Origin of the sequence: Acaryochloris marina MBIC11017, from assembly GCF_000018105.1 — a bacterium.
Taxonomy (GTDB): Bacteria; Cyanobacteriota; Cyanobacteriia; order Thermosynechococcales; family Thermosynechococcaceae; genus Acaryochloris; species Acaryochloris marina.
Window position 1 is genome coordinate 4,267,267 of sequence record NC_009925.1, and the last position, 57,671, is coordinate 4,324,937.

The window sequence follows — 57,671 nt, forward strand, 5'->3', positions numbered from 1 at the left end:
GAGACTGAGGGTCAGGCTTGCACTCCGACTTAACACTAGGGCAACGATAGCAATACCAGGAAGCATCCCTAAGGTGATTTGATCATGGGTGCGACCGGAGGGCATAAGAGAAAACGGAGCAAAGTTGCATCCATTATGCTGGATTTGTTGGATTTGTGGGTAAACCTGGCAACAGTCTGCTACAATACATTTTCGATTGCTTCAATCGTAAGGGCGATTAGCTCAGTTGGTAGAGCGCTTCGTTTACACCGAAGATGTCGGCGGTTCGAGCCCGTCATCGCCCATTGGCTGTAAAACTATTCTGGTGAGGCTTGAAGGCTTTTATAACTAGCTTTCAGGTTTGTTTTATGTGAATCTCCACATCAAATTCATGTCCGTTAAAGCTGGTTAGTTCCTACAAGTGGCCGGAAGAAGTGGCCGGAAGGATTAGCCCGTGAGAAGAAATAGTAGAGATAAAGTCCAGGTCACCGATGATCGAGGGATGATTAGACTCAGGTGGACACAACCTGGGGGTCAACGTACAAGTCTAAATCTTGGATTGGAACATACTAGAGAGAATATTGTTTATGCCAATGGCATTGCTAGACAGATAGAAGGAGATATGAGATGTGGTCAGTACGATATTTCAAAGAATAAGTATAGACCCAAAACTATTGGTCATTCCGGCCTAAGCTGTTTTGAACTGTTTGAGAAGTTCACCAGGTACAAACACAACGAGGGTTTAATCTCCGCCCGGTCTGTAGAAACACGATATGCTCCAATTGCCACGCTTCTAAAGCAATGGCTGAATAAGCCTGCTCATGATGTTTCGCGAAAAGACACTGAGAACCTTAAAGCTGTAATGCTCGAACGCTGTATTGAGAGGACTGTCAAAGAGCGATTATGGATGATGAAGAGTTGTTGGGAGTGGGCTAAAGAATGCCAACACCTGGTGGGGGATAATCCTTGGATAGGATTAACAGCTTCAATTAAAGTTCAGCCAAGCCAAAGGCAAAAGCCATTCACTACGGTGGAGATAATAGCAATTCTAGAAGCATTTAAGCATCACCGCCATTATTCTCATTACGCTGATTTTGTTTATTTTTTATTTGGGGTAGCTACTCGACCGGGTGAAGCTATTGCATTGCAATGGAATCATTTTGGCTCAGACTTTCAGACGGCTTGGATTGGAGAATCCATGAGCAAAGGACAGCGAAAGAGCACTAAAACCGGGAAAGCAAGGACTATAGTTTTGTCGAGTAGCATCCAGGTTATGCTCCAGCGCAGATGCCAAGAGCTACAGCCTGATAAGTATGATTTAGTTTTTCCCAGTCCGAAGGGGCTACCGATTTGTGAACGCAACTTTCGTGAAAGAGCTTGGAAAACAATTCTTGATCAATGTCACATTGATTATCGAAGGCCATATGTAATGAGACATACAGCTATTTCTCATGCTTTGGCTAATGGCGCTGATCCTGTCAGCGTTGCTGAGCAATCTGGACACAATAAGCGTGTACTTCTGGATACTTACGCTCATGTAATCAAGCCCCAAAGCGTATTTGTGGAGTTTTCAGGCACAATAACCAACCCTCGTGCCTAATACTGGTCGTTCTAACTTAGACGTGGATTAATTGAGTTGACCTCATGGATAGCAATATTACCCAGCAGAAATTTGTACTGAAACTTTTGTATTGGCCTTACAACGGCTTTAATTACCTAGTTCCACATAAATCAGCATTTGATCAGATTGTAAGAATCCTTCCTGATGAAGAGTCGAGGGAAAGTTTTATGGTGATACATAACTTATCTCTTGACGAGTTGGGGGAAGCTCTAAAGAAGCCTCTAGAACGCAAGAAGGCTGATCTTTTTTGCTCACTGGCCAAAATTGTTGAATTCCCTTTTGATGAGTTTTATCTCAGAGAACTTAATCTTCAATATTTTCATTCGGTTATACCGACTCAGCTGAGAACTGAAAAACAAGTCTATGATTCGATCTCTCATTTGGACCTTGAGAAAGTAGGTTTTCCTCCACCCATAGGACCACCACCAAAGGTCTTCATCGATATAGATTTATTCCCCTTATATGGAGAGTGCCTGAGATCTAATTATGCTTGCATGATTAAGGCAAATAAAAAGGCAGAGGCCAATCAAGACGTCAAGAGATTATTCCAAGAAATCTTTGACGTGCAGAAGCGGTTGTCACGCTTATCCAGATCTGAATCTGCCGTTACAGGTGAGTTGTGCCCGAGCATTTGTAAGAATTGTGGGAAATATCAAGTTTTCGAGCGAGGAAAAGGGCGTGGTATACCTGAGTTTTGCGATGAGTGCAAAGATGATTGCTTGAGAGTGAGAAACAATGGGAAGCGCCGGAAATCCAACAATGGTTGGAAAGTGGCTTTTGATGGGAGCCCCAGAACATGTCAATCCTACCGATATCGTGACACTTACTCAGATTCTTGCCAGGGGGCACGGAGACAAGTGAACAAAGATTTTATATGCAAATCCTGCTTCATCGCATACCAAAATCAGTAGACTACGAATTTTGTTATTTCGATTGCAGAAAATCTGCAACCATTTGCTGATGGACTCGCTTAAATAGGATTTATAAGTCCTAAGGTCTCACCAGAGCCAAAAGGATTACGGTCAAAAAAATTGTTATCCGGTAGTGCCAGCTCGCCAAAGTCGCCACTACCGGCATGTCACACAATCCAAATCCATTGGAGGATTTTTCATGTCTAAGAAAAGTGTATACGAATGGCCATCAATAGGTGGTTCAGTCTTAGAAAAACGCCTTGATATTAGAAAGACCCAAAGAGCAGAGCTTCAAAAGATTTTGTCAAGCCCTATCTATTGGTGGCAATTCCCAGGGGGAAGGAAGATTTTCTGGAACTGGAGACTTGTCCAAGATTATCTTATCCACGGTCCCGGACCCAACCACAACAGGCTTGTTGAGCGATACCTCAAGTCGCTAAAAACCCCCTTAAGTAGCCAAGATGCGGCATGAGGGGGCGAGATGAAGAATATTACTAAATTAGATGTTAAACGATTAAGACGAGATTTGCTCAAGATTTTGAGATATGACCCAGATTACTATTTGGCTACCAGGCCTGTAATTGAGCTAATCAATTGTTATGGAGTCCTTAAAAAGTCATCCGAAGCATTTTTTAGATCAAAGCGCCTGAAAGACGAGGTAGCACTATCAAGGTTTGAGCAAAAATTAGGCACTTGTGACCCAAAATTTGTGGGTCATGAACAGCTGATCATACGAGGTGAAAGAGGTAAGAGTTCAGCTCAAATTAGTGGAACATTAGCACCCGCCTTCTTTGATTACTTGCAACGAGGAAATGGCTTGCCTCTCAACCTAACTCTCTTTCACATCAACCACAAAGACCAGCTCAAACCTCTAGTTACCCCTCAGCCACATCCGGTGCTTAGGCAAAGGGTTAAGGAAGAAAGGGAACGAATAAAAGACCACTTCAATAGCTTGCCGATTCAATACCTAACGCAGGGGATGCCGTCTTTTGTGAGGCTCTACCACGCCATCTGTCAGTTGCTTTGGGGTATACCTGGTAGCAGTATCCAGCGGTATTTGGGCATCCAAGAATTTCATTGCCAGGAGAGTTGGTGGATGTTTCTCGACGATGCCAATCTCGAAATTTTTGCTATGGCGTTGGAACAGGTCCCTAGCTGGGTGACAAGCCTTGAAACGGTCGCTTCTGACGTTGAGCTGTCAGGTTCTCGCTGGCTAGCCACTTCAGGAATTGTGGTCTCAGCGCTTAAGCGAGGCAATGTAGTTCAATTCGGCGATCGTGCAGCCTAACCAATCAAAAGCTAGGAGCTTTTGAACAGCCGAGAGGCGAAAGAATCTTTGGCATTATCTACACCTATTTCCCCATGAAAAAACAACTAACGGCAACTATTAACGATAACCAAAAGCTGGCCCTGCAATACCTTGAGGGTCGTGGCATTGACAGTGATTCACAAGCTCGACTAGGAATAAAACACACTACTCGAGAGGAGGGCGTGACACTAGGCTTCTCAAAGGCACACATCCCATCGACAGGCGCGATCTTAGTACCTATTGATGGTACAGGCAAGGCAGGTAAATACATCGCGAAACCCTTATACCCTGACGAATCAGTTCGCAAGCACCATGCTGAAGAACTTAAAAAAATAGAAGTTCTTAGAGCTAAAAAAGAAGGCAGGGAGCCAAGGGAAATAAGGCTATCGAAATATCTTCGCCAGACATCGGAGCATCTAAATAGAATTGGGGCTACCTATCCCATGGTCTATAGCCCTTACCAGGTTCTTAATCCAGACAAACCAAAGCCCAAAAGTATGGCCAAGACTGTGTTAACTGAGGACCTAATTGGCTGCATCAAGCTAGCCATAATGGGTGTCCGATGTGATCACGCCGATGGGGTATGGATCGTAAAAAACGATCAGATTATCGATGTGATCGGAGGTGCCGAGCATACAGCAAGGGATTATGATACCTATTTATGTGACGCTGACTGGGTCACCAATAGCAATGTTGCCAGAGCGACCGTCAGGACTGCGGTCACGCTAGAGATAAAGGTGGGTAGTTTACCTGTTAGCCCTGACACCGCGATCAAGGGCGTTGATGAATGGGCAGATGCTAATCCAAGCGCAGACCAGATTGCATTTGAAATGATGGTATTGAAAAACAGTCAAAGCGCTGCAGACTGGATAAAAACATTACTGGATGTCAAGCTGTTTCTGGTGTCCAAGGGGTTTAGTGATAGCCATTCAACGGTGATAGCTAATCAATGCCGTGACGCAACTTTGTCGGAGTTAGTTAACGCCTTTGGTGCGAATGGGACTTTAACCTTAGCCCCCGTCCTGGCTTTACCAGAAAAGTGCAAGCCCAAGATTACTGAACTAAACAGGTTAGCCAGGGGTATAGACAGTCCGATTCATGGTGCTCAGGATGGTCAAAGCGACAAGAGCGATCGCCTAGATAACTCTGAGGTTACTGATGTTCTAGTTTCGATTGTTAAATCCAGATGTGAGCTTTTTCATGACGCTGAGGAGCAAGTCTATGCGGATGTTGAAGTCAATGGATGTCGGCATACCTACCCTGTAGAGGGGCGAGAATTTTCTAGGTGGCTTACCCATGCTTTATACAAAGAACATGAGCAATCGCCCAGCAGCGAGGTAATGAAGTCCGCCCTCAATACCGTTATTTCTATGGGGGTTTTTGATGGAGTTGAACGCAAGGTCTGGATTAGAACAGCGAAACTTGGCGGCACAATCTATATAGATTTATGCAACGAGAAATGGCAGGCGATAGAGGTCGATTCGCGAGGTTGGCGGATTGTAGATCGGCCCCCAGTAAGGTTCTTGCGTCCCCCCGGCACATTGTCATTGCCTACCCCAGAAGCAGGCGGAGATATCTCAGAGCTTCGAGACTTGATGGGGCTGAGTGGACAGGAAAATGAGCAGGTCTGGCTCTTGTTGCTCTGGTTCACTCTGTTCTGTTATGTACCCGAAAAAACTTACCCAGTGCTGTTCTTGACAGCACCGAGAGGTAGCGCTAAATCGACCAAAGCTGAACAACTTAAGAGCTTCATCGACCCATCCAAAGCCCCATTGATTGGCCTAAAAACCGATCGACAAGCCATGGGGGTGGCGGGCCGCCGCCGTTGGTTCTTGGTCTATGACAACGTCTCCAGCATCAGCCCAAATGCCAGTGACATAATCTGCCAAGTTGCAACGGGGTTCGGTTACTCCACTCGCACTCTGTTTACAACAATGGACGAGACAATTGTCGAATTTACTCGACCACAGGCTATAACAGCGATTGATCATGTTGTAGCTCGAGATGATTTAGCAGACCGAACGCTGGTGGTTCCTCTGCCAAAAATCTCGGATGATCAGCGCAAAACCAAGCAAGAGCTGGACGAATCCCACGCTGAGTCGGCACCCGGAATTTTAGGTGCGTTGATGAGTCTTTTAAGCGGGATAATCGCAAACTTACCCAATGTTCAATCTGAATGGTTACCCAGGATGGCTGATTTTGGGTTGTTCTGCATGGCTTCAGAAAAGCCCCTAAAGCTTACTGATGGGACGTTCGAGCGAGTCTTCAAAGCTAACCGGCAGCAGGCTCAAGAGGCCGTTCTGCATTCTTCGCCATTTGCCGAGCTACTTTTAGATTTTATGGACAAATGGTCTGGTGATCTGTACACTGCGCCCTGGGCAAAATTTTTCTCAGACTTGAAGGCGTTTGCCAGGGATACGGACCAGCCTTGGTCAAAAACTTACCCCCAGACGACTAGAGGGCTATCTAGAGCCATCAACCGATTAGCCCCAGATCTTGGCTCAGCAGGATTAGCCACAGAGGTTTGGCGAACAAAAAAAGCCAAAGGTGTCGAAATCCTCAAGATTGGTGACAACCCACCAAAAACTTCCTCCTCCGATCCCTACGGTCGCGTTGAAATATCGTCATTATCGTCACCAATCGCTGAAGCCCATATATATCAAGAAAATTCGGGTGACCGAAAAGGTGACGATAAATGCCTGAAAGATGACGATAAGACCTATAAGGCTCAAACGCATACTCAACAAGAGCTGCGGGTTACAGGTAACGACAAGGCAGCGATAGGTGACGATACTGCAAAAGAATATAGTCACCCCACTAACCCGAGCACAGCAAGCGTTTTAGCTAAGGGTGACGATAATGACAATAAATTATCGTCACCGTATGGTCTTGGAAAACAAGAAAAAAAGACATCTTCACAAAGAAACCTTGAAGAGCTGCCTTACGAAGTCGGTGATCGGATAGTTTTCGCCAAAGGTCAGAGGGCAGACGGACGAGTCTATGAGATCACCTCAATAAAACCTGCAGGTGTCAAAGTTAAATTGCCTAGCGGGAAAGACGACCTAACCTTATGGCCCTTAGACCACATTAAGGGGGTTCAGGATTCCGCCTAGTAAACGAGAGCTGATCACCCCAAGTGGCCAAGTCAGTGAAGTCCTACCACCAGCATTTTTGATGCCATTGCATACCTTACTGGAATTTGAAGATGGCACAAAGCGATGGGTACTTACTGAGATTCTGAAACCTGCACCAACAGCACTCAAACCAAAATCAACGAGATCTAAACGCAAACGAAATAATAGAAAACACTCGCCAATGAATTCACAACGAAAAAGCACTTTACACCAATCACTGATTGCAATAGACCCTGGCCTAAAAGGTGGGATTGCCTTTCAGAACCACCAAGCAACTATAGCTAAACCCCTACCCACCTCTGGTAAAGATTTAGACCTGGTCACCCTTGCAACCTGGGTTGAAGCTGCACAACCTCAGTTAGCCATCGTTGAGAAAGTGGGCGCAATGCCAAAACAGGGTGTTGCCTCAACATTTAAATTTGGCTCTGGCTATGGTGGTTTGTTGGGTATCTGTGCAGCCCTGCAAATCCCAGTCGAATTGGTAACCCCGCAACGTTGGAAGAGAGTTGTATTAGCTGGGACCACCAAGGATAAGGATGCCGCTATTGCCTACTGCAGACGAGCATTCCCTGATATTGAACTGATACAACCAGGATGCAGGAAGCCTCATGACGGTGTTGCTGATGCCTTGTGCTTGCTTAAGTTTGGCATCAGAGAGTTCCTAGGCATTGAATCACAGGAGAAAGCGGTATGAGAAAGAGATTTACACCGTCTGTTAGACAAGGCAAAATAGCCCGGTTAGAGCGAACACTAGACCGTATCGACAACAGAGAAGCACCAGATTATCCACAAATGGGGTGACGGTTTTCTGCCTCAAAATTGGACTGCTAAGGACACTCAAAAGACTCAAGAACAAGATAATGATGACCAGCCAAGTGTCCGTGCTTTCTTAATGGGACTGATACCAAATCTGACTCATTAAACCCCGAAATGATTATGCTGTCTACTAACGCTTATACAAGTTTTTAGCACTTTAATATATCGGGTGTATATAAATCGGATTTGGTATGATTCATGTCCCACTAACTGCCCCCCATTCTGCCTATGGGCGAATCAATTTGTGATTTTCGCTAGGCTATAAATAATTGTTGGAAAACTCGAAAAATGTCGGATATTGATTGTTTAGAGGGCTTATCAGAGCAACAGAAGATTTTTCTGGGTGCAAGGTTGACTGGATCAACAGTGGGTGAAGCTGCTGAAGTTGCAAAGATCCACAGGTCCACTTATTACGACTGGCTTGCAAACTCTGAGCTGTTCAACAGAGCCCTAGAAACAGCTAAGGCTAGACAGTGGCGAGATTTACTCGATTCATTGGTGATGCAGAATGAGTTAGCAGTCAAAACCATTCGGGACATCACCACGGGTGAACTGAAATCACGAGACACACCCGTTAGACTGAGAGCCGCTGAATGCTTACTCAGTAACGTTTTGAAGTTCTCAAGACAAAGCGAGATCGACCAGCGGTTGAAACAGATTGAAGCAGCCCTTGGACTAGATGATCCAGCAAACGATTTCACTAAACAAGATGGCACAGATGATTAATCACATTGCATCGATCTTTTCAGACCAGAAAGAGAACGCAGGAATTATCTGGAAAACTCAGCCAATCTATTTGCTTAATGGCGAAAGAATAGAACTCAATCCTGATAAACACTGGCCTAGGGGCACCAAGCAGGCTGTTGCCATTGAAGCCTGTAAGGAAATCCAAGAGGCAAACATTGAGACAGCCATTACTGAGTATGACGTCAAAGCAATTATCACAAACAAAATTGGCCAGACTCGATATCAGTTATTTGGTCGCCCAACCTATTACAGAACAACCACCAAAATTGTTGAAGCTCAGTCAGCTTACTCTCGTCTAAAGCAGACCAACTGCATAGAGACTCGGCAAGGGGTTAATAGAGTCATTGAGCGCGTTGAGCAAGGCCAATACGATCATCCCTCAGTAAAAGCCTTCTGCCTGGGGCTGGTTTATGTTCCCAATCTTGCTCTCTCTCTAAAGCCGACCCCCATTTTTTCGAGTATTCCAAAATCTTTTGCCAGGCACAATGGAAGTCGAATACAAGAGCTGATTCGAAGTCTTGACTAAAGGGGACTCTAATGGCGAGACATAGCCTAGAATCCAGGTTAGACAGGATTGAGCGGGTCTTAGCCCAACGTAAAGTAAAACAATCTGTACTCAGAGAAAATGTATTCTTCACTGAGTTTTGTGAGACTCATTGGATAAAGAGCGGAGGTAGTCTCAAGCAATTTATACTCTGGGATTGGCAGAAGGATGTAGTTGATTGGATAGAAGAACCACAATCTTTATCTGATAGCCCTAAACTCTCAGTCATCATCAAAGGTCGGCAGCTTGGTCTAAGCCAATTGTGCTGTAGTTGGTTTCTCTACAAAGCTTGGCAAAATAGCGCCTGGGTGGGAGTCATCATCAGCCGTACCCAGTCAGACTCATCATTGTTAGCCAGCAGAATGCGAGAAATGGCTTCAACTGCTGGACTGGTGGATTTTTCAACCGACTCGTTGTTAAAGCTAGAGATTTCTGGTGGTGGGACTCTGCATTTTAGGAGTGCTGCCGTTGATGCCGTTCGTGGAATTGATTCAGTCTCTGGGATATTGTTTGATGAAGCGGCATTCCAGACAAACCTTAAGCTAAGTTTGTCAGCTGCAACACCTGCTATGAGCCAAGTTGGTAGTGATGCCCGAATAATCTTATGTTCAACACCCAATGGTGCTAGCGGCCATTTCTTCGATACCTTGAACGGCTTTGACAACTGCGTTTCAGACATTGAGAGAATTAGATCAGGTGAATTGCCACCGGTCAACAAATGGCAAAGAGAAGACGGCAATATTGCGATCGCTATTCACTGGAAATCCGTCTATGGAGATAACCCAAGCTATCTTGAAGACCTTGAGAAATCCCTCAGCTTACCCAAAGCTCAGATTGCCCAAGAATATGACTTATCGCTTACTGAATCCTCATCAGTAGTCTTCAGCTTTGCTGTAGTGAGGGCAGCAGCCACAGGTGAATATGAGCCCCAGTTTACTGAAGATGAACTCTACTATGTGGGCGTTGATCCTGCTGGTAGTGGTGCTGATTATTTTTGTTCTGTCTTTCTGAAGAAGACAGGCGAAACCTTTACAGTGTCTAAGCTCTACAGAAAACGCACAGGCACTCTAGAGGTCCACATGGGTCGAATTGATGAGTTTATCAAGGCTTCAAACCCAATCAAGGTCACCGTTGAGACGAATGGACTAGGCCAATTTGTCTATGAGTCTCTTGAATCCCGCTATGGCTCTGTGATAGAACGTTTCAACACCACAGCAAACTCTAAGGGCGCTCTGATCGGACGGTTGCAGCTGGCATTAGAGAGAGGACATATCAGCTATCCTGCTGGTTCACCCCTTGAGCAGGAATTGCTGTCATTCAGAAGGGTTGAGGACAAGCTAGAGGCTGCTGAGGGTTCACATGATGATACGGTGATGGCTTTGGCTCTGGCGCTAAAGGCTGCGAACTATGGGGCGAGACGATAGAGACATCTTTAGCCTTGTGAGGTGTAAACACAGGCTAGGGAATGGGGATTAGTAGTGGGCTCACAGCAAATTAACAGAAAGCTTTATGTAGCCAAGCCTAACGGAGATTGCGTATCATTTATTGATATGCTTGACAACTGTAAAGATGATGCAATTCAAACTTAGAAACCATGAGTTTTGCGATAGCAAAAGGTTGTAGCTTGGGAACAATAACTAGTGGTAGCAGAGGAGATAATGCCGGATTCAACAAAAAAAATAAACATAGACTACATTAAAAGCAACTTTTTCAGAGTCTTTCATGTTGATGGTCTTGGAGTTCAAATCACTCCTAACCTAGATATACAAATTATTTCATGGAGCGAAAGAGCTTCTATACCAAAGAGAGTTGTTTTTGAGATAAACAGAGAAGATGGGGAGTCCTCTTTTGTTAAAGAAGAATTTGAGGATAGAGGCTCTATCGTAAGAGAAGTTGATGCCAGCCTGACAGTTACGCCAGAAATAGCGCACCAGTTCATTGAAAGGCTCCAGGAAGTTCTAGAAGAACTTAAAGCAATCAGCAACAAAAAGGATACAGAGGAAGCTAGTGAAGACACCAAGCCTGAAGACAACTCGTAGTTCGGCACGACAAAGATACGTGCTAAGAATGCTCAGTCTTGGTGGGCATCAACCCTTCTTATATAATCAGCCAAAACTCAAGCAGACTGAAACCGAAAATATTGAGCGCTGGGAAAATCTAAATGAGGCGAAGAAAAGGATACAAGCCTTGAGCGAAGAAGTAACGTTTGTTCAGAGGCAAGACATAAGTCTCTTCCTGCTTGAGAATTCTTCTTTAATCCCTCTAATGGAGGCGGCAAATTCAGAGCTTAGAAAATATTTTACCCAAGAGAACTTTTCTGTAGAGCTAAAGTCTGGGGAAGACTATGCTCCTGCAGGAGAGTTAGTATTAGCAGTTCTATCTCAAGATGAATTATGTAAAAGCTCCAATTTGTTTGATAGTTTCTGTGAAAATTGGTGGTTCAGTAACCTTAAGCTGTCCAATGGCAAGCTTTGCATAGAGATTCAGTTTGTATAATTTATGAAGGTTTTTGACTGGAAAGACTACAACAATTTAGCTGAAAATATATTTGTAGGTTGCAAGAAAGAAGACCCTTTGTATGAAGCTAAGTTGCGTTGTGTTATTAGTCGAGCATACTACGCTGCATTTTGTTCTACCAAGGATTTTCTGGAAGACCGAAACGGACGATCATTGGGAACCAGCCACGTATCAGTTATTAATGAAGCGAGGAAACTTGAATGTCCAGAGGGGCACTTTATAAATTGTTATTTAGACAAGCTAAGAAATATAAGGAGAGCCGTTGATTATGACTTGAATTTTTCCGGTAAAATTGAATCTGAGGCCAGATTCGCCTTGCAGAAGTCGAAAGAAATTATTGGGAAAATCAATAATATTCGATGAACCTTATATGAAGAGGTGCATTTCTAACTACAACGACGACTACATAGCCCCAATCACTGATCGTCTTACCCAAGAACAGAAACTTGAGCTATTAGACTGGCACCCTCTGTTTACTGGCCGATGCCCTAATTGTGAGATGCTGATGAAAGGGACTTAACCACCAAGAGTTCACTGGGATTGTGATGAATGCGGTTGGAAGGATGACACTATATAAATCCATTAGGTGCAAAAGGTAATTCCTATTTGTTGCGGCGCCTTCTTAATCTCTCTTTAGCTTTTTCATAAGCTGGATCATGTTCAGCAAAGCTCAATATCTCGACTCTTTTTGGGGCTGGTTTCTCACAGATTCTATAAACTAAACGATACGCATTGGGATCTCCCTCCCACTCAATTTCTAATGCCCGATAGTTTTGTAACCCACCAGTCAAATTGTGCCAAGGTAGAAAATCACATTTATGAGGATCCTCCTGTAAGACTGGCTTAAAAATCTCTTCAAAATCAGTTTTCAGATCTTCAGGAAGTATGTGAACATCTTCGCTAGTAACCTTAGGATGAACTTTCAGGTGATACCTTGTAGCCACGCGCTTTAATTTTCTCTCTCACTTCCTGCATATCAAAGCTATAATCTGGCTCTATGATCTCCCATTCAATCTCCTCACCAGATTCTATGGATTCAATTCGCTGTAATGCTTTGCCCTCAGCAGATTTGGGGCTAATGTAGAGGATGAGATCATCTGTCCTACAAAGAACCCAATCTTTAAGACCTGCTTGATCCTTAAGGCGGTTAGTAGTATATAAGATCTCTTCTGCAGATTCTTTTATGTCCCTTACATACTTGAGGAGATTTACTTGATCCAACTTTTTTCTCACAGTTGTATTTTTCAATTCCTCGTCTTCAATAGCTGCCCTAGCCAAACCCTCAAAAATTGGTAGCACTTCCAACCCATTGCCTATTTCAACAAGTGGTTGGGAGAACTTAGGAAAGATACTTGAGAACATGACCATTCCATCACGCAAATCCTTTACCTTCCTGACGGGTCTTTTGTTACTTCTAGAGGATTCATAAATCAAGCTCAAACCCAAAAGAGCCTGAGAAAAGACATCTGATTCAGTACTAAGGCTAAATAAGTAGTCCGAAACATCTTTACTAACAAGGGCGACACAATTTTCATAGAGCTGTTTCAACTCCTTAGATGCTTCCTTAAGGTATTTAGACTTTTCTCGAAAAGAGTTTGTCAATACTGAATTTTCAAGTATCTTTCTAATCTTCTCCCACTTAGAAAGATAAATCCTGTTAATATCTCTACCGAAAACTCTGTCAATATCTTTACCGATTTCAGGATCAGAATAAATACTGGAATACCTACTACGGGAGTTTTTAGCTATTCCGTTTGTTGAATTTTGTTGATTTACACTACGCTCCAATAATTGACGTTGTGTATCAGTTGCAGCGTCATCGGTGCTAACAGCTGCTGCCATATACTCTGCAGTTTCTTGTGTGTATGCTACCAGAGAGCTTTTCACTGGAAAAAATCCCTTTACGTACTTCAATTCTCGCACAGATACAAAAAGGGTTAACTAGTAAGTAATTTTGCTCTAATTTCTTAATAAGATATTCAAAATTCGCAAGAGTAAATCATCCAGCTGTGTTTCTCGGTTTTAAGCCGGATTACGCAGTAACCTCAGCTTGTAGCTCAGCTTCCCACTGATCCAGATATCGGAATCCCGATAGCAGACTAACGACAAGAGTAATCCCCTTTGATGACAGTCGGGTTCGGGGCTGAGTCTCCCAAGTCTGTTGACTTGCACATACCAGAGACCGCTGACCAAACACCTAAATGGGGAACTCTCATGAACGAGGTGTACCCATGTACCCGCTCATACTTTGGCTTGGCCCTAAAATAAACAATTAAATCATCGACCTCTGAAGTAATTTCGTAATAGTCCGAATAGGTCCCCCTGGCATCGGGCACGTCAACATTACTCGACATCAGGTTTTCTAAGTCAGCCACCCGTAAGGCCTCGGCGTGAGCCTTCTCTATCTTCTCTAGGCTGGCATCCTCATCTAAGGTCTCCGCTTGAACGACTCGAACCATTCCCACAAGGTGACTCTTGACTGACTTCTCTATACCCTTGCAGCCCTCGTCCTCTATCGTTCGCTCACATAAAGGACCACCAGAACTTAATAAACTCCCACCTATCCAAAACAACACAAGTAAACCCAAAAAACCAAGGCCTGAATATAAATAAAGTTGCTTGTTCTTCTCAAAGCTGGAACGATTGTCTATTGATGCCGGTCTCATTAAAATTTTTCCCTCTTTCTCTCTAGTTTTTATTGATATCAGAGTATATGAATTCGGGCCTAATATCGCTCATGCCTAAGCATATGAAACATTTACGTCTATTTTTTACGGTTTATCCCGAATAAAGCCCTGCCTGTGTAAAGCAACACGACACAAAACAAAGGCCTCACGAGCCACGTCAAGCGGTCTTGTTACTATCACTCCGCTGACAAATAAAAATAACGTTGTAGCGACTGCTATATGTTCCGCTCAAGAAGCCACAACAGGGCGAACTGACTCCCCTAGAGTGAGAGTATAACCGTGCTCTGAGTCAAGAACGAATGGGCATTGAACACATTAATCGCAGCCTGAAGATTTTCAGAATTTTGTCGGAGCGCTATCGCAGCCGTAGTCGTCGCTACGCGCTACGGTGTAACTTGATTGCAGCCATCTATAACTACGAGCTATCTTTGGCTGCTTAAGAGATGGCAAACAGCAATACCACATCGTCAAATGAATATTGCAAGAGGTCTAATGTAGAATGTGGATTCACCAGACACCAGCTCAACTGGCAGAATGATATCCATGCAGTAGTCTACCGCTTCTAGAACATTCTTCACAGTGGCCTAATGCCCTGCTGTATACACCACTTAGCATCTGCAATCTGCTGTTGTGTCCAGCCTTCTTCTTTCCAAAGCTTGTTGTATTATCCCCAAATGCCAAGAATAGGGGCTACAGCGTGATACTCGTCATTCTCGCTTTCCTCGTCGGTTAAGCCTGAAATCTACTCGTCGGTTCTGCTAGTTTTGCTGCTTCAGAATTCCCCATGATCCTTACACTCAGAGGCTTTCACTCCATGTTCACACTGAATTGGCAAGGTGTGACTAGAGGTCGGTTATCACATCCTTAGAAGTGATAACCTCTCACCCTGGGGAGCCATGTACTTTCCGGGGTTCTTAGATAGAGGCGCGTTCCTACCTTTTCAGAAAAGGTTATCCCCCAGTAGTCATTCAACCTGCTACTGGGGGTTTATTTGGCACCACCGAGCCATTGGGATGTCTTAGAACTCGTCTTCGTAATCGTTCTCAGCGCGTACCGTCTGATCAGCCTGCACTGTGTACCAGCAATCCAGAACACCATCAAGACCAAACTCATTGAGAACCCAATTCTCAACCCTTGTCTGTGTTGTGTGCTCTTCAGCAGTAGATTTACGGGTAACGAGGATGATCCAGTACTCATCAAGCTCTAGCTCTTCAGAGAAAGGACCACCACTCTTCAGCCGAATGTAAGCCAAGGTATAAGGCGGGCAAAGTGGCTCTACAGTATGTTGCCAGTCCATCAGCTTCGGATGCAATTAAACGGATGTCTGGCTGTGTGGCCTGGGCGTTAGTGAGCTGAGTATCGTTGCATGAAATTTGAACGATATCGATTTGAGACATAATAGTTTCACCTCTTACGGGGTAGAGAGCGGTTCTTCTTTGCGGGAGTGGCCGCTCTCTTTTGATTTGTCCATGCCTACATTATTCCCAGTCACAGGGGGTCATCAACTCTGCTGATTAATAATTACCCCAGTTACAGGGGTAACCTATAAGCTGCATATATCCCCAGTTACAAGGGATATATGCAACAATGGATTCAATGGATTGGGTGATATCGAGATGTCTAGAGGAACCCCTAAAGAGCTGCTGCCCAAAGAATTTATAGCTCAGCAAATCAAACCTGTAGGGGAGATGCCTGATGAGCCATTAGGTGCGAAACCGCTAGCTGTCCGAGTAGGCAAGAGTGTTTATGATGCCGTGACAGCTTTACCTAGGGCTGAGCGAATCACTTGGTTACGAAAAACGATTGCCGATGCGGCTCAGCGTGAGTTGATGGGAGGTGAGAAATAAGAACGAACTTCCGTTGTTTCAGATACCTTTGGCCGGATAGATTGGCCGGAAAGGTTTTTCAAAAAGCTTACAAGACCTATCAAATATAGATTTCAGCCATAGGTGAATCTTCGTTTACACCGAAGATGTCGGCGGTTCGAGCCCGTCATCGCCCATTTAATGTAAGGCTTAAACCTTCTAAGAGTTCTATTTAGTTTCTAGCGGGGCTGTTGAGCATAAATCTCATTGAAGTTGTCTTCGCTGGGGATTAAACAATGTTGTGGCTAGCGTACCAGTGACCCCCAAGAGCTAGAAATAGCACCTCAGGTTGTCTGAAATATCAATGTTGGTGATTGTTTGTGTGCAGACAAAGCATACATATTAGGGAAAATGCCAACAAAATTGCCCTGATGTTTGTGGTTCCTCTTGGTTCAGAACAAGCACTGAACTCAAATATCCTAGAGACGATAGTTTTTCTGCATTTTAAGTAAAAAACCTCATAAATCAACATCATCAAAATTCAGAGAGTTTGATCGAACAGAAAAATTCAAACCTGTGAGCAATATTTTAACGACCTAACTTGGTGTTGCAGGCGTTAACTATCATGATTGGAATTTTGAAATATTGAGGGATGTAAATTTTCGATGCTTAGAATAAAAATTTGATATATCGGATCTTATTTAAGTTGGCTGATATAAAAGATGTAATTAAACTTTTAGACTTCATATTTATATTTTGTTGCCTAGCGCTTAATTCTGAATAGATGGAAATATCTCTAAAGAAATAATTGGGGATAAAAGGAACTGTAAAACAAATGCTTTTATTATGGAATAATTTATGCCATGAAGTTATACAAAAAAAGCTATAAGTTATACCAATCAGTGTTGTTCTTGAACATTATCTCAGACAGGGTGTTGCCATACTGATTCACAGAAGAAAGTTTAGCTACTTTTGATTGTGAGATTGGTGGCTGAAAGCTATATGCTCTAAAGTCATCAGCATATATGACCATGGATTGATTAAGCTATATAAGAAAAGAGGTCTAGATGTGTTTGTAGGTAATTGATTTCTAAAGAAATAATTAATTGTCTCGAATCTCTCCTTTACAATTAATTCCATGCGGATAGAATTAATTGTAAAGGTCTTTACCTAAGCTATTAGTTTATGATTCCATCCGCTTTTACTTTGAGTTTATAAATGAGCAGATCTGCTAGAAATTTTTCTTTCTTTTTCTGAGGAATATCTATAGAATCATAAGTAATAAGGTACTATATGGCTGGCAATTATCATTCAACTCTTCAAAGCAATAATCGTTTCCAAAAATGTTCACGAAGTAACAGTAATCTAAATGTGATTAGGTGCTCAGGCATAGAGATAGTCTTCATCCAACAGTCTATGTCAGCGCTTCAATCTCAATCTTTGATGCCTAGCCTTCCTGGGCGGTACTCAGCCTATACATAGATATTACGCCAAGAGCTAACCGTGCCGAGGGGCTTAGATATTGAACATAGTGCCTGCGGCTATCACCTAGTTGAGTACAAAGCTTCAATGCTCCTGTTAGATCAAAGACTGCATTTTTAAGCGGCTCATATTGCCATCAAGATAGTTGGGGCTGCCCTCAACATGGGTTGGAGCAATGTAAGTCCAACTCTTAAATGCCCAGATCTCTGATCAAAGGTGACATCACTATTCCTTGTAATGATGCAAGTTTTCAGCTGTCGGTTGCTTGCACAATCTTTCTGAAATTTCTTTGGTGTTAGTAGACTTCCTTTGACACTTCAAGTTCTTAGATTTAGCATCAGCAATCTTATTCTCCATTGATGTAAAAACTATTTCAGCAGTGGTTAATGAAATGAAGAATAGAAAGATGCATATAGACAATATCCTAGCTAGAGCTATATGGAGTGCCAAAAGAATAATATTCTCAAGAAAAATATTTTGTGATTAGGGAATTTAAATGTCAACTCAAAATCTATTGATCTAGTCAGTAGATGCAAATAGATAATCTTCCTCGCTATATCAGTATCCTGAATTACTTCACAGGTGTATCAACTATATGATAAAACCTCTAAGGATATACGGATTTAAAGGGGGAGCTTATGTCTCTAAAACTTGTAAGTTACTGATCCTTAGGAGGATATATGCGTCAATCATTTCAGCTTAATTTTGAGCATGAGTTGGAATCTCCAATTGAAAGCTTGAATGACCTGAAAGTTGGTTCAACCTCACAAGCATCTGTCGATATCAAAAGTGACAATATTGATATTGCCCCGCAGCAAATCCTAGAACTTTCTGAGTTAGGTACTAAAGTCAATCTTCCTGATATTCAGACTTTTATCTCGATACCACTTTTTTCGTCTGAGCCATCTACACAAGACACTACATTAGAAGAAAATGTGGGAACTCAAGCCCCAAAGACGCTAGAAAGTGGTTATTGCTGTTTATGTACTGCTTGCGGAACTGCACATAGCCATGGTGCAAGGTTTCAGACAGGTGGATCGTTCGCTCAATTTAATGACAGTGGCGGACGATTCAAATGGAACCAGCCTGGAGGAAGCGGGAACGCAGTCAATATTACATACAGCTTTGCACCTAGTTTTCAATTAAATGGGTTATCGAATAACGAAGCAAGATCGCTCTTCCGCGAGGCTCTGGGCGTTTGGGCAAAGTATGCTCCATTAAATTTTCAAGAAGTTCAAGATCCTGGCAATGGAAGCGACGTTGATATCCGGGTCGGAGCTGAGTTTATTGATGGTCGTAGTGGTACCTTGGCCTTCGCATTTTTCCCGCGAGGCGGTGATCAAACCTACGATACTGGCGAAACTTGGAATGCTGGCTTATTTCTAGAAACCGCTGTTCATGAAACGGGCCATAGTCTTGGTCTTGGGCATGAATCGGGAGTGGATGCGATTATGAATCCCTCAATTCAGCGGCGGTTTAGTGGGGCGGGCACTGCGTTCTTGCTACAGGATGATATCAATGGTGTTCACAGCCTCTATGGCAGTGGTACAGGATCTGTTAGTCCCCTATCACCTTCTCCGACTCCAGTCCCGGCTCCGGCCCCAGCTCCAGCTCCAGCTCCAGCTCCGGCTCCAGCCCCAGCCCCAGTGCCAACACCCACCCCGACTCCGACTCCAACACCAACACCGACTCCAACACCGACTCCATCACCAAGCCCAACACCAACTCCATCACCGAGTCCTACGCCTGGTGACAACCGGATTGATGGCACCAATCGGAATGATGTCTTACGGGGTGGCTCCCGTAATGATGTGATTCGGGGATTTGGTGGTAATGATTTGATCAGTGGTCGAAGGGGAAATGATCGCCTCTTTGGGGGAAGTGGCAACGATCGTATGTTTGGTGGCTCAGGTAACGATGTGATGTCTGGCGATGGTGGTAGCGATCGTATGAGTGGTGGCTCGGGTAATGACCGTATGTTTGGCGGCTCAGGCAATGACCGTATCGACGGCAACTCGGGCAACGATGTATTGAATGGTGGCTCAGGCAATGACTCTCTGTTTGGGGGAAATGGTCGCGATCGATTAATTGGTGTCAATATCAGTGATGCTAAACCCGGTGTCGGAGAGATTGATTTCCTGCGAGGGGGAAGAGATGCAGATGTCTTTGTCTTGGGAGATAGCCAAAAGGTTTATTATGCTGACGGTCCAGCAACCAGTAATTATGCTGTGGTGCAGGACTTCACACCCAATCAGGGAGATGTATTGCAACTGAATGGCTCAGCCAGCGATTACTCATTAGGGGTTTCACAGCCCAGTGGAACCGCCCTGATTTATGAAGGGGGGAGTTCTCGTGAAGTCATCGCGATTATCCAAGGTGCGACTAACTTCAGTCTGAACAGTAGTGCGGTCCGGTACGTGTAGGTAATCGCCGATAGGGGCCATCGGGTCTCGATTCAGTAAGACTGGCTGGAGTAACGAATCTTATACATTGGTTTGCTACTCCAGCAATATGGATAGTTTGTGGAAATGTTTAACCCCTGTGAAAGACGGGCTCTGATAGAGTCGAGAGGGTCTTTATAAGATTTTCTTATAAGCTTTGGTCTTGACCTTCAAGGTAACTTTAACGATTAACTTGTGTATACGTTCTGTTCAAGAACTGATGGGTTCCCCGACTGAGATAGCACCTTGTCATGAAAAAACCGATAGTTCACCCCCATGCTTCTGTCAAAAATCCTCTATGGTCTGATTTAGATCGATACTGTGCATCATTGAGTATGGCTAGTGCTCTTGTTGTGATCATTTTGGCTCCTGTAACCTGTGATGCTTGGCAGCGTGGCCATACAGACACGCTTGTGTATTCTGGCGAGACGACGAGTCTTCCAATCAGAAGCCATACAATATGAGTCTTTGCAGTATCCCCAGCTTATTAGGAATGGGCTGAGGATTTAGAAGATGACGCCTCCTCATCCCCACTACTTAGCAAGGGTGAATACATCATGAGTGCGTGGTTCTCAGTAATAAATTCATCTGGGAAAACCTCATCGGTCAATACATGACGTTTTTTCCGAAAAATCTGGTTGTGGCGCATATATCGACCAGCAACAGGACCCGTAATTTGGTGATTGCGCTCCAAGACGTCGTAATGATAGGGACATTTTGTATCCGATCGCAGCTCGCCACATAGGTCTGTGTCCGTTAACCAGAGACATAGTTGAAAGGGTTGGTGAGTGTTGTTTTCTAGCTGTAAATCAATATAGTTATAGGCGACCGTTGCCCCACTGCCAAAGGGAAGGGAACGATTGAGATCGGGAAAGACATCATAGCTGTGTCGCCAGCGTTCTTTAATGGTTAGGGGAGAATGTAGAGCCATCCAATATATCAGATTGGCTAACTGGCACAGTCCACCTCCATACCCTGATTTCACTTGGCCATTGTTCAAGGTCATACCCAGTTTGAAGCCGCGTCGTTTGGTGGGATTGCCGACTAAATACCAAAAGGAGAAAACCTCTCCGGGATAAATGATGACTGGGTTGATGCAGTTAATGGCTAGCTGTAAATTAGTGACTTTGTTGTGCTGTAGCCACATGTCTACATCTTTAAGTTGACGTAGTAAAAAAGACTGATGGGAAAATACTGTGATCGGTAAGCGATTGGCCCCTTTGGGGACTGCAAACTTTGTCCCTGAAAACTGCCATTCCCACTTTCGTTTTTGAATGTAATATTGTCGACCTAGCAATAATCTCAGGCGAGTGCGTTGCTGAGGCTGGGGCTGTTGAAGGTAGTTCACAGGCAAGTTTCGCGATTGAAATCTTGTCTTAGTGATAGCAAGGCTAGGGTGGGTTAGCTGTGATCTTTAACAGCAAGATATAGATCAGCACTTTTTTGACAATGGCTGCTCCTATCGTCTGACGTTACTGTCCTAGATAGGCTTCTAGCACTTCTTTGTTGGATTGGATCTCTGCGGGGGTGCCTTCGGCTAGATTTTGTCCCTCGGCCAATACCCAGACGCGATCGCACAGGGACATAATCACATCCATATTGTGCTCGATGATCAGGAAAGTAATGCCGTTGTCATTCCATCGATTGATATGGCCACAGATTTGCTGAATCAAAGTAGGGTTCACTCCCGCAGCGGGCTCATCCAGCAGCATCAGCTTGGGGTCTGCCATTAGACCGCGAGCCATTTCCAACAGCTTGCGCTGACCGCCGGAGAGGGCACCCGCATAGTCATTCACCTTGGCGGCTAAGCCCACGGATTCCAGAATGATATGGGCTTTTTCCTTTAGCTCTTTTTCTTGCCGACGGATGATATGGGCTTGGAAAAAGGTATTTTGCAGTTTTTCCCCGGTTTGGTGGGGGGCGGCCAGCAGCATATTCTCTAAAACCGAGAGCCGAGACAGAACGCGGGCCACTTGAAAGGTACGAATCATGCCCTGGAGGGCAATTTTATGGGGCTGCAGACGCTCGATGGGCCGACCGTTGAAAATAATCCGACCTTGGTCTGAGGGAATGAAGTTGCAGAGCAAATTAAATAGAGTGGTTTTCCCGGCACCGTTAGGACCGATTAACCCGATAATCTTGCCTTCGGGGACATGGAGTTCAGCATTATTCACAGCTTGGATACCGCCAAAGGCTTTGGAGAGTCCCTGGGCGGTCAACAGCATTTTTTCTGGTTGGACTGGAGGGGCGGGCTGGCGCTTATCTTCCAAGGGTGAGTTCCTCCTTTTTACCCAGCAGACCTTGGGGTCGCCACATCATCAAAACAATTAACATTAGGCCAATCACCATGACCCGAAAAGCCCCCAATCGCGCATCATCTAGGGGCAGGATATTGGGCAAGATAAACCGAGTCACCTCATTGTAGGCCCAGAAAATTCCAGCTCCCAGCAGGGTGCCCACGTTATTGCCTGCGCCTCCAGCCACAATAATAATCCAGGCTTGGAAGGTGAGGAGGGGAATAAAACCATCGGGGTTAATAAAGGTGAGCTGCCAGGCATAAAACGATCCAGCAATACCTGCGATCGCACCGCCTAACATAAAGGACTGCAGCTTGTAGCGAAAGACATTTTTACCCAGGGCTTTGGCGACTTCCTCATCTTCTCGGATCGAGGTTAATACTCGACCCCACGGTGAATTGACCCAGCGCTCCAACTGCCAAAAGACCAGGGCAATGGTCAAAATCAGCAGCCATAGCAGTCCTGCTTTGTAGGTGTAGTCGATAATGCCCATGATGTGAACCCCAAAAAACATCACCACTAATCCCATTCCCATGGAAACGGCGAGTAGGCTGAGGTGGGTCCCCATGGACTGGGTGCGGAGTTGCTGCAAGGGTTGCCGACAGGACGCATAGACCAGAATAACCCCCACAATTCCTAGGGGCGCGACCATGGCGAACCGCATCATCAGCAAGACGATTTCCTGTAACGCTGACGGCAGCTCAATGGTGAGGCTGAGGGAAAAGGAAAACCACCAGCAGGCGGCAACGCCAACTAAGCAGAGGACATAGCCGACAAATAGCGGGGGAGACAAGGGGGGACGACCATCCCGTTGAGGCTGCTGTAGAAGCCATTGCCATAGTCGCCACAGGGCCAGCCCCAAGACCAAGACTAAGGAGGCAATCATCCCTCCTTGAATCACCAGATTAGGCTCTAGTTTCTCTAAGGGTAGGGGATAGTTAAAGACGCCTCGCGGTCCTCGGGTCAGCCATTCTTCATTGACGGCCACCAAGCGAACAACCTCCGAGACGCCAATGGTGACAATGGACAGGTAATCTTCCCGGAGTCGTAGCGTACTGGTGCCGATGGCTAATCCCAGTAGTGCCGCTAACAAAGCCCCGGTCAGCACGGCAATCACTAAAGGAACCTGTTCCGGCAGGACATCCCCTAGAAAGTTCAACATAGAGGCCAGCCCCTCTTGGTTGGCAATCGCTGGATATTGCTCCATCAGCCGCTGGGGCATTTCTTTGATGAAGTTGGGTAGGGTCAAGGCAATGGTGGTGTAGGCTCCAATCGCCATAAAGGCAATATGACCAAAGTTAATGAGCCCGGTATAACCCCACTGTAAATTCAGTCCTAGACTGAATAGAGCATAAATGGTGGTGAACAGCGCCAGAGAAACAAAATAGCCAACTTCCATAGGCTTGGGAGGGGGTAAAAGCGCGGGTGCGCCGCCTAAATCAACGTCTTCAGGATTTTATCAGGCTAGGGGATATTTCCTCTGCTCAGAAATGCTAAAGCCCATCCGAATATTTGGTCACCTTTTCAGGCCACACGCTATGGTTTAATCATCAACAAATCATTGCACTCAGGAACGATATATGGATGCAGCCGCCCTTTGGCAACGCTATCAAGACTGGCTTTATTACCACGAGCAGCTGGGTATCTATGTAGACATCAGCCGCATGAGTTTTGATGATGCATTCGTGGAACGCTTGGAGCCTAAGTTTGTAAAGGCGTTCAAAGAAATGGATGCCCTGGAAGCGGGTGCGATCGCAAATCCTGACGAAAATCGCATGGTGGGCCATTATTGGCTCCGAGACTCCAATCTCGCCCCCACTCCTGAATTAAAAAAAGAAATTATTACCACCTTAGAAAAAATAGAAGCCTTTGCGGCAGATGTTCATGCCGGACGGATCAAGCCCGCCACCGCCCCTCGCTTTACCGACGTGATTTCCATTGGCATTGGTGGGTCTTCTTTGGGACCTCAGTTTGTGTCTCAGGCCTTGGCCGTGCTCCATCCTGCTTTAGAGCTGCATTTTATCGATAATACCGATCCAGCGGGCATCGATTATATTTTGGACCGGGTCCAAGATCGCCTAGATACTACCCTCGTAGTTACCATTTCTAAGTCTGGCGGTACACCTGAAACGCGCAATGGCATGTTAGAAGCGAAAAACCGCTTCAAAAATTTGGGATTAGATTTTCCCAAACATGCTGTTGCCGTTACCGGGTATGGCAGTAAACTGGCCCAAATTGCTGAAGAGGAGGGCTGGTTAGCCATGCTCCCCATGCATGACTGGGTTGGCGGACGAACCTCTGAACTGTCTGCGGTGGGCTTGGTGCCCGCTTCCTTGCAGGGCATTGCTATTCGGGAGATGCTGGCCGGGGCCAAAGCCATGGATGAAGCCACCCGCGTGCATGATCTCAAAACCAATCCTGCTGCCTTGTTAGCCTTGTCTTGGTATTTTGCCGGGGAAGGGGCAGGCAAAAAAGATATGGTGATTTTGCCCTATAAGGACAGCTTGATGCTGTTTAGCCGCTATCTCCAGCAGCTGGTGATGGAGTCCTTAGGTAAAGAAAAAGATCTGGACGACAAAATTGTGCACCAAGGCATTGCCGTTTATGGCAACAAAGGTTCAACGGATCAACATGCCTATGTCCAAGAACTGCGGGAAGGTATTCCTAACTTCTTCCTGACCTTTATCGAAGTTTTAAAAGATCGCGATGGCACTCGCTTTGAAGTGGAACCCGGTGTGACCTCTGGGGATTACCTATCAGGGTTTCTCTTAGGGACTCGGGAAGCGCTGTATGAAAAACGGCGTGATTCCATTACCGTGACTTTGCCAGAAGTGACCTCCAAACAGGTGGGGGCTTTGATTGCTCTATATGAGCGGGCAGTGGGTCTCTATGCGTCCTTAATTAATGTCAACGCCTATCACCAACCTGGTGTAGAGGCAGGTAAGAAAGCCGCAACGGATACCATTGCGTTGCAAAATAAAATTGTGCAAATCCTCAGAAATACCCTAACACCTTTACCTATCACCAGTTTGGCTGATAAAGCCGAAGCCCCGGACAAAATAGAGACGGTCTATAAAATTGTCCGGCATCTCGCCGCCAATAAACGGGGGGTTGAGCTATACGGTAATCCAGCTGAGCCAGGAAGCCTCCAGGTCACGCTCAAGGGCTAGTCAGTCTAACCTTAAATAACCGCATCAACGGGCCTCTGCATACAGAGACCCGTTTTTATTTTGGTTGCGGTATGGCAAAAATCATCCGGAATCTTTCTCTGAAATGTTCATTAACTGGATGGGAATTCCCATACTAAATCTATGGCCCTTATGCCCTTGCATTTAAATCCCAACCATGACGTCTTCCCCTGCGCCCCAATTGATTATTACTGGCGAGATTCCACAACAACTTGATCTCACCAGCCAAAAAACTTGGACCCTAGGACGAAGTTCGATTAATTCGATTGTGTTGGCGGAAGGGGCCGTGTCTCGGCATCATGCCAAGTTAGAGGTTGTGGATAATCGGCATTGCTACTTTGTGGATCTCAATAGCAGCAATGGTTCCCAACTGAATCAGAAGCGGGTCACAGAGCCGTTGCTGCTCAAACATGGCGATGTGATTACCATTGGATCCACTGATATCCGATTTCATTTTCCCTATGTCACCCATTCTGGATCTACGATTCCGTTTCGCCCTAAGCAGGTGTTAATGATGCAGGAGTCGGCCACTCAAGGCATCATTTGGCAGGAGATTCTCTGTTCTCAGGGATTTGACGTCCATTGGTTGCCCCCTTCTGCCAACATCCAACAGCGTATGAACTTGGATGCGGCTGCTAATGTTTTGCCTGATTTACTGTTGGTGGATATCGAAGCGTATAAAGGGGATGCCTTGGCATTGTGTGCTTGGTGTCGGGATACTTACCCCCAACTGCCCTTATTTTTAACCCTCAGTACGGTCGCTTCCGCTTCCATTGTGGAGACGAATGCAACTCTACCCACGGGAACGGGGAAAATATTGCCTGCTTTTCCTTGCGATCAGCTATCCCTGAAAATTGGTACCTTTGTGCAATCCCTAGAATCCGTCCTAGAAGGCATGGGAGGCTGCAGCTTGAATCAGCAGGATCTAATGGTGGCCCTTGCCAACTTAGATCAGATTCTCAGTCGTTCTAGCATTCCCATTGGAGCTTCTCCGACCGTTGAGGATGATCTAGATGAATTTACGATTCTAAATAATAAGAAAAATCCCCAGGCCAGTTAAGGCTGACTCAGCAATCTCTGCCCCTTAAGGACCGATCGATGGGATCAGCCCCAACAGTATGGGTAAGGTGACTAGGCTGAGTAAGGTGGAGCCAATAATGGAGCGGGCAACCCGGGCGGGCTCTCCCCCAAACTCATTAACCCAAATCAGGGTGTTGACGGCAGTGGGCATGGCGCTTTGAAGCACGAGCACCTGTAAATCTAAAGGAGCGAGTCGTAGACTGGTGCCGATGCCTAGGGCGATCAGGGGCGCGAGGAGCAGCCGCAGGCTGGCAGCCATCAGTTCATACTGGCCAATTTGTAATGGGTTTTGGGCTAGCTGCATGCCTAGGGTGACGAGGGCAATGGGGATGGCTGCATTCCCCAACATGGCGATTCCCTCATCGAGACGGAAGGGTAGCTGAAGCCCAGAGACCTGGAGCAGTAACCCAGCCAGCATGGCCCAAAATAGCGGTAGCTTGAGAGTTAACGCGAGACCAGCGCGAAGCCCTGATGTATTCAGTAACGCCGGTCCTACTCCTGCCATCAAAATGGCGGCGGAAATGAGATAAATAATGGCCCGCTCCAATCCGGCTGCCCCTAAGGTAAAGGAGACCATCGGTAAACCCAGGTTACCGACATTGCCAAAGAGGGTGGTGGCTAGCAAACTCATTTTGACCGGGGGGGAAAGTTTTAACCCTCGGCTGATAAGCAGAACGATCACCGCTAGGGTCAGGGTGGTGAGCAGGTATCCGGCGATCAACCCTGCCGCGCTCTGGAGTGACAGGGTATTGCGATAGAGGCTACTGGCAATCAGGGCTGGGACCAGGATATAGATGGCCAGATGGGATAAGGTTTGGTAGTCCAGCTTTAGGGTTTTGCCTGCTAGATAACCAATGCAGATAATAAGGCTGACTGGCAGGATGGCAGGGAGTAAGGCAGTCATCGCAGCCCTCAATCAATGGGTAAGGTCATCCTAGGTTGGATTTATGCGAGCGTCACTCGGATTGCTGATTGTCATGTCTAAGTTACCAGCCCCACCGTATCGTCCCTATCGTCAGGCATTGGCTGTCTGCATGGCGGTGATCGTGCCCTTGGGATTGGCCCTTAAGTTTTACCAGGGACCAGGGCAGTCATGGCTCAATGATACGTTCGGTGGGGTTCCCTATGAGATTTTCTTTGTTTTGCTGGCGGCCTATATTTGGCCTGCGGTCTCTCCTGGAAGAATTGCGATCGCAGTCTGTCTGGCCACCTGTGGAGTGGAATTTTTACAGCTGTGGCAACCGGCTTGGCTACAGGCCATTCGAGCCACGTTGCCAGGACGCCTGGTTTTAGGCACTACCTTTAGCTGGGCGGACTTTCCCTACTATTTTGTCGGCAGTGGGTTGGGATGGTTAGGGTTGCGAGGGCTCCAGCGAAAAATATATCGCACCTATTAATTCGCCTCATTTATTTTAGGTATAAAACATCCGATGCTGATCCGCCTCATAAATCTGCCGTGGTAAATTGTCAGATGCGCGTGTAGCACCAGCCCCGATGCCAGCAGGAGTAGAGCCATGTTAATGATCATCTCCCCCTCTAAAACGCAAAACTTTGATCCGCGACCTGGGATTGACTATACGGTGCCTGCTCAAGCTGCGCGAACTCAAAGGTTGGTCAAGCAACTGCGACAATATAGCCCGGAAGACCTGGGCAAGTTGATGAAAATCAGTCCAAAACTGTCTGATCTCAACTGGCAACGCTACCAGGACTTTCAGGACTCATTTACCCAAAACAATGCCAAACAAGCTCTTTTAGCGTTTAAAGGAGATGTCTATAACGGGATTGAGGTCGATACTTACACGCCAGAGGATTTTACCTTTGCCCAGAATCATCTCCGTATTCTGTCGGGGTTATATGGTCTCCTCAAGCCCCTGGATTTGATCCAGCCCTATCGGTTGGAGATGGGGACAAAGCTCCAGACGGACAAAGGCAAAACCCTTTATGACTTTTGGGGGGCTCAAATTACCGACGCACTGAATGCTGATTTAGCCTCAGATACCACTCTGGTAAACCTAGCGTCTGGGGAATATTTCAAGGCCGTTCAACCTCAACAGCTCAACGGCAAGGTGCTCAATATCGCCTTTAAGGAAAATAAAAATGGCACCTATAAAGTGATTGGCATTCACGCTAAACGGGCGCGAGGATTAATGGTGAACTATGCCATCCAAAACCGTATAACTGCCCCCAAAGCTTTACAAGCGTTTGATGAAGAGGGCTATGGGTTCGAACCTAGTCTGTCGACCGAAACAGAGTGGGTTTTTTGTCGAAACTGACCAGGCCGTATGAATAACGCCCCACTTCATATTTTCTCATCGCTACAATAATACTCACAATTTTTGAGAGTTCTGGGAACTATGTAAGTGACGAGAGTTCTACGAATGAGGAGAGAATGGGGGTATTAAGACTATATCTAGCAATCTGTGTGGTAGCTGCTCATTCTGAGCCTATTTTCCCATGGAAAGTTCATGATGGTAGAGAGGCTGTACAGATATTTTTTATGATTTCAGGGTTTTATATGGCTTTGATATCTAATAAATATACGCATAAGCTTGAATTTTACTGTAGTCGCCTTTTGAGAATATTTATTCCATATTTTGTTGTTATAACATTTATTTTATTGTCAAGTATATTGACTGGTATTTTTTTTGATAAATGGGGAGAGCTACAACCCTATATAGAGTATTCATCTAATAAAAATGGGGTTTTGGGAGTTTTATTTGTCACTCTATCTAATATGATAGTGGCTTTCCAAGATATGGTTTTATTCCTCACTCATGATGCAGGCCAATCTTTTCAATTTACAACCAATTTTACTGATAGTCAGCAGCCTTTATACAAGTACCTCATTATCCCTCAAGGTTGGTCTATTAGCTTGGAGCTAATCTTTTATTTACTAGCACCATTTTTGGTAAAAATGCGTACTATGCGATTGGCTGTTATACTCTAGGCGGCTAAGATATTAACTTTCTTAAAAGACTGAAACTTGAGTGATAGTAAGGTGGTGAGTTTCGCCTTATGCTCTCCATTACACTGGTCGATGCACTGTTGAATGGCCCCTTTGAAGGCGGGAAAATCAGCATAATACTTTGAATAGAGACATTCCTTGCGTACAAAACGCCAGAGTCGCTCAATCAAATTCAAATGGGGTGAATAGGAGGGCAGATAGACCAGCTCAATATCGACGATCTCGGCAAAGTCCGTTACAAGCTGACATTTCTGGTATCGCGCATTGTCTAAAATCACGCTGATGGGTATGACTGGGTCAAGTAGCGCCAGCTTGGCCAGTAACAGGCACATACTGTGAGAATTGATATAGGTGTGGTTGGTAACGCTGACTAGGTCTTTGGTGATAGCGTCGAGCGCGCCCAGGACATTGAAACGTTGGCGACCAGAAGGAGAAGGGATGAAGATCCGAGTGATGCACCAGACAAACCCTAGATAAGCACGGTGAACAAAGTGAGCAGCATCCACAAAAAAGACAAGACGCTCTTGGCGTTGAGCTTCCTCTAATAAGGGTTCAAGGCGAGTGTGTCGAAACTGCTCTTGCTCCTCAATTTTCTCGGGCAGACTCGACTTTCCCGGCACATACCCCACTTTTCGATAACGACAACCGATGCGTTTGAGGAAGGCTTTGATTTGGGTGGGACTGCGTTTGATGCCTGTTAATTGCTCAATGACCGCTTGAGCTTCTGCACTGGTGCGGGGAGGATGTTGCTCAAAGTAAGCTCTCACACTATCGCTATGAGCGTTGAGTAGACTCGGTTGACCTTTATATTCAAGGGTCTTCAGCCCTTCAATCCCTCCTTGTTGATACTGACGAAGAGTTTTGGCTAAAGTGGGGCGACTAATCTGACAAAGCTGGCAGATCTGGGTATGGGAAAGACCTTGACTCTTCAAGTAGAGCACTTCCATCCGTCGCTGCACCCGTGGGTGAGGGTGATGATAGCGTTCGTAATTGAGTTGTTGGATTTCCTCTGCGGTGAAATCAATTTTAATCATGGGAGTGGAGGATAGGTGCGGGGATACTCCCAGTGTGCCAAATCTCTCTACCACAATGTTAAGTCACAAGTCGTCCGCAGTATATAGCTGCCATCTCTACAGTGATGCGAATTATGACTTATGAAATACTTCGATTGAGTAACGATCCTTGGACATATCGATTTTTCCCATTTGAGATATCGCTTTTTATATTAGGTATTCTAAGCTATAGGCTCTATTGTAGATACAAAAAAATTATTGATAATTACCTTGCTAATTATTCGATAGAATCTACCAAAAAATATTTAACATTCGTTGTTTTATCGATATCATTCTTTTTCGAAACAAATGCTACAGAACATACTCTGTCAAAACTGATTGGGACTAACTATTCAGTACTTATTGCTTACTATGGCTGGATTGTTGCTATCCCAATTCTGTTCTCAATTTGCAAGAATCATAAAACTGATCGGCTGATTGGTGAACTCTCTTATTCTGTTTACTTAGTCCATGTTTTTGTCATCTTTTTGGTGACTGAATTAATACAGTTTTCAAGGATTATATCAGTTGGCTGGCGTGGTGAAATTTCTGCAATGATCTCAATCGCTTTAGCGATTGCTTTGATCAGATTTGTGATAACGCCCTTGGAGAAGAAACGTTATCAATATTCAAAAGCACTTGTGAAACACTGGGTTCAACACAGAGCACTTCGGTGAATCATGTGATGAGAGAACCACAAATGGTATCCAAATTACACGCTTTTTTGGCACAGCAGCTCGGACATCCCTCTGGTATATGGGGGCGACTCCTACTGCGATTACTCAATCGAGAAAATGCCGGGATGAATCGGTTGGCCTTTGAGCAACTGGCGATACGTCAGGGCGATCGCATCCTAGAAATTGGATTTGGTGGGGGCAGTTTGCTGGCTCGTATCTTAGCAACAGGTCTACCCAAAACAGTGGTTGGACTGGACTATGCGGAAGATGCTCTGACTGTCACCCAGCGAAAATTATGGCGATATGTTCATTCAGGCCAACTGACGCTACAGCAAGGCAATGCCAGCCATCTTCCGTTCCCGGACCAGCAGTTTGATCATATTTGTACGGTCAATACTCTCTACTTTTGGCCGGATGCTCAAACTGTGTTTCAAGAATGCTATCGCGTGTTAACACCGTCAGGAACAGTGGTCGTTTGTTACAACACCAAAGACTTTCTGGAACAACAAGGGTTAACTCAGCAAGGATTTAAGGGATATGAGGTGAAAACGGTGGAAAAGTTTTTGGATGAAATTGGATTTCAGTCAATAGAAACCTTCTCTAGACAGGATTCCAGTAATGGCCAATATCATTGCACCTGTGGAAAACGGTGACATTGAACCTAAGTCCAGACTGTAAATACATAAACAAAATAAGCCCCATATAAAGCCCCCATGATTCCCAGGGCAATGCGACCTTTTAGGGATCGATAGTGGCGAAACAGCACTACACAGCTAATCAAAACAGCCAAGATTTCAAGACGGGTAACCACGCCTCCATAATGGTCAGGATCCCAATAAGAAACTGGACTTTCAAACCGCCAGTTGGAGAACGGAAAAAAGTGACGATGACCATCATCATGATGGAGGGGTAAATCTCCCAATGCGTGTAAGGCCATGCTGGCAAAGAGTAACATGCCAACTTGAGAGCTGGCCCAGAAGGCGAACAAACAACCGAACGCCATGATGGGTAAGGAATTGAAAATATCAATAAAGTTTTGCCAATGGATCTGGTAGTAGGCTTGTCCCCAAATATAGGGTTCAGAACTCCCCCGAATGACCTTTTCCACAAAATAGAAAACGAACATGGGGGCATCTGGTAACACACCACCCACAATAATTGAGGTGACTAAGTTGGTGGATCGATGGCGGCCCAAGCACAGCAGATTGAACACAATATGGGCAGGAGTATTCATTGGCAAAGATTAGCAAGTCTTAAAAGGCTTCAATATGCTGTAAAAAATGCTGAGTGATATCATAACCTACCTTTTTAGCGGGAATCCTAAGTAAAGTGGGAGCTCAGCAGAAATAACGATGAACGGTGTACCGTTCGCCTAGTCATAAATTGTCACCCATACTTCCCCTCCCCAATTGTCTGTTCCCTCTCTTCCTTCTCTGAATAAGTCTCCCCAGAACAAGCGGCGTTTAAGGGGTCGCTTTCTCATTGGCGGAATTACCCTCGTGGTTGGCGTCGCAGCCTACTATAGCTATCGGATTGTTCGAGAATTATTGTTAGATAACCTCAAAAATAATGCCCTGCTCCAAGTCCAGCAGGGGAACCAGGAGTTGAATCAATGGTTAGTGGCGCGTAAAACCGAAGCCGCCACCCTCGCCAATACCCCTAGCCTGCGGACGATGGATTGGGGAACGGTGGGACCTTTTCTCAAACCAGAGAAACAGCGCCTCGAGCATTTTTACTATTTATCGATGATCTCTCCTGATGGGTCTTACTACAGCACCAAAGGAGGAAAAGCTATAGGGAAAAATCTTAAGGACCGTAAGCATGTCCAACTTTCTTTGAAAGGGCAAACCTATGTGTCCGATCCGGTCATTTCTCGGACGGCTGAGGGAACGATTGTGGCAGTGACGACGCCCATTCGACAAACGCCCCAATCCGAGAGTCCTGTTATTGGTGTTTTGGCAGGACTAATTGATATCCACTGCTTGGAGAAGGTGGTTCAAGGATTGGAGTACGGGTCAGGTAGTTATGCGTTTGCTCTGAACTCGGAAGGCATGCCCATTGTCCATCCTGATCAGTCATTGATGAGTACGATTAATGATCAAAACCCCACTAGTTTATTGGAGGCCAAGGATCAAAACTTAGCTGCGATCTCACAGCGGATGGTGGCTCGTTCCCAAGGGATTGAACTCACTCGGATTAATAATCAGGCTGTATATGTCGCCTACTTGCCCTTAGCGGAGGCAGACTGGTCGATTGCCTTAGTGATTCCCCAAGGCAATATCGAGTCTCAGCTACAGCTCCTAGATCTGATTGCGATGGTGTTGGTCGGCTTAATCGTGGCCATGCTGATCTTGTTATGGCGGGTACAGACCTTTGAACGTATTCAACTCCAACGCACGGCTGATTTAGCTGCAGCTGCCAATCAGGCTAAAAGCGAGTTTCTCTCCAATATGAGCCACGAGTTAAGAACGCCCCTCAATGCCATTCTGGGATTTAGCCAGCTTTTGCAGCAAGACCCTCAAATCCCTCCACACCAGCAAAAACAGCTCGACATCATTAACCAAAGTGGCACTCACCTACTGGCGCTGATTAACGACATTTTGGAGATGTCGAAAATTGAGGCGGGATTTAGCACCTTAAAACAGAGTCCGATTGAGTTGCAGGAGTTGCTGGACAGTGTAAAGGCGATGATGGAGCTCAAAGCAACCGCTAAGCAGCTCGGGTTCGAGTTTGTCTATAGCCCTGCCCTGCCTCAATTTATTGAGGTCGATGCTGGGAAGGTGCGCCAAATTCTGATGAATCTCCTCAGTAATGCCATTAAGTTTACGCAAAAGGGCTATGTCTCCTTAACGGTGGATGCGATTTATCCCGCTTCAGACTCATCTGGCCTGATGCAATTGCGTTTTGCTGTTAAAGACACGGGATTAGGGATTGCCCCCGAGGAAATTGAACAGCTCTTTACCCCCTTTGTGCAGACTGCTTCAGGACGAATAACACAAATGGGAACGGGTTTAGGCTTGGCTCTGAGTCGCAAGTTTGCTCAGCTGATGAAGGGCGATATTACCGTGGACAGTGTTGTTGACCAAGGCAGTACGTTTACTTGTTGGATTGAAGTCCAACAAATTGGCAGTGCGGTCCCCTCCCAGGTTTTTCCACAGATCAAAGGGTTAGCCCCAGGTCAAGCTCCTGTACGCATGTTGGTGGCAGAAGATCAGTGGGACAGTCGTGCCGTGCTAGCCCAACTGCTGCAATCTGTCGGCTTTGAAGTGGCTGAAGCTGCCAATGGCGAAGAAGCGGTGCGACTGGTTCAGTCTTGGCACCCCCATCTTGTGTGGATGGATATGAGAATGCCAGTTCTGGATGGCTTGGCTGCAACGCAACAGATTAAAGCCCGATCTCAGCCTCCGATTATTATTGCGCTGACCGCGAATGCGTTTGTTGAAGATCGGCAAGAGGCATTAAGGGTGGGCTGTGACGATTTTGTCGCTAAACCCTACCAAATTGAACAAATTTACGCCAAAATCGCAGAGCATTTAGGAGTCCAATACGAGGTTGTGACGCCTGATCAGCCCAGCCATAGCGAAACTACCTCTCAAGAGATCAGCTTGCACTGTATGCCCGCGACGTGGCGATCGCAATTGCAGGAGACGGCTCAATGTTTAGATCAACTGGGTGTTCATCAACTGTTGGAAGAGATCCCCGAGCAACATCAAGCCCTAAAAGTAAGGCTAGAACAGTTAGTTCAAGACTTTCGTTTCGATCTGATTTGTCAGCTGGTTTAAAGGATTATTGGGGCTTCCATTCGTGGAGATTGCGCTTGAGAAATACGCTAAAAATAGCGCTATTTGTAAGTCGGAAAAACGACGTAAATCTTGCGATTACTGCAATGTCTGATTCTGCGATACAGTTGTCGGGATTATTAACTCAAGAGAGGTGTCACTCCCGTTGGTAATAACTTTTGAATAGAAATTTATCTCTAGGTTGCCAAGCATATTGATCTGTAAAAACGAGGTGGTCGGCCTGCCAAGTTGAGAAATCTTATCATGTTCCTCACCCCCTCGATTTAGGGGGCATAGATTTTACTATAAGCCTTTCTATCGAATGACTTCGACGGCTTGGACTCGTGGAAATAACATTGTAATGTTGAGTCCTCTGGCTGCCCTAACGATTTCAACCCGTCTCGTTTAGATCTACAATGCCTGAAGCCCTATAAGACCGGAACCTTAAATAGTTTTCGGTTAGGGATTAGTGACTATGACAATTCAGATTTAATTACCGATTTCTCAAATCCAATCGATGATAAGAGAACAATTCTCTTGCATTGAATGGAACGCCCCAGTTTATCTGAGGCAGGTTTTTTGTGTCTATATTAATTTCATTTTTCTCAATAAGACAAGGAGAGTTTTATGCCTGTTTCAAAAGATGGAGTATTGGTGCTGGGTGCTGTAGTAGGGGCCGCTTCTCTGATTGCCTATGTGGTATACAGCGTCATGGCGGCACAAGCCAGCTTTTAACCGATTTAAGCGTTATGACTCCCTTCAAGCCAGATCTTGAAGGGAGTTTTTTCTGCCCGCCTTGCAGGGTGAGCACAAAATTCGAATTCAGATTGAAGGGGGGTTATGCAAGTCTGACGGTTAATCAGTGCCGCCCCACGTCCATCGGGGGTTGCCTTGACGGAGACCACTCTTGATAATTTGGGTGGTAAAGCCATTGACGTCTCGCATCCCCGTCATATCTAAGATGACTGTGGCTTTGCCTTTGAACAGCTGTAACCGAATAAATGAAAGGCCGGTATGCTCTTTCCCATCGATTTTGAACATGCCAGCAGTGCCTTCGCAGTTTTGATATTGGGGCTTGAGAGTGCCTATCCAGGTTGCGCTAAAGGGCTGTTTGGGGGCCAGGGTGATTTGGGTTGCGATCACACTCAAACTCACCATGCCATCCGTTGCATACCCTCCCTCTTGGTAGGGTTGCCTCGTTTGGTAGGCAATGACTGACTTCGGACAGCCCTGCTCTGGGCCATTGACGGGATAGACTTTCAGCTCAATGGTTTCCGCTTTGGCATTAGATACTGCCAGGCCAATTGGAAGTGCCAAAAGTAAGGATAAACATCGTTTCATCTTTAAACCTCAGATTTTGTATGCCATAAGGGGCATCTATTCCCATGCTGGTGGGGCCAACAGTAAACGACAAGGGTTTGCCATAGAACTTGACCCTTAACAGAGGACTTTGAAACTCTCTGAATATGGCAGCCTGGGCACAAAATGCTGATGGAAGTTGAGCCTATATTTGTAATGGAACGGGTTTTACCACAGGACTTACCAGTGAATGCCCGTTAATCTATCTAGGCAGATGAGAAAGAGTCTGGCATTAGGAATCGCAGCATAGCCAAAGGAGTACTTCCCTTTCCCAGACCACCAGCTGGCATCTTTATGCTTGAACTGGAAGATGCCACCCCCGAGGCGAATATCTTTCATATCAGCGACTTCGACTCTGTGGGGACCGTCTTTTTCGACAAACTCCATAAAACCAGGCCCAATTCGAACCATGCGTAAGGTCTTGCCGATGGGAAACTCGATATACCCTAGTTGGTTGAGCTGCTCATTGATGACAGGCAAGAGATAGGTGCTCCATCGCCCTTCTGCCGCCTGGGCAAAGTGGTACAAATTATCTGCGGGTGGGGTTCCCTTTTGACTCCGGTAAGCGCCTTTTATCCTAAACTCTGGCCCCGAAAGTCGGGACCACCAATAGTTGAAGGTTGTGCCGGTATAGACGCCGTTGTAGTAATTCCGGGTTTGTTGAGTAAAGAGATTCTGACCCTCCTTAAACAGAAAAATTTGGGTTTTGGGTGGGGCAGAACGATTCCCTTTGAGACTGTAAAGGGCAATTCCATGCTCGCCTACATAAGAACATTGGTAGAAATATTGGGTAACTAAGAAACCTGTGATCGCAGCGATGACTGTACAGATCAGCGCACAAATCAAGACGGGAATCTCTGCCAAAAATGCAATAAAGCAGCCCCCCACTGCTCCTCCAGCAGCCCAAAGCATACAGTTTTTGATGCGCTCTTGCGCTTGGGTGGCCTGTTTCGAACGAGATAAGGAGCTATCTGCAGAAATAATCTCACCTATTTCGGGTGGGGGTGGCGCGAAAAACTCCATATCTGGAATAATTGGACTTCCGACATGGCGAACGACATTTTCAGATGGCGTCCAGCTCGCTTCACCATTCATACCCTTAATACCTCTGAATCACTACTGTCCCCCATAAAATTGCTACTGCAAGAGATGTGTCTGCCTAAACAACAGCATCTTTCAGCTAGGAGCATCAGGCTCAATAATATACTTTCTGTCTGACCGTTGTGCAGCTGAACGTTTAGCGATAAAGGGATTTACCCAGCCTTCTGTCATGGTTTGATTGAATTGATATGTTCCGTTGCTCCTCCCTTCACTCCGAGAAACCTAGAATGACTCGCCCCTAGGAGAGCGGCAAAGCAGTACGCTGAAAAGGCATCTCAGCAATGATTGCTGTTTCCCAATTGACCTATGACAAGACATTCTTCTGGCTCCAAGGCCCTGCATCCCCTGACTCGGCTGCTCAAGTATGGGCGGATGTATCGCTCCCAAATTTGGTCTGCAGCAGCCTGTTCTATCCTCAACAAAATTTTTGATCTGGCTCCACCGGTGTTGATCGGGGCCGCCGTGGATATTGTGGTCAAGCGTCAGGACTCTCTGATCGCGGCGCTAGGAATTACCGATGTCTTTCAGCAATTGGTGGCCTTGTCGGTGATTTCCGCCATTATTTGGGGACTCGAGTCTGTCTTTGAATATGCCTATGCGCGGCTGTGGCGCAATTTAGCGCAGACCATGCAGCATGACCTGCGCTTAGATGCTTATCAGCATTTGCAGAATCTGGAGCTGGCCTATTTCGAAGACCGTAGCACGGGAGAATTGATGTCCATCCTCAACGATGATATTAACCAGCTAGAGCGGTTTCTGGATGGTGGGGCCAACGATATTCTCCAGGTGATCACCACGGTTGTGATTATTAGTAGCGCCTTTTTTATCCTGGCTCCCACGGTGGGGTGGATGGCGATGCTGCCAATCCCCTTCATTATTTGGGGTGCCGTAGCATTTCAAAAAAAGCTGGCTCCCTTCTATTCCACCGTGCGAGAAAAGGTGAGCTTTCTCAATGGTCGCCTGGCCAATAACCTCAGCGGTATGGTGACGATCAAGAGTTTTACAGCAGAAGAATTTGAAGCCCAACAGGTGCGAACCGATAGCGACGCCTATCGCCAGAGTAACCGTCGGGCCATTGCCTTGAGTGCGGCGTTTATTCCGCTGATTCGGATTTTGATTTTGCTGGCGTTTATGGCAATTATGCTGTTTGGCGGCATGGAGGTGATGGCCAATCGCCTTGAAGTGGGAACCTACAGCGTCTTAGTTTTTCTTACCCAGCGTCTGCTTTGGCCCCTGACTCGGTTGGGAGAAACCCTCGATCAATACCAGCGAGCCATGGCTTCCATTCAACGGGTGATGGCGTTACTGGATACACCGATCCAAATCCATCCGGGGCATTTGAATTTACCCGTTCACCAGGTTAAAGGAGAGGTGCAGTTTAAGGATGTGTCCTTTGAGTACTATCCAGGTTTACCCATTATCCATAATGTTTCCCTAACGATTCCGGCTGGTGAAACCATCGCGATTGTTGGGTCTACTGGATCGGGGAAAAGCACTCTGGTGAAGCTGCTGCTGCGCTTTTATGAAGCCCATACGGGGGATATCACCCTAGACGGTGTGGGTATTGAGACCTTACAGCTTAAAGACTTGCGCCAAGCCATTGGTCTGGTGAGCCAGGATGTATTTCTATTCCACGGCACGGTTTATGAAAATATTGCCTACGGTCAACCCCAGATCGATCAGGCCCAGGTGGAAAAAGCAGCTAAGAATGCAGAAGCCCATGAATTTATTTCCCAATTGCCCCAGGGCTATCACACGATTGTGGGGGAACGGGGTCAGAAACTGTCTGGGGGGCAACGGCAACGACTGGCTATTGCCCGCACCCTCCTCAAAGATCCACCGATTTTGATTCTGGATGAAGCCACCTCGGCGGTAGATAACGAAACGGAAGCAGCAATTCAGCGCTCTTTAGATCGCATTACGGTGGATCGAACGACGATAGCCATTGCCCATCGCTTATCCACCATCCGTCATGCCGACCGCATCTATGTTATGGAGCAAGGTCGGATTGTCGAGCAGGGTAGACATGAAGAGCTGCTGGTTCACAACGGCGTCTATGCCCAGCTCTGGCGTGTGCAAACTGGACAGCGGGTGGAAGTGTAATTTAATGGCTTGGGGGCTTGGGCTGCCATTGCCAGTAACAACGCTGCCCTTCTTGTTGAATGATGCCTGCGCCTAATCGGTGATAAAACTGGAGACCTCGCTGATTACGAGCATCTGCAGTCCAGGCAATATGGGTGCAATTTTGACTCGAAGCAATGTTTGCTAACTGTTGCATAAGGGCGGCACCTGCCCCCTGGCTGCGATAGTTGGCATCAATGTACAAGTCATCCAGCCAAATGCTGGGTTGACCCGCAAAGGATGAATACCGAAATCCGTATAGGGCAAAGCCAATCGACTGGTTTTGCTGTTCTGCGAACAGTACATGGGCGAAAGGATGAGGACCAAAAAGAGTGGCTTGAATTTTGGCTTCTGATGTTTGTGGGGTGCCTTGGTACGCTCCAACACTGCGATCGAACTCGGCTTTGTGCTGAATGAACTGATAAATCAGGCTAATGTCTGCTGGTGTTGCAGGGCGAATGTGCATTTCGAAGGGTAGAGAAGACTACTTCAATTGTAGTCATGGCAATACCTGTGCTGAGGTAGCCGTAATTTGAAAATTACAGTGTGATTCTCAGCATATTTATGCCTAATTTTAGGCTAATGAAATGAATTTTTCTGGGCTGATCGATGCATCTTTTCTCTGATGTATTTTTTGGTTTAAATCATGGGGTAAATGGACAAGATAGTAGCTATAACTCCATCTATGTTGAGTCTATTAAATCTCGATAAAAATCCCTCGCTACTGTCGAATCAATCTAAGTTTTATGCTTTAAATTAATATGCTGTGGCCATAAAAAGACTGCAATCGTTGTGTGTATCTACATTGTTAAATTATAAGTGTCTCTCAGAATATTTTAAAAAGATATCTTAGTATTCAAGAGGCGTAAATAAAGTTCCTACTATGGCAGAGTGATATTTATGTCTCTTGGACTAGAATCAGTATTTTTCTTTGTCAATCTATAACGTTAAAGCATTAGGGGGAGAGATAGATGGACTTTAAAGTAGTACCATATTCGGCGATAGCTCCAACTTGTGGATTGCTTCTGGGCACTGGCATTATCGGAATTCAACCTGTCGCTATTGCACAACCTGTTTCTGATGCTGCGTCATACCAATTCACTTATTGAGTGACCTTTATAGTCAAAGCATCCAAGATATAAGAATATCCCGTTAGAGAAGCCACCACCTTCTGGGAGAGGGTATTGATATGCTCAAATAAAGCGGTCTCCAGTGCCCCAATAGAATCAAAGTTTTTGCCTTTGAAAGGCTTTCTTAGGTCCTGCCATAATCGCTCTGCCGGATTGAGTTCTGGACTATGAGACGGCTGTACAATCGGCAACACATTCTCAGGCCATCGAACCCAAGTCGCCATATGGGCTGCGGCTTGATCTATTTGCATCAGATTGAGACTCTGGGGAAACGCCAAGCTGAATTGCTCCAGGAAGCGCTCAAAACAAACACTATCGAGATGAGAAAACCGATAGAAGAAACTGTCTCCTGTGAGAGGTTCGACAGCGCCATAGAGCCAGAAAGCCTCTCGGGGCCACTGTACCGTCACCACAGGTTTGACACCCCGCAACGTTAGAACCCGACCCGTGAGTGTCTTGAGTCCCCAGCGGCTTTCATCCATGCACCAGTAGCGCACTGGGTGTCCTTGGGCAAAATAGCGGGTCATTACCTCAATCACACGAGGAAGTTTTTTAATAGGCTTGTTGTTGAGCTTCCTCTGTCTTGCGTGAGCGAGGTCGAGGAACTTTGAGCTTGGCTTTGAGCCGATAATGCACGGTTTGATGAACCGTTTTGTAGGGTACGTCTAATCCACACTCATCTAAAAGCCATTGTTGAATCGCCCCGTAGCTCTCAAAGCCCCTGGGGTCAGCTAGACGAGCTTTCAGCTTTTCGAGGACCTCTCCACCAATCATGGGGGGCTTCCCAGGAGAGGTAGGAATCTCCAGCATTGCCTGTAATCCCCCTGATTTATAGAGTTTGATCCAGCGATACACCGTGGATTCCCCTCGTCCGGTCAGGGTTGCCAACTCCATGCGAGTGGTGACTTGACCACTTTTGAGCCAGTAGAGGGCTTGCAAGCGTTCTTTGCGACGACCGGAGGATTGTTGACGTAATAAACGTTTGAGTGTGTCTTCACTTTCACAGATATCAATTCGTAAGGGTCTGGGCATGAGGGATAAGTATCAGCAACGCGCTACTCCCATAATACAAGTCACACATATATGGAATTGGTATTAGAAAATTTCTTGGGTCAACCCTCTGGCACGATCGATGGTCTTGGGAATGGTAATGCGACTCAAGGTTCAGCAATTAAGCAAACTTTTTCGGCATCAGCAGGGCAAACCGTCACCTTAGATTGGAATTTTTTAACCAATGAGGCCACGCCCAATACGCCATTTAATGACTTTGCTTTTGTCTCCGTATTGCCCCTGGGAGGGACATCAACTTTAGCCGATACGAACTTGCGCTTTCCACTCCTTGGAAATAATGCTCGTTTTAATGGTGAGACGGGGTACAACACGTTCTCTTATGAAATTCCCACCACTGGAACTTATACATTAGGGTTGGGAGTGGTTGATGTGGGAGACAGAATTGTCAGTTCCGGTTTGTTGGTAGACAACGTCAATGTGGGGACAAATGGTAGTTTCGAAACGGGTGATTTCTTGGGGTGGGAAACTATTGGCAATACGAGTGTAGCTGATTCCACTTTTGGTATTGAACCCACGGATGGGAATTCGCAAGCTTATCTGGAATCCGTGCCTGAACCTTCGACGATTTTGGGCTCGATGATGGTGCTGGGAGTGGGAACTCTACTAAAACGCACTGCTAAACGTCAGTCTGGAAGTGTAAAAGAACGGATTGGATGATAGGGGTGTTTGCGTACTATGTCCGTCGTTTATGTGTCTTGCATGAAAAACAGCGCAAAAAAAGGGTAGACCCGACTCGATCTACCCCTTGCTCCTACTCAGTGAGAAACTTATTTGTTAGCGGCTTAGTTGGTGATAAAAGCTGCACCGTTGGGACCGCGGGTGATGATATTTCCTGTGGGGGTGGCGGCGCTACGGGCGGTGGAATCGGTTTTGGTAATATGGGGCGCACCGTTGGGGCCTCGGTTGACGACGGAGAGGGCGTCATGGGGCTCAGTTGTAGGCTGTTGTTGAGCATCCACGGGGACTTTCTTGACGATAGAGGCTGCGCCATTGGGGCCTCGGGTCACGGTTTGGGTTTCTGCAACAGCGTTTGTGCTAAGGCCGAGGGTGATGAGGGCTGCGGCGGCGATGGTGTTGCGGGCGATTTGAGTAATGTTCATAATGTCTTGCTCCAACTTCAATGTCTTTAATGTACGAGGGCTAACTGAGGCCCAAGTTAGGGAAATCTGTGCAAAATCATCCACTTTGCTGAAACGTTCAGAAGAGTTCCCTGAGAAAACTGAGAGGATTTTTGGAGGTAGCCGGGAGGTGTTTCTAAATCCTTTATCGGAGTAAGCTACGGATACAGAAGTCCATCGATGTCATCACATGCTTTGGGAACAACTAACGGCTAATCCTCTGATTCAGGATAGTGTCGTGATGGTGATCACCTTGATGCTCGCCCTGAGCTGGTTGCGGATCATGGATGCTCTAGCAGCTAATGGGATATTGGAGCAAAAACTGAGCCGCAAGATCATTCATATGGGAACAGGTCCCCTATTTGTATTGTGCTGGCCCTTTTTCAGTCCCCAGCCCACCGCTTGCTACTTTGCCGCCTTGGTTCCCTTGGCGATTACCCTTCAATTTATTGGGATTGGCGTGGGCTGGATTCAAGACCCCGATGCCGTCCAAGCTATGACTCGAACCGGTAACCCTAAAGAGATTCTCAAAGGGCCACTGTTTTATGGTCTGGTATTTGTCGTTTGCACCATTGGATTTTGGCGCACCTCGCCCGTGGGGATGTTGGCTTTAATGATGATGTGTGGGGGAGATGGCTTGGCGGATATTGTGGGCCGACGGTTGGGGGTTCACAAACTGCCCTTTAGCCCTGAGAAAAGCTGGGCCGGTTCTGCCGCCATGTTTGCAGGCAGCTTTTTGTTTGCCTTTAGTTTTTTGAGTTTGTTTAATCGCTTGAATTATTTTCAACCCCCGTTGGTTGGTACGGTCGGCATTGTGGCAGCGATCGCACTGATTGCGACCCTCGTTGAATCATTACCCTTTCGAGATATTGATAATCTCACTTTGACAGGGGTGGCCGTAGTTTTAGGTCTTTGGTGGTTTTAATGGGTTAAGGCCAGACGCTCTGTTGAGGAAGCAGAAGGGGCAAACCGCTGCCAACTAAAGTGGGTCAGACACGGATCGACCTGTCCCGTCATAATCAGGTCTGTAATCAGACGGGCCGTGATAGGTGTTAGCAGAATGCCATTCCGGTAATGTCCCGTTGCCAAAATTAGATTGTCATAAGGACTAGGCCCCAAAATGGGCAATTCATCAGGGGTTGCGGGTCGAAATCCCCACCAACAGACTTCTAGGGGGTAGTCGGCTAAGGGGGGATAGAGGCGAATCGCCTTCGCGAGTAGGGATTGGATGCCGCCTGGCGTATTGTAAGCAGCAAACCCCACATCTTCACTTGTGGCACCGACAACGATGCGCCCCTTTTGGCGAGGGACAATATAGGTGCCTGGCCCAAACAAAACTTTGTTTAAGAGTTGTCTGGGAGGCTGTACCGCAAATAACTGACCCTTGCGAGGGGTGACGGGGATGGGCAGTAGTTCCTGGGACCAAGATCCCGTTGCCAAAAGATAGGTTGGAGCTTGCCGAGTTCCTAGGGTGGTGTGCACCTGTTGGACTTGGTGGTCTTTCGTCTCAAACCCCGTGACATTTACCCCTTCTTCTAGGGTGACCCCGAGCTGGCGAGCGGCTTGTAGTAATACTTGGGCCAATTGCTGGTTATTGACCTGGGCATCTTGGGGAAACCACCAGCCACCGACTATCTCTGGACTCAAGTCGGGTTGATATTGGCGTATCGTGGTGCGATCGCACCATTCTGCATCTCCTGTAAATCGAGGCGGCGAATCTGCAAAGGTTGGGGCCAAAATTCCACAGGGCCAATATCCCGTTTCTAACCCGGTCAGTTCCGTCAGTTGGCTCGTCCAGTCTGGATATAGGTCTCGACTCCGCAGACAAAGATCTAGCATAGGACCGGGTTCTAATCCCTCAGCTTGGGGAGCTAGCATGCCTGCCGCTGCATGGAGAGCCGCTTCTTGGAAATTGCGGCTGAGGACCGTGACTTTAGCCCCTTGGCGCGTTAGTTCGATGGCAGTGGCTAAGCCCATCGCGCCACCGCCAATCACTAAGACATCAGAACTGGAATTCATTTATTGCTGAGGTGGGGGGTGAGAAGATATTCTAGCGGTCTAACTGTGCAGAAACAGACGACTAAACTTCCCCCAAATCCCATTCTAATCTGCGTTTGGCATGACTCAACTTCCAATTGCTGCCTTTATTGCTGCGGCCCGTTCCGGTCGGCTGGTGAGCTTCCCCACGGATACGGTTCCGGCTTTAGCAGCTCGTCCCGACCAAGCTTCGCAAATCTTTGCAGCTAAGCAACGACAGCCGGATAAGCCGCTGATTTTGATGGGGGCTTCTCCAGAGATGCTTTGGCCTTATGTACGTAAGGATGGGAAGGAGCTGAACCAGTGGCAACAGATGGCGGCTGACTATTGGCCGGGGGCGTTGACCTTGGTGTTACCGGCTTGCGATCGCGTTCCTCCAGCCATGAATCCCCTCACGCCCGACAGTATTGGCATTCGGGTGCCCAATTCCCAGGTGGCGCAAATGATTTTGCAGCAAACCGGACCCTTGGCCACCACCAGTATCAATCGCTCTGGGCAACCCGCTTTAACCACTGTTGAAGCCATCAATCAACACTTCCCCGATGTGTTTACTCCTCTAGCTAGCCTGTGGCCCGAACCTCAATCGACAGAACCTCTGCCTTCGACAGTTATCAAATGGGATGGGCAGGGTTGGGAAGTTTTGCGTCAGGGGGTAATCCAGATTTAGGGCAAATGTATTTTGACTGGTTCAGGTCTCATTTGTAACACCCACATACAGCTTCCCCATCTATATACTTGGCCTTGTTGAATTATCGTTAGCTGAATCATGCAAGAGATCTAATAAGAATAGTTGCAGAATAAAATTTAATGATTAACACTAAAAATTAAGTTAAGTAAATTAAGAAATATAGATGTAAAATAACTATTTTTATTCAAAAATCTTTATATTTTCTTCGATTGTTTTGATTATATCTTCATCGAACTCCTTATTTTTATTTAAAATTACTTTATTGTCTGTATTTCGCTTTTGGGTTTTCTTGATATTATCTATTTCTTTTATGATTATCTGCATTAAATATTGATTGTCATCTATATTCTGGTGAGTAATTGTTGTATCAGACAAAAGTGTTTCAACATTAATATTTCTGGAGCCACTCATTTCCCTGACACCTTGAGGCTCCAAGAAATCCGTTGACTCTTGATAGTAATTAATTCCTGAAGTTACATTTGTAGGTAAAGTATTATTATTTGCTTTTACTGAGTCGATCTGAATCAATAAATCGATAATTTGATCCTCAGGTAACAATAACTCTTTCGATAATTTAATTGCCGAACGACCACCAAGACTATATCCAATTATTACTAACTTTCCTATATCACTAAATGACTTTATATACCTATAAGCTTCTTCATTTTCATGATGTTGGAATACTTTACTAGAAATAGATATTTTTAATCCACTATTGAAATTATTTCGTAAGGCTATATTTAGCTTTTCGATACCATTGGAGTTGGATGAGCTACTGCGTAATTCAGCAAATAAACCATCAAATAATACGACTACTGTTCGTTTGCCTATAGAGTTTTCAGAAGACAAGCAGGATTTAATAGGAAATAGAACTATGAAGGATGCAAAAATTATAGAAATTATTTTTTTCATTGTTCATTAGTTTTATAGTTTCTCTGATACATTTTTTGGTATTTGAAGCTTTTAGCTATAGATGAAGTTAGCTATAAATTTAGCTTAATAATATACATTTTAACTTTCTTTTTGTTTTGCTCTAAATTAACCCTCTTATCCCCTTTATAAAGCCTAGTTTCACTCCTTTTCTCTTTTGAATAACAAAAGTGATAAGGCATTTAATTCGGTTCAATCTACTTATGATCATCTCTTTATATTTGATGACAGTAACTTTATGATTTGGACTCTTAAACTAGAATCTATAAAGTATTTTCTAAATATAATGATCACAGGCTTGCATAGCTTCTATGACAATATCCTCACCTTTGGTTGGCTGCTTGAATATGGAATGATAGTACAGTTGATGGCAAGCAGTTGACAGTAAAGATTTCAAATCAGAAATATTCCAGATACGGACGCTTTTGTCATCACTACTGCTGATGATGCGCTGGCCATCAAGACTAAAAGCTACTGACATAACTGAAGACTCATGTCCTTTCAGTGGTTTGCCGATAAGGTCACCAGTTTTGGCATCCCAAAGTCGAATAGTTTTGTCCCAACTGCCGCTGACAATGCGTTGACTGTCAGGACTAAATGCCACTGACATGATAGATAACTCATGTCCTCTTAACGGCTTGCCTATAGGGTCACCGGTTTTAGCATCCCAAAATCGTATGGTTCTATCTCCACTACTGCTGACAATGCGTTGACTGTCAGGACTAAATGCCACTGACATGACAGGCAACTTATGCCCTCTTAATGGCTTGCCTACAGGGTCACCGGTTTTAGCATCCCAAAGTCGTAAGGTTTTGTCACCACTGCCGCTAACGATGTGTTGGCCATCAGGACTAAATGTCACTGTTCTGACCAAAGACTTATGGCCTTTTAACGGCTTGCCTACAGGGTCACCGGTTTTGGCATTCCAAAGTCGGACGGTGTTGTCATTACTGCCGCTAGCGATGTGTTGGCCATCAGGACTAAATGCTACTGACATGACAGCTGATTCATGTCCTTTCAACGGCTTGCCAATGATTTCACCGGTTTTAGCATCCCAGACTCGTATGGTTTTGTCCCAACTGCCACTAGCGATGTGTTGGCCATCAGGACTAAATGCTACTGACCTGACAAAATCTTCATGTCCTTTCAACGGCTTGCCAATGATTTCACCGGTTTTGGCATCCCAGACTCGTATGGTTTTATCCCTACTGCCGCTAGCGATGTGTTGGCCATCAGGACTAAATGCTACTGACCTGACAAAATCTTCATGTCCTTTCAACGGTTTACTGATAGAGCTACCAGTCTCTGTGTCCCAGAGTCGCACGGTTTTGTCATAACTGCCACTGACGATGTGCTGGCCATCAGGACTAAATGCTACTGACATAACAGTATCTTCATGTCCTTTAAATGGTTTGCCGATCGGGTCACCGGTTTTAGCATCCCAAAGTCGCATGGTTTTGTCACTACTGTTGCTGGCGATGAGCTGGCCATCAGGACTAAATGCCACTGATTCGACCACAGACTTGTGTCCTTTCAATGGTTTACCGATTGGGGCACCGGTTTTAGCATCCCAAAGTCGCACGGTTTTGTCATAACTGCCACTGACAATGTGCTGACCATCAGGACTAAATGCTACTGACATGACATAGGACTTATGTCCTTTCAATGGTTTGCCGATCAGGTCACCAGTCTTAGCATTCCAAATTTGTACAGTATTGTCACCACTGCCACTGACAATGTGCTGACCATCAGGACTAAATGCTACTGACATGACAGAAGATTTATGGATAAACTGATTGCGCTCCCTGTTAGCAAGAACCGCAGTCAGTAAGCTATCGTCTACAAAATCGAACTGTGGACGGTCGGGAAATTGAACAAACGCTGACTGGCTTAATCTCTTTGCAGCAATGGCATTAATTATTGCTTGCACAGGTTGGCTCTCAGCTAAAGCTTTAGAGTTTGTCGCCAATTGCTTTACTCGTTGCCGCTGGGCGCTTTGCGTCTGAAACAACGCAAAAATGGCAGTACCTGCCATCAATACCGAACCAATAGATGCACCAATAGCGATACTTCTGGCTCGCTTTAATTCTCGCTTTTGAAAGCGGAGACTAGCATTTATATATTTGTTCTCATCTGCGCTGAGGGTAAGAGATTGTAATTCAAAACGATTGGAACTACGGAGCTCAATGACCTTCTCTAGGAAAGAACCCTTTAGTAATTCTTCATTCGATTGACATGTTTCATTCCAACGCCCTAAATCCTCAACTAAACGAGATTTTATCAACAGAGTTTCCTTAGTTTCATCAATCCAACCTTCCAGCATTTTCCACGAACTCAACAGAATCTCATGGGCAATCTCAATTGTTGCTTGTTGTGCAGAAGAGTTTTTGGTCTCTTGCTTTGGTAAGCCTGATAGGTTCAAGCACTCGCTATTGCTGACCAACAAATTCTCATTGATGAGCCGATCAATCGTTGCTTGTACAGTAGCTCCATAGAATTTGGATCTAGCCATACTTTGGCTAACAGGCTTGCTTACACCATCTGTTTCAATAAGTTTAACTAGACTTAAGAAAATCTGCTTAACTGCTTGTTGTCCATCCGTACCAAGTTCTTCATAGATCTTGTTGACATGTTTTTCCAAGGTACCTCTCACCTTGCCAAGAGCTCGGTAATTCTGAGTATTTAGAATTCGATCATTCAGTTCATCATGTTCGAATTCGTACTTCCACAGTTGATCCAAGGTATATTGCATCAAAGGCAAAGCTCCCGCTTGTCCTTGAACATCGTGAATGATTTCTCTAACCAGCTTCGGTTCAAATCGCACTCCATGCTTCGCGGCTGGACCCTTAATTGCCAGCTCTAGTTCATCTTCTGGCATATCAGTGACGAGGTAAATTTCCTGTTGCACAGCCTTGCCAAATTGAGCATATGGGCTGAACTGTTCTAGAAAATCAGCCCGCATTGCCAACATAATCTTGAGCGAGCAATCCTTAGAGTCAGCAATTTTAGTAATACTATTTATAAAATTCTTTCGCTGTTGCAAGTTTGTACAACGAGTAAATAGTTCCTCAAATTGATCAATGAAGACTAACCACTCAGTATTTTGTTCTTTAAGGCGGTAGGCTATTTGTGAGAAAACATTGGATTTTTCCTTTAAAATAAATTCAGTTTGTGACTCATCGAAGCGATAATCTTTATCCAATCCAGTCTTATCTCTACCAATTAAACTTGTATAAAGTGACTGAAAAGGATTCTTCCCAGGTGTCAGAACAAAACCATGATGATTGGAACTAGTACTTAAGAACTCAGGAATAATCTTTGCTCGTACTACCGATGATTTACCACTACCAGAAGCTCCAAGAACCAAAACCAAATTCTTGGTCTTAAGTGCTACTTGCAATGCCTGTGCAAGCTGATAGCGACCAAAAAAGTACTCAACATCGTCAACATCAAAACGTTTTAGCGCTTTATAGGGTGACCTTGCTTGGAATGAATTTAGTTTAATCGTCTCCGGTGTAATTAAGAGCTGTTGCTCAATATAGGTAGACCCAATAACATTTTGGCCAATATTTCCCTTAGCACCCTGGCCAATATCAATCTTTCTAGGAGAGCTGTCATTAACCATGTTTACCTCTCGAACATTCCTGAAGAGGAGTGACTCCAAATTATTCTCAATTAATTATCTGTAGAATGAACAAAAAATATGCAAAGAAATTCATTCCTTCGAATAAAGAACAGAATAGTGGAGTAATCTTATAAATATTTCTGTAAAAGTGCTTCCCCTCTTGACTATTCACTAACTCAATCTATTAGGAGTTTAAAATTATGGATCCTATGATGCTTATTTTGACAGCTCTGGTTACTGGGGCTGCTAAAGTCGCAGGTGATGCTGCACCTGATGCTTACAAGGGATTAAAAGCACTTATTCAAAAGAAGGTTGTGGGGAAACCAGAAGCAGAAATGGCATTAGCGAAATATGAAGAAAAACCGGATGTCTGGGAAGAACCTCTAAAGGATGCACTAGCTGAGTCGGGTATTGATAAAGACGAAGAAATTCTCAAGGCTGCACAGGAGTTGTTAGAACAGCTGCAGCCTGGAAAAACAGTGTCTGGGACTATCAATATTGGCCAGGGTGCTAAGGGAAATATTGGCCAAAACGTCATAGGATCAAAGATTGGAATAATCAAGTAGTGTCATAACTTATTGCGAGATGTCGGAAGTTTGGGGGAAACTCGACATAATTTACACCACTGAATATGAATCCACAGATCTAGGGCTATTTCCAGTTCACCAGAGGTAACTCAAAAACATTAGCAATTCATGAGATAGCAATCATGTTATGGAAAGTCTGGGTACACAAGAATCTTGGTTTCAGATTTTCTTGCAAAAACTTGAAATAGCCTTGCCCACGAAACACTGCATTAGATTGAGCAGGTAAAGATTGACCTTATAAATTTCCCACTCATCCCCCTCTGCATCGGTGACCCAGGCTTTGTCTTACAGGGCATAGTAGCAAGTAGTTTGATTGTCTGAACAGACTGGTAGGCTTAGCTTTGCTAAGCCTACCTCTTTCTTTTGCAACCTGCTCCTATGACTCCACTTCAATGCCCACGTGGTTTAACTTGCTGGTGGCTGTGGAGTTTTCGAATAACACCAGTTTGAGTGGCGGGTTTGCGATCGCAAAGTTGGTATACCCAGGTCGACGCTTGGCCGGTTCAGTGGCAAATAGTTTGCTGTAAAAACGAGTAGCCGCTTCCAGGTCTTTGACATTAAGGGCGAGTTGGATGCGAGACATTGTTTGATCTCCAGCGCTAACTTTTTGATGGCTTCACTCCTATAGACGAGACCCTTCCGTCAAAGACGCATCCGTTCCCTGGATAGACCGCTTCATCACTTTTTCTTGCGTTTTTTGTTCTTGGGTTTCACAGCCCCAAACCCCGTCGTTTTCTTTCCTGACTTTTTCCGGTTCTGGGATAAAGCACCTTTGCTAAAGTCGGGTAATTTGCTCTGTTCCCGTGCCAACTCAGTGGTCATATTTGCCAATCGACGGATTTGCTCCATCCACTCTGGTTCCTGATGCTGAAGTTCTTCTGGAGAAAAGTCTGCTTCTGTTGCCAGTCCTAGCGCAATCTGCACTCTTGCCCAGCTGCCACAGAACATTTCGTCCATTGGGCCTTCCTTGTAAGCCCGTTCAATTACACTGACGGCTCCAGTCGCTTTTAAGTTGATTAACTCGACAACTAAACTTGCATTCGTCTCCGCTGCTTGTTCCTTATGACGAGCTAGCGCTGTCGTTAATTCATCAATGCATTCTTGGCGATAATCAGGGTTTAGTTGAGCAATTTTGGTGAGTCCTGAAGCGGCCGTAGAGATCCCTAGCCAAGGACGTTCCCCCTCAGCTAGATAACCCGAGAGTATGGGAATACAGGTTGGGCCTATTTTTCCCAAGATCGTGGGCAACTCTTCTCTTAAAAAGTCATACTCACTATCAAAGAAAGCCAACAGTGCTTGAATCGCTTTCTCTGTTTTGAGTTGACCTAATGCACGACAAGCATGCATGGGGGAATAGCCCTCTCCCTCATCATCCCAGTTCAAGTCTTCTTCAGCAGCGAGCCGGCTGAGTTCAGGGATATGAGCTTCTGTAAATCCAAAGTTTTGGAGATAATCAATAGCCTCGGGGCTATTTAAATCTTCTGGATATCCTAGAGTGAGGAGTTGGGCTACAGGATCTTGGTACGCAGGGATAGGCATAGCTTCAATGACAGAAATCGCGTCAATAGTAGCGTAGACTCAGTCGGCTTTGAATGCCAGTGCGGATTGTGCATCAACAAAGTGTGGGATAGGAAGCTAAGTCTTGCCATCTCCAAGGACGCTCCGTCAATCCAGCTCGTTGGGCAGCCGTGTTCTTGAATCGAGAGTGGCACCAAATCCAGTTGAAATAGCTCAGCACCAATCTTAAAGTCATCGCACTCTGTTGCCAGACTTTGCCAAACTTATTCTGTCGTCGATGCCAACGCCCGGTCTGCTGACGCACGATGCCATTGGTCCGCTCTAAGCGTTGGGTCAGGGCTTTACTCACTTCATGGACGACCTCATCGGGTAATTGTCGTGCGTACCCTTCCCAACCATCCGTTTGCCAATGATGACAGGCGGTTTTGCCCTCAGTATTTTCAATCAATTCTTGAGCTAGCTCGTCGGTATGTTTGCCAATACGGCCACTGAGCACGAGACCACTCTCTTTCGCAAGACTCAATGCTATCCAGCAGTCGCCTACCCTCAACTCCTTCGGCTCACAGTGCTTTTGCTTTTTTTGACAAAGGACCACAACTCATCTGCATTAATGACGTCGGTCGCAACGGCCTGAACTTCCCCATTGTGAATCATTTGGGATTTATGACTCGCTGAACGAACCACACTCACACAAGTGTTATACGCTACACCCGTGATGCGAGAGAGTCCTCGTAGACTACTCCCTTCAACATGAGCTTGAAGGATGGTCTGGATCGTTTCAGGAGAGATCTGACGGCGATAACACAGGGTGTCAAAGGTCTCACTAAAGGTCTGTTGACAGTGGGGGCAACGGTAACGTTGACTGCCTTTGCTGGTCTTGCCATGTTTGTGGGTTTTAGGATGACCACATAGAGGACATTGCATGAGGAAATAAAACAACTCGACTCCCTATCGGTTTAACAAACCCACACTTCTTTGATGCACGACCCCAGTGCGACCTCATAAACATACCCTGATCTAGCCACGATCAAGGGGTGTTCCCCTGACACTGCTCGTTCCGAAAATTGTTATCCACTGTGTCATGCTTTTCCTTTTCTAAGCTGCTTTGGTTGCCACAATAAATGCGACCTTTCCCGAGCCCAGCTGCCAGGTGAACTCACTGGGTTGCCAGGGTTGCTCAACCTCAAAGCCTGCATCCGTCAAACTTTGCTCCAACTCTTGTACCGAAAAGACCCTGACCAGTGGAAATAGCCGCAGAAATTTGCCAATGGGGGCAACCACCTTTAGCCAATCCATCGTTCCTCCCAGGCACACCGTACTCGTAATAAACCGTCCACCCGGTTTGAGTATGTTGTAGACCTTGGCAATTTCGGTTTCCTTGTCTTTCAGTAAATGCAAAACGTTTAGACCCAGCACCACATCAATGCTTTGATTAGGGAGGCTCAACTCGTCAATGCTGGCTTGCTCAAAGGTGACGTTTTGGATGTTCTGGGCCTCGGCTTTGGACCGGGCGATTTTTATCATGTTGGCTGAAAAATCAATCGCCCGAATATGCTTCACATGGGGCGCATGAATCAAAGCAGTAGAGCCGGTGCCACAGCCAAATTCCAGGACCTCCATATCTGGCTGTAGGTACTTTTGCGTCACTTCTAGCTTTTTTTCGTAAGTGGCCTGATCGGCAATGGGCTGCTTGGCATAGCTATCAGCAACTTTGTCCCAAAACTGCATCGACTGAGTCATAAGCATCTCCTTGGTCATGCGATGAGAACGCGATTCGGTGGCTACGAGTCGTCATGGGGAACGATGGGATATCTGGCTGAGTTAAGCAACTTGTGGAATCGGAGGGTGTTCGGTATAAACCGATGGGATATCCCAGGCTTCCGCAATACAGCCATTGACCATTCGCCACACTACAACAGCATCCAGCTCGATGGGTTGCCCGTTCAACATCATCCGATCTTTGACATGGGTGACGATCAGCTCATCGCCCACTGCCGTAACGGAGATGGGTTCAACCTGAAAGGTTCCTGCTGTCAGCGTTTCCAATACCTCAAAGAAGGCTTGCAGGCCCGCTAACCCCACATAGTCCCCCTCAATATCGGGGAGGTGGGGATTGAAAAAATGCCAAACAAAACCAGGGGCAAACAGCGTTGGGTCTGCAGCCAGGTTACTCGGATCTAGTCGTCTAAATATAGAGATATTGGGGTGCTCCCGCCTCATATTCCATCTCCCAGCTGAATTTTGATCAAGGATTGAACGCTGATGTTGCAGCACTTCAGAAATGATGGTGCAACATGCAACGCACTCTAAGATCCTAGTATTTCTAACTCGGCTTTATCAAGCTGGCAATACTATTAGAAATAGTCCCTGTAAAAACTAATAGCTTTTCTATTTTTATCTGCCATCCCCCATAAATTAATTTGATCTATGGCCTAAGGATATCAATAGGTTAACGCAACAGAATATGGCTAGATAGGATGGCTGATTTTTCCCTAAAGTATTTCTGTGTAAGGGTTTTAGTGAAGATTTGGCTTTGGGGCATAAGTTTGGATTATCTAGCTAAAGTCCTCTTTAAATATAGAGTTACGAGAGCTGATCTGACCTCATAAACTGTAGAAGAACTATCGAAGTATATTAGTTAAAAATTCTGCGGAATTTTTTAAAACTTAACTGAACTTTGTTCGTTTTTTGAGGTCATTCTTAATTGAAATCGCACCGTCAACATTCACAAGATATCTGCTCTCTATTCCGCTCTCATTGGCATCACTGATCTGCCCTGAACATAGAAACGATACCAATGGTGCCAGATGTGACTCTTACTGTCGATACCCTTGATAAACACATGCCTAACCGTATCCCTTGGCTGGCCGTTAAAGCCAGTATTCATTTATCGCTGATTTTGTTCTTTTTGTACTTGCTGAGTTTGAGCATGATGCGCAGGCGACTCAAGCCTGCTGTAGAGAGACCGTCTATTCAACCGGTGACTGAGACAGTCTCAAAGTGTGGCCAGGATAAAAGACGTATTATCGCCTTTTGACGTTCTCTAAATCTCATGCCCCTGGAGGGACATCAAATTATAGAGAGCCTGTAGCCGGGTTTTCGCGTTCAGTTTAACGAGGATATTGTTGATATGAAATTTAACCGTACTATCGCTGATAAAGAGCTGCTCAGCGATATCGCGATCACGAAAGCCCTGGACTAATAACGCCAGAACGTCTCTTTCACGGGCAGAAAGCTGCTGTTCGTCTTGATCTAGTCCCCAGGTTTCCCCTTGCATGACAGATACCACCGCTTCCCCTAATTGCTCAGCAGTGATGGAAAGCTGGAGGTTTGCCTTGGCGCTTTTGGGTGTTATGGCTGAGCTATGGCTGACCCAAAGCGCATAGTGACTGGTTTCGAGCAGGTCCACTTGATCCGTTAGAAGCGGGATTTTTGGATCGCTGCTGACGCAAACCTGTAATCCAGCTCCAGAGGCCAGGTGCATCAGTCCCGTTTGCACTAAGGGAGACGCACACTGGATGCGCACACGAGTCTCTTGAACGGCTACAGGAAAGGTTAAGGCCACTTGAATGGCCTTGATATTAGGTTCTGAACTGATTTTGAAGATGCCATTAAAACATGACGCCATCAAAGATAAACGACCAAAGGTGGTTCGCTCCCAGGCGCTCCGTTCGGGGGAGACGGGGGCGGCAGCAATGGCTTCTAAGGTTACTGCATCTTCGCCGTAGGTCAGGCGGCAGTAGCTGCAATCGAGATCCTTAAGGGTTTCAGCAGTCCGCAAAAAGAGATGGGTTTTGGACACGTCTAGACATCGTTCTGTCCCCAACACCAATACGGTTGCTTGCCCTAAGATATGGGCCATCGCATCCGATAAAGACAGATTGGCCAAGATCCGTTGGGTGTCCATGCCTGGGGGCACCTGCCGTTCTGACTGGTGCAGAGACGCCATTTCTAAAGCTACGGTCAGGGTGGTACAGAGACTGGATAAAATCTTCAGAAACTCTGGACGGATAGCGTCATGACTAAATACCGCCAAGACACCAATCACCTTATCTCCATGGGCTAAGGGGTACCCTGCAAAGCCGTTGATATTGTTGGCGATGGCCCAATCTGGATTCCTTACCCAGGATTCCTTGGCCAAATTATTGCTCAGGAGAGAAACCCGATTTTGAGCAATTTTGCCAATCTTAAATTCCCCCATGGGAATGCGGCTGAATGTGCCGTCAGTGCGGGTATAGAGTCCAGAAGAAGCCACTAGTTTCAGCATCGTCTGATCCGGCTCCACCAGCCAGATGCGGGCAAAGGCACAGTTAAACTGTTCCACGAAGCCATCTGTGGCGAGACGGGCAATGGTCTCAGGGTCCAATGAGGTGGAAAATCCTAGCGCAACCTTATTGGCTTGCTCTAGGTCCCAGACCAATGTTGCATTTTCAAGCATTTAGAAAAATGTCTAATCCAAATTGTGTGAGTACAGGAAGCAACAGATATCAATTCGGGGGGAACGGTTGGTTCAATCATGGGGAAAGTCGGGGAACAGGGCGTCTATGTCCTATGCCAGAACTGCAGGTGATGAGGGGATAGAAGGAAAAGGAGGACGCCTCTAAACCGGCCTATTTCAATGGAGACCGCTTCCCGATGATTTCTCTGATCAGGCTGTAGAATCCTTATCAACCCTGCATCAGCAAGAAACCGTTGCATTTTTCCGATCTTCTGAATCAATGGTGTGACCAGTTGATTCAGCCTCCTCTATACCCGGACCAGAACATGAACTTGGGGCAACCGTAACGGTTTGAAGCCGTTTGCACAATACCTTTTCGATCTTAGAACATCTGTCCTTGAATATCTATCGCATCCGTATTGGAGCGTGCGATCGCAACCCATAGACCACATTCAATCAGATCCGAACTAACCTATTGTGGAGTACACCCTATGCAACCCTTACCGCGCACCGTTAGCCTAATGTTTATGGCTAGCTTGATGGGGCTGACCCCCATCTCTGCCAGCCTCGCAGCGGAAAGCCCCAGCCCTCAAACCAGCCTGCCCCCACTGATCGACCGCGAGCTGTTTTTCTCCGATCCAGAGATTTCCGGTGCCCAACTGTCCCCGGATGGTCAATTTCTGGCCTTCCAAAAACCTCTAAAGGGGGTGATTAATGTCTGGGTTAAAGGCATTAATGAACCGATGTCCGCTGCTCGTCCCGTCACGGCCGACGCTACAAGCCCGATTATGATCTATTTCTGGAGTGCGGACGGTCGCTATATTCTCTACGGTCAGGATAAAGGGGGCAATGAAAATTTCCGGCTCTATGCCGTTGACCCCAAAACCGTCGGTGGCCAGACTCAAGCTCGTGACCTT

At 45.9% G+C, this 57,671-nt stretch carries 52 protein-coding genes, 1 tRNA gene and 1 pseudogene (2 of these 54 only partly in view); 29 read left to right on the forward strand and 25 right to left on the reverse strand.

The genetic code is table 11. The features are described from left to right. Nucleotides 1-105: the beginning of a metal-binding protein gene (locus tag AM1_RS19200; RefSeq protein WP_012164559.1), read on the reverse strand. 411 nt of this gene lie to the left of the window's left edge; only the first 105 of its 516 coding nucleotides appear in the window; it begins with the start codon at nucleotides 103-105; the stop codon falls past the left edge of the window. 106 nt (nucleotides 106-211) lie between these two features. Here AM1_RS19200 and AM1_RS19205 point away from each other — a divergent pair. The 12 genes from AM1_RS19205 to AM1_RS19265 all read left to right on the forward strand — a co-directional run bounded on the left by AM1_RS19205 (nucleotide 212) and on the right by AM1_RS19265 (nucleotide 11,941). Continuing rightward, nucleotides 212-284 (forward strand) — tRNA-Val (locus AM1_RS19205). A 254-nt stretch (nucleotides 285-538) separates the two neighbouring features. Beyond that, nucleotides 539-1,579, forward strand: coding sequence for a tyrosine-type recombinase/integrase (locus AM1_RS19210; protein WP_238549015.1), 1,041 nt, complete (start codon nucleotides 539-541; stop codon nucleotides 1,577-1,579). Nucleotides 1,580-1,623: 44 nt separating this feature from the next. Further along, entirely contained in the window at nucleotides 1,624-2,511 is an 888-nt protein-coding gene (locus AM1_RS19215) for a hypothetical protein (RefSeq protein WP_012164561.1), read from the forward strand. Nucleotides 2,512-3,220: 709 nt separating this feature from the next. Further along, nucleotides 3,221-3,799: a hypothetical protein gene (locus AM1_RS19225; RefSeq protein WP_148215774.1), complete on the forward strand. Its 579-nt coding sequence runs from the start codon at nucleotides 3,221-3,223 to the stop codon at nucleotides 3,797-3,799. 74 nt (nucleotides 3,800-3,873) lie between these two features. Next, complete coding sequence (locus tag AM1_RS19230; protein WP_012164564.1) at nucleotides 3,874-6,933, forward strand: hypothetical protein; 3,060 nt, start codon at nucleotides 3,874-3,876, stop codon at nucleotides 6,931-6,933. 202 nt (nucleotides 6,934-7,135) lie between these two features. Further along, nucleotides 7,136-7,648 carry a RuvC family protein gene (locus AM1_RS19235; RefSeq protein ID WP_012164565.1) on the forward strand — a complete coding sequence of 171 codons (513 nt, stop codon included), beginning with the start codon at nucleotides 7,136-7,138 and terminating at the stop codon, nucleotides 7,646-7,648. A gap of 410 nt (nucleotides 7,649-8,058) precedes the next feature. Beyond that, complete coding sequence (locus AM1_RS19240) at nucleotides 8,059-8,496, forward strand: hypothetical protein (RefSeq protein ID WP_012164566.1); 438 nt, start codon at nucleotides 8,059-8,061, stop codon at nucleotides 8,494-8,496. Next, nucleotides 8,489-9,043: a hypothetical protein gene (locus AM1_RS19245; RefSeq protein ID WP_148215775.1), complete on the forward strand. Its 555-nt coding sequence runs from the start codon at nucleotides 8,489-8,491 to the stop codon at nucleotides 9,041-9,043. The genes AM1_RS19240 and AM1_RS19245 overlap by 8 nt, the downstream gene beginning before the upstream one ends. An 11-nt stretch (nucleotides 9,044-9,054) precedes the next feature. Further along, a complete protein-coding gene (locus tag AM1_RS19250) occupies nucleotides 9,055-10,485 on the forward strand; it encodes a phage terminase large subunit family protein (protein WP_012164568.1) in 1,431 nt (476 codons plus the stop codon). 234 nt (nucleotides 10,486-10,719) lie between these two features. Beyond that, nucleotides 10,720-11,100, forward strand: coding sequence for a hypothetical protein (locus tag AM1_RS19255; RefSeq protein WP_148215776.1), 381 nt, complete (start codon nucleotides 10,720-10,722; stop codon nucleotides 11,098-11,100). 28 nt (nucleotides 11,101-11,128) lie between these two features. Next, complete coding sequence (locus AM1_RS19260) at nucleotides 11,129-11,557, forward strand: hypothetical protein (protein WP_012164570.1); 429 nt, start codon at nucleotides 11,129-11,131, stop codon at nucleotides 11,555-11,557. A 3-nt stretch (nucleotides 11,558-11,560) separates the two neighbouring features. Further along, nucleotides 11,561-11,941 carry a hypothetical protein gene (locus AM1_RS19265; RefSeq protein ID WP_041660016.1) on the forward strand — a complete coding sequence of 127 codons (381 nt, stop codon included), beginning with the start codon at nucleotides 11,561-11,563 and terminating at the stop codon, nucleotides 11,939-11,941. A 239-nt stretch (nucleotides 11,942-12,180) separates the two neighbouring features. On the opposite strand, the gene AM1_RS19270 is transcribed toward AM1_RS19265, so the two are convergent. From AM1_RS19270 to AM1_RS41105, 3 genes are all read right to left on the reverse strand, one after another. Next, entirely contained in the window at nucleotides 12,181-12,522 is a 342-nt protein-coding gene (locus tag AM1_RS19270; protein ID WP_012164571.1) for a hypothetical protein, read from the reverse strand. Then, nucleotides 12,488-13,420 (reverse strand): hypothetical protein, encoded by a 933-nt coding sequence (locus tag AM1_RS19275; RefSeq protein ID WP_012164572.1) that lies wholly within the window; start codon nucleotides 13,418-13,420, stop codon nucleotides 12,488-12,490. The genes AM1_RS19270 and AM1_RS19275 overlap by 35 nt, the downstream gene beginning before the upstream one ends. Nucleotides 13,421-13,677: 257 nt before the next feature. Next, nucleotides 13,678-14,037 (reverse strand): hypothetical protein, encoded by a 360-nt coding sequence (locus AM1_RS41105; RefSeq protein ID WP_148215778.1) that lies wholly within the window; start codon nucleotides 14,035-14,037, stop codon nucleotides 13,678-13,680. Between the two features lie 446 nt (nucleotides 14,038-14,483). Here AM1_RS41105 and AM1_RS43260 point away from each other — a divergent pair. Continuing rightward, a pseudogene (locus AM1_RS43260) lies at nucleotides 14,484-14,705 on the forward strand (transposase family protein); the annotation flags it as partial. A gap of 578 nt (nucleotides 14,706-15,283) precedes the next feature. Here the strand turns inward: AM1_RS43260 and AM1_RS19290 are convergent. After that, nucleotides 15,284-15,562 carry a hypothetical protein gene (locus tag AM1_RS19290; protein WP_012164575.1) on the reverse strand — a complete coding sequence of 93 codons (279 nt, stop codon included), beginning with the start codon at nucleotides 15,560-15,562 and terminating at the stop codon, nucleotides 15,284-15,286. Nucleotides 15,563-15,881: 319 nt separating this feature from the next. On the opposite strand from AM1_RS19290, the gene AM1_RS19295 reads away from it, so the two are divergent. Beyond that, nucleotides 15,882-16,112, forward strand: coding sequence for a hypothetical protein (locus AM1_RS19295; RefSeq protein ID WP_012164576.1), 231 nt, complete (start codon nucleotides 15,882-15,884; stop codon nucleotides 16,110-16,112). Between the two features lie 2,120 nt (nucleotides 16,113-18,232). Continuing rightward, nucleotides 18,233-19,975 (forward strand): matrixin family metalloprotease, encoded by a 1,743-nt coding sequence (locus AM1_RS19300; RefSeq protein ID WP_012164578.1) that lies wholly within the window; start codon nucleotides 18,233-18,235, stop codon nucleotides 19,973-19,975. 505 nt (nucleotides 19,976-20,480) lie between these two features. Here the strand turns inward: AM1_RS19300 and AM1_RS19305 are convergent. From AM1_RS19305 to AM1_RS19315, 3 genes are all read right to left on the reverse strand, one after another. Then, complete coding sequence (locus AM1_RS19305; RefSeq protein ID WP_012164579.1) at nucleotides 20,481-21,347, reverse strand: VanW family protein; 867 nt, start codon at nucleotides 21,345-21,347, stop codon at nucleotides 20,481-20,483. A gap of 118 nt (nucleotides 21,348-21,465) precedes the next feature. Next, complete coding sequence (locus tag AM1_RS19310; protein WP_012164580.1) at nucleotides 21,466-22,263, reverse strand: ABC transporter ATP-binding protein; 798 nt, start codon at nucleotides 22,261-22,263, stop codon at nucleotides 21,466-21,468. After that, complete coding sequence (locus AM1_RS19315; protein WP_012164581.1) at nucleotides 22,253-23,689, reverse strand: branched-chain amino acid ABC transporter permease; 1,437 nt, start codon at nucleotides 23,687-23,689, stop codon at nucleotides 22,253-22,255. The genes AM1_RS19310 and AM1_RS19315 overlap by 11 nt, the downstream gene beginning before the upstream one ends. Before the next feature lie 181 nt (nucleotides 23,690-23,870). On the opposite strand from AM1_RS19315, the gene AM1_RS19320 reads away from it, so the two are divergent. Both AM1_RS19320 and AM1_RS19325 read left to right on the forward strand, forming a co-directional pair. Next, a complete protein-coding gene (locus AM1_RS19320) occupies nucleotides 23,871-25,460 on the forward strand; it encodes a glucose-6-phosphate isomerase (RefSeq protein ID WP_012164582.1) in 1,590 nt (529 codons plus the stop codon). 175 nt (nucleotides 25,461-25,635) lie between these two features. Further along, nucleotides 25,636-26,538 (forward strand): FHA domain-containing protein, encoded by a 903-nt coding sequence (locus AM1_RS19325; protein WP_012164583.1) that lies wholly within the window; start codon nucleotides 25,636-25,638, stop codon nucleotides 26,536-26,538. A 24-nt stretch (nucleotides 26,539-26,562) separates the two neighbouring features. Here AM1_RS19325 and AM1_RS19330 read toward each other — a convergent pair whose 3' ends face one another. Next, nucleotides 26,563-27,462: an AEC family transporter gene (locus AM1_RS19330; protein WP_012164584.1), complete on the reverse strand. Its 900-nt coding sequence runs from the start codon at nucleotides 27,460-27,462 to the stop codon at nucleotides 26,563-26,565. Between the two features lie 73 nt (nucleotides 27,463-27,535). Here AM1_RS19330 and AM1_RS19335 point away from each other — a divergent pair, with 73 nt between their 5' ends. The 3 genes from AM1_RS19335 (at nucleotide 27,536) to AM1_RS19345 (ending at nucleotide 29,505) form a co-directional block, all read left to right on the forward strand. After that, nucleotides 27,536-27,955 carry a ribosomal maturation YjgA family protein gene (locus AM1_RS19335; protein WP_012164585.1) on the forward strand — a complete coding sequence of 140 codons (420 nt, stop codon included), beginning with the start codon at nucleotides 27,536-27,538 and terminating at the stop codon, nucleotides 27,953-27,955. 117 nt (nucleotides 27,956-28,072) lie between these two features. After that, nucleotides 28,073-28,831, forward strand: a complete 759-nt coding sequence (gene yaaA, locus AM1_RS19340) for a peroxide stress protein YaaA (protein WP_012164586.1) — start codon at nucleotides 28,073-28,075, stop codon at nucleotides 28,829-28,831. Between the two features lie 116 nt (nucleotides 28,832-28,947). After that, entirely contained in the window at nucleotides 28,948-29,505 is a 558-nt protein-coding gene (locus tag AM1_RS19345) for an acyltransferase family protein (RefSeq protein ID WP_041660020.1), read from the forward strand. Here the strand turns inward: AM1_RS19345 and AM1_RS19350 are convergent. Continuing rightward, entirely contained in the window at nucleotides 29,502-30,557 is a 1,056-nt protein-coding gene (locus tag AM1_RS19350; protein WP_041658446.1) for an IS630-like element ISAcma14 family transposase, read from the reverse strand. The genes AM1_RS19345 and AM1_RS19350 overlap by 4 nt on opposite strands. 134 nt (nucleotides 30,558-30,691) lie before the next feature. Here AM1_RS19350 and AM1_RS19355 point away from each other — a divergent pair, with 134 nt between their 5' ends. Together AM1_RS19355 and AM1_RS19360 are read left to right on the forward strand one after the other, a co-directional pair. After that, nucleotides 30,692-31,252, forward strand: a complete 561-nt coding sequence (locus tag AM1_RS19355; protein WP_187152893.1) for an acyltransferase family protein — start codon at nucleotides 30,692-30,694, stop codon at nucleotides 31,250-31,252. A 23-nt stretch (nucleotides 31,253-31,275) separates the two neighbouring features. Continuing rightward, entirely contained in the window at nucleotides 31,276-31,905 is a 630-nt protein-coding gene (locus tag AM1_RS19360; RefSeq protein ID WP_012164589.1) for a class I SAM-dependent methyltransferase, read from the forward strand. 8 nt (nucleotides 31,906-31,913) lie between these two features. On the opposite strand, the gene AM1_RS19365 is transcribed toward AM1_RS19360, so the two are convergent. After that, nucleotides 31,914-32,486 (reverse strand): hypothetical protein, encoded by a 573-nt coding sequence (locus AM1_RS19365; RefSeq protein ID WP_012164590.1) that lies wholly within the window; start codon nucleotides 32,484-32,486, stop codon nucleotides 31,914-31,916. 175 nt (nucleotides 32,487-32,661) lie between these two features. Between AM1_RS19365 and AM1_RS19370 the strand changes: the two genes are divergently transcribed. Beyond that, nucleotides 32,662-35,034 carry a hybrid sensor histidine kinase/response regulator gene (locus AM1_RS19370; protein ID WP_012164591.1) on the forward strand — a complete coding sequence of 791 codons (2,373 nt, stop codon included), beginning with the start codon at nucleotides 32,662-32,664 and terminating at the stop codon, nucleotides 35,032-35,034. Between the two features lie 852 nt (nucleotides 35,035-35,886). Here AM1_RS19370 and AM1_RS19375 read toward each other — a convergent pair. Next, the gene (locus AM1_RS19375) at nucleotides 35,887-36,372 is read right to left on the reverse strand and encodes a hypothetical protein (RefSeq protein ID WP_012164592.1); all 486 of its coding nucleotides are present in this window, start codon (nucleotides 36,370-36,372) and stop codon (nucleotides 35,887-35,889) included. 198 nt (nucleotides 36,373-36,570) lie between these two features. Next, a complete protein-coding gene (locus AM1_RS19380; RefSeq protein WP_012164593.1) occupies nucleotides 36,571-37,485 on the reverse strand; it encodes a hypothetical protein in 915 nt (304 codons plus the stop codon). A gap of 312 nt (nucleotides 37,486-37,797) precedes the next feature. On the opposite strand from AM1_RS19380, the gene AM1_RS19385 reads away from it, so the two are divergent. After that, nucleotides 37,798-39,594, forward strand: coding sequence for an ABC transporter ATP-binding protein (locus AM1_RS19385; protein WP_012164594.1), 1,797 nt, complete (start codon nucleotides 37,798-37,800; stop codon nucleotides 39,592-39,594). Nucleotide 39,595: 1 nt separating this feature from the next. On the opposite strand, the gene AM1_RS19390 is transcribed toward AM1_RS19385, so the two are convergent. Further along, on the reverse strand, nucleotides 39,596-40,078 hold the full coding sequence (locus tag AM1_RS19390; protein ID WP_012164595.1) for a GNAT family N-acetyltransferase: 483 nt from the start codon (nucleotides 40,076-40,078) through the stop codon (nucleotides 39,596-39,598). Between the two features lie 636 nt (nucleotides 40,079-40,714). Continuing rightward, a protein-coding gene (locus AM1_RS39885) for an IS630-like element ISAcma28 family transposase (protein ID WP_076611764.1) occupies nucleotides 40,715-41,774 on the reverse strand; the annotation gives its coding sequence in 2 pieces (ribosomal slippage) (nucleotides 40,715-41,296 and nucleotides 41,298-41,774; 1,059 coding nt in all). A gap of 51 nt (nucleotides 41,775-41,825) precedes the next feature. Here AM1_RS39885 and AM1_RS37670 point away from each other — a divergent pair. After that, nucleotides 41,826-42,470 (forward strand): PEP-CTERM sorting domain-containing protein, encoded by a 645-nt coding sequence (locus tag AM1_RS37670; RefSeq protein WP_012164596.1) that lies wholly within the window; start codon nucleotides 41,826-41,828, stop codon nucleotides 42,468-42,470. 125 nt (nucleotides 42,471-42,595) lie between these two features. Here the strand turns inward: AM1_RS37670 and AM1_RS19410 are convergent, their stop codons facing one another. Further along, nucleotides 42,596-42,913: a hypothetical protein gene (locus AM1_RS19410; RefSeq protein WP_012164597.1), complete on the reverse strand. Its 318-nt coding sequence runs from the start codon at nucleotides 42,911-42,913 to the stop codon at nucleotides 42,596-42,598. A 208-nt stretch (nucleotides 42,914-43,121) separates the two neighbouring features. Here AM1_RS19410 and AM1_RS19415 point away from each other — a divergent pair, with 208 nt between their 5' ends. Next, nucleotides 43,122-43,856, forward strand: coding sequence for a diacylglycerol/polyprenol kinase family protein (locus tag AM1_RS19415; protein ID WP_012164598.1), 735 nt, complete (start codon nucleotides 43,122-43,124; stop codon nucleotides 43,854-43,856). Here the strand turns inward: AM1_RS19415 and thiO are convergent. Next, nucleotides 43,853-44,950: a glycine oxidase ThiO gene (gene thiO, locus AM1_RS19420; RefSeq protein WP_012164599.1), complete on the reverse strand. Its 1,098-nt coding sequence runs from the start codon at nucleotides 44,948-44,950 to the stop codon at nucleotides 43,853-43,855. The two genes, AM1_RS19415 and thiO, sit on opposite strands and share 4 nt — an antisense overlap. Before the next feature lie 100 nt (nucleotides 44,951-45,050). Between thiO and AM1_RS19425 the strand changes: the two genes are divergently transcribed. Next, nucleotides 45,051-45,635 carry an L-threonylcarbamoyladenylate synthase gene (locus tag AM1_RS19425; RefSeq protein WP_012164600.1) on the forward strand — a complete coding sequence of 195 codons (585 nt, stop codon included), beginning with the start codon at nucleotides 45,051-45,053 and terminating at the stop codon, nucleotides 45,633-45,635. Nucleotides 45,636-45,836: 201 nt separating this feature from the next. On the opposite strand, the gene AM1_RS19430 is transcribed toward AM1_RS19425, so the two are convergent. Both AM1_RS19430 and AM1_RS19435 read right to left on the reverse strand, forming a co-directional pair. Further along, nucleotides 45,837-46,568, reverse strand: coding sequence for a hypothetical protein (locus tag AM1_RS19430; RefSeq protein WP_012164601.1), 732 nt, complete (start codon nucleotides 46,566-46,568; stop codon nucleotides 45,837-45,839). A 295-nt stretch (nucleotides 46,569-46,863) separates the two neighbouring features. Beyond that, the gene (locus tag AM1_RS19435; RefSeq protein ID WP_049783760.1) at nucleotides 46,864-50,211 is read right to left on the reverse strand and encodes an nSTAND1 domain-containing NTPase; all 3,348 of its coding nucleotides are present in this window, start codon (nucleotides 50,209-50,211) and stop codon (nucleotides 46,864-46,866) included. Between the two features lie 200 nt (nucleotides 50,212-50,411). On the opposite strand from AM1_RS19435, the gene AM1_RS19440 reads away from it, so the two are divergent. After that, complete coding sequence (locus tag AM1_RS19440; RefSeq protein ID WP_012164603.1) at nucleotides 50,412-50,777, forward strand: hypothetical protein; 366 nt, start codon at nucleotides 50,412-50,414, stop codon at nucleotides 50,775-50,777. Nucleotides 50,778-51,174: 397 nt separating this feature from the next. Here the strand turns inward: AM1_RS19440 and AM1_RS19445 are convergent, their stop codons facing one another. From AM1_RS19445 to AM1_RS19480, 6 genes are all read right to left on the reverse strand, one after another. Further along, nucleotides 51,175-51,381, reverse strand: a complete 207-nt coding sequence (locus AM1_RS19445) for a VOC family protein (protein ID WP_012164604.1) — start codon at nucleotides 51,379-51,381, stop codon at nucleotides 51,175-51,177. A 95-nt stretch (nucleotides 51,382-51,476) separates the two neighbouring features. Continuing rightward, the gene (locus tag AM1_RS19450) at nucleotides 51,477-52,337 is read right to left on the reverse strand and encodes a HEAT repeat domain-containing protein (RefSeq protein ID WP_012164605.1); all 861 of its coding nucleotides are present in this window, start codon (nucleotides 52,335-52,337) and stop codon (nucleotides 51,477-51,479) included. 73 nt (nucleotides 52,338-52,410) lie between these two features. Then, a protein-coding gene (locus AM1_RS39890; protein WP_076611323.1) for an IS1-like element ISAcma3 family transposase occupies nucleotides 52,411-53,255 on the reverse strand; the annotation gives its coding sequence in 2 pieces (ribosomal slippage) (nucleotides 52,411-52,896 and nucleotides 52,899-53,255; 843 coding nt in all). A 156-nt stretch (nucleotides 53,256-53,411) separates the two neighbouring features. Beyond that, complete coding sequence (locus tag AM1_RS19465; protein WP_012164606.1) at nucleotides 53,412-54,056, reverse strand: class I SAM-dependent methyltransferase; 645 nt, start codon at nucleotides 54,054-54,056, stop codon at nucleotides 53,412-53,414. Nucleotides 54,057-54,137: 81 nt separating this feature from the next. Further along, complete coding sequence (locus AM1_RS19470; protein ID WP_041660972.1) at nucleotides 54,138-54,536, reverse strand: nuclear transport factor 2 family protein; 399 nt, start codon at nucleotides 54,534-54,536, stop codon at nucleotides 54,138-54,140. Between the two features lie 823 nt (nucleotides 54,537-55,359). Beyond that, entirely contained in the window at nucleotides 55,360-56,754 is a 1,395-nt protein-coding gene (locus AM1_RS19480; RefSeq protein WP_012164609.1) for a LuxR C-terminal-related transcriptional regulator, read from the reverse strand. 491 nt (nucleotides 56,755-57,245) lie between these two features. On the opposite strand from AM1_RS19480, the gene AM1_RS19485 reads away from it, so the two are divergent. Next, nucleotides 57,246-57,671: the 5' portion of a S9 family peptidase gene (locus AM1_RS19485; protein WP_012164610.1), read on the forward strand. 1,602 nt of this gene lie beyond the right edge of the window; the window shows 426 of its 2,028 coding nt (coding positions 1-426); it begins with the start codon at nucleotides 57,246-57,248; the stop codon falls past the right edge of the window.

Bases quoted from the DNA above. Each gene is read 5' to 3' on its own strand.
- AM1_RS19215 (WP_012164561.1), top strand. From the start codon at position 1,624: ATGGATAGCAATATTACCCAGCAGAAATTTGTACTGAAACTTTTGTAT.
- AM1_RS19230 (WP_012164564.1), top strand. From the start codon at position 3,874: ATGAAAAAACAACTAACGGCAACTATTAACGATAACCAAAAGCTGGCC.
- AM1_RS19235 (WP_012164565.1), top strand. From the start codon at position 7,136: ATGAATTCACAACGAAAAAGCACTTTACACCAATCACTGATTGCAATA.
- AM1_RS19240 (WP_012164566.1), top strand. From the start codon at position 8,059: ATGTCGGATATTGATTGTTTAGAGGGCTTATCAGAGCAACAGAAGATT.
- AM1_RS19245 (WP_148215775.1), top strand. From the start codon at position 8,489: ATGATTAATCACATTGCATCGATCTTTTCAGACCAGAAAGAGAACGCA.
- AM1_RS19250 (WP_012164568.1), top strand. From the start codon at position 9,055: ATGGCGAGACATAGCCTAGAATCCAGGTTAGACAGGATTGAGCGGGTC.
- AM1_RS19255 (WP_148215776.1), top strand. From the start codon at position 10,720: ATGCCGGATTCAACAAAAAAAATAAACATAGACTACATTAAAAGCAAC.
- AM1_RS19260 (WP_012164570.1), top strand. From the start codon at position 11,129: ATGCTCAGTCTTGGTGGGCATCAACCCTTCTTATATAATCAGCCAAAA.
- AM1_RS19265 (WP_041660016.1), top strand. From the start codon at position 11,561: ATGAAGGTTTTTGACTGGAAAGACTACAACAATTTAGCTGAAAATATA.
- AM1_RS19275 (WP_012164572.1), bottom strand. From the start codon at position 13,420: ATGGCAGCAGCTGTTAGCACCGATGACGCTGCAACTGATACACAACGT.
- AM1_RS41105 (WP_148215778.1), bottom strand. From the start codon at position 14,037: ATGGTTCGAGTCGTTCAAGCGGAGACCTTAGATGAGGATGCCAGCCTA.
- AM1_RS19290 (WP_012164575.1), bottom strand. From the start codon at position 15,562: ATGGACTGGCAACATACTGTAGAGCCACTTTGCCCGCCTTATACCTTG.
- AM1_RS19295 (WP_012164576.1), top strand. From the start codon at position 15,882: ATGTCTAGAGGAACCCCTAAAGAGCTGCTGCCCAAAGAATTTATAGCT.
- AM1_RS19300 (WP_012164578.1), top strand. From the start codon at position 18,233: ATGCGTCAATCATTTCAGCTTAATTTTGAGCATGAGTTGGAATCTCCA.
- AM1_RS19315 (WP_012164581.1), bottom strand. From the start codon at position 23,689: ATGGAAGTTGGCTATTTTGTTTCTCTGGCGCTGTTCACCACCATTTAT.
- AM1_RS19320 (WP_012164582.1), top strand. From the start codon at position 23,871: ATGGATGCAGCCGCCCTTTGGCAACGCTATCAAGACTGGCTTTATTAC.
- AM1_RS19325 (WP_012164583.1), top strand. From the start codon at position 25,636: ATGACGTCTTCCCCTGCGCCCCAATTGATTATTACTGGCGAGATTCCA.
- AM1_RS19330 (WP_012164584.1), bottom strand. From the start codon at position 27,462: ATGACTGCCTTACTCCCTGCCATCCTGCCAGTCAGCCTTATTATCTGC.
- AM1_RS19335 (WP_012164585.1), top strand. From the start codon at position 27,536: ATGTCTAAGTTACCAGCCCCACCGTATCGTCCCTATCGTCAGGCATTG.
- yaaA (WP_012164586.1), top strand. From the start codon at position 28,073: ATGTTAATGATCATCTCCCCCTCTAAAACGCAAAACTTTGATCCGCGA.
- AM1_RS19345 (WP_041660020.1), top strand. From the start codon at position 28,948: ATGGGGGTATTAAGACTATATCTAGCAATCTGTGTGGTAGCTGCTCAT.
- AM1_RS19350 (WP_041658446.1), bottom strand. From the start codon at position 30,557: ATGATTAAAATTGATTTCACCGCAGAGGAAATCCAACAACTCAATTAC.
- AM1_RS19360 (WP_012164589.1), top strand. From the start codon at position 31,276: ATGGTATCCAAATTACACGCTTTTTTGGCACAGCAGCTCGGACATCCC.
- AM1_RS19365 (WP_012164590.1), bottom strand. From the start codon at position 32,486: ATGAATACTCCTGCCCATATTGTGTTCAATCTGCTGTGCTTGGGCCGC.
- AM1_RS19375 (WP_012164592.1), bottom strand. From the start codon at position 36,372: ATGAAACGATGTTTATCCTTACTTTTGGCACTTCCAATTGGCCTGGCA.
- AM1_RS19380 (WP_012164593.1), bottom strand. From the start codon at position 37,485: ATGAATGGTGAAGCGAGCTGGACGCCATCTGAAAATGTCGTTCGCCAT.
- AM1_RS19385 (WP_012164594.1), top strand. From the start codon at position 37,798: ATGACAAGACATTCTTCTGGCTCCAAGGCCCTGCATCCCCTGACTCGG.
- AM1_RS19390 (WP_012164595.1), bottom strand. From the start codon at position 40,078: ATGCACATTCGCCCTGCAACACCAGCAGACATTAGCCTGATTTATCAG.
- AM1_RS37670 (WP_012164596.1), top strand. From the start codon at position 41,826: ATGGAATTGGTATTAGAAAATTTCTTGGGTCAACCCTCTGGCACGATC.
- AM1_RS19410 (WP_012164597.1), bottom strand. From the start codon at position 42,913: ATGAACATTACTCAAATCGCCCGCAACACCATCGCCGCCGCAGCCCTC.
- AM1_RS19415 (WP_012164598.1), top strand. From the start codon at position 43,122: ATGCTTTGGGAACAACTAACGGCTAATCCTCTGATTCAGGATAGTGTC.
- thiO (WP_012164599.1), bottom strand. From the start codon at position 44,950: ATGAATTCCAGTTCTGATGTCTTAGTGATTGGCGGTGGCGCGATGGGC.
- AM1_RS19425 (WP_012164600.1), top strand. From the start codon at position 45,051: ATGACTCAACTTCCAATTGCTGCCTTTATTGCTGCGGCCCGTTCCGGT.
- AM1_RS19430 (WP_012164601.1), bottom strand. From the start codon at position 46,568: ATGAAAAAAATAATTTCTATAATTTTTGCATCCTTCATAGTTCTATTT.
- AM1_RS19435 (WP_049783760.1), bottom strand. From the start codon at position 50,211: ATGGTTAATGACAGCTCTCCTAGAAAGATTGATATTGGCCAGGGTGCT.
- AM1_RS19440 (WP_012164603.1), top strand. From the start codon at position 50,412: ATGGATCCTATGATGCTTATTTTGACAGCTCTGGTTACTGGGGCTGCT.
- AM1_RS19445 (WP_012164604.1), bottom strand. From the start codon at position 51,381: ATGTCTCGCATCCAACTCGCCCTTAATGTCAAAGACCTGGAAGCGGCT.
- AM1_RS19450 (WP_012164605.1), bottom strand. From the start codon at position 52,337: ATGCCTATCCCTGCGTACCAAGATCCTGTAGCCCAACTCCTCACTCTA.
- AM1_RS19465 (WP_012164606.1), bottom strand. From the start codon at position 54,056: ATGACTCAGTCGATGCAGTTTTGGGACAAAGTTGCTGATAGCTATGCC.
- AM1_RS19470 (WP_041660972.1), bottom strand. From the start codon at position 54,536: ATGAGGCGGGAGCACCCCAATATCTCTATATTTAGACGACTAGATCCG.
- AM1_RS19480 (WP_012164609.1), bottom strand. From the start codon at position 56,754: ATGCTTGAAAATGCAACATTGGTCTGGGACCTAGAGCAAGCCAATAAG.